We start from the raw sequence: 57,671 nt of genomic DNA, 5'->3' as shown, positions 1-57,671 counted from the left end.
ACCTGGAAATGACGTTTCCCCTGGTTGAGAAATCTTTTTGCTCCTTACTTCATACAAAATATGCCACTCGCCGTCACGCTGGATCAGGGGTAGCATGACGGAAAACTTACGTTTTTTCCCGAGCGGCTCACTCGAATGACGGTTTATTATCTCTTCAATTTTATCGATCATACTACCACCTCTTTTCTTTGTATCCTTATTTTATCAGATAAATGAATATATTTCAAATTCGAAATAATTTGTTTCACATTTTCTGAGCGTGTTGATAAAAAATTTTTTTTATAATTTCCATGGAAAAAACATAGAGGATTAAGAGTCCGCCCAACATGAGTAGTATTGACAATGGGATAGGTTGAAGGCTGAAGACCTTTGCGAGAGGTGTATAAAGAAGTATTAGCGTAAATATACCAAGAAACACCGAAAAAAATGCCAGCATCTTACCAGGTTTGCTCAAATAGAAAGGTTTTTTGGTTCGCATTACCATCAAGGTTACAAGTTCGGTAAATATTGAAAAGACAAACCATCCACTTTGGAATTGACCTTGGGATTCTCGAAAAATAGTGAAAAGGAGGAAAGTTGTAACATAATCAAAAACTGAACTTAGTAGCCCGAACGTCAGCATGAAATTCCTGATAAAACGCATGTCCCATTTTTGTGGTGATTTAAGTACGTCATTATCAACGTTATCACTGGATAACGCCAGAGCGGGAAAATCCGTCATAAAATTCAGTAATAAAATTTGTTTAGTCAAAAGTGGAAAGAAAGGCAAAATCATGGAAATACCAGCGACACTGAACATATTTCCAAAATTGGCACTCGTCGTTACCCATATATACTTCAGCGTATTACTAAAAGTCGTCCGCCCTTCTTCAATCCCTCGACTCAAGACCGCCAAACTTTTTTGCATCAATACAATATCCGCTAACTCTTTCGCCACATCCACAGCATTATCAACTGTTATGCTGACATCAGCTGCATGAAGTGCTGTTACATCATTAATACCATCGCCCATATAACCCACCACATGGCCTTTTTTCTTCAATGCTATAATAATCCGTTCCTTTTGATTTGGATCGACTTCTGCAAAAACTGTCGTTTCCTCAATTTTTTTCCATAAAACTTCATCACTCATGACGGCTAATTCTTTTCCAGTAATAATACCTGTTACTTTGAGTCCCACGGTTTCAGCGGTATGCAACGCGATGAATTTATTATCTCCCGTAATAATCCTTACTCCAACGCCTTTACGCTTTAATTCTGCGAGTGTAGTTGCTGAATCAACTTTTGGTGGATCATAAAAGAGAAGAAAACCCGTGAATATCATGTCTCTTTCATCCGAAACAGAAAGTGAGGCTGGGAAACTACCCGCCTTATAAGCTAATCCAAGCACTCTGATACCTTGATCGCTCCAGTCTTTATAACGTTTTTCAATGGCAGCAGTCAAAACAGCATCTTTTACCTGTATCTTGCCCTCAACGGTAACATACTTACAGACTTCTAAGACACTGCTGAACGCTCCCTTGGTCACTAAACTGGAAATGCCGTCTTCCCGGTATAAAACACTCACCCGACGACGGGTGAAGTCAAAACTAATTTCATCTAGTTTTTCCACATTTTCGATATTGATTTTGCGAGAATTATGAATAATTTCGTCTAAATTGTTCTTCATCCCTTTTTGCAAAGTGGCATTTAAGTAAGCGAGCCGGAAAACCTCTTCAGACTCTTCCCCCTTCCAATCAACAGCACCTGATAATTGGAGATCACCTTCTGTCAATGTTCCGGTTTTATCCGTACATAATGTATCCATACTTCCAAAATTTTCGATTGAATTAAGACGGCGGATAATAACGCCATTTTTTGCCATCACTCTCGCACCAGATGATAACGTAATACTCGTTATAGCAGGCAATAATTGTGGGGTAATGCCAACTGCCAATGCTACCGAGAAAAGCAAAGCATCTATTGCTGGTTTACTTAATAAAACATTAATGGCAAATACTACTAAAGTTAAAATCAACATAATTTGACTTAAGAGGTAACCAAAATGGCGCACCCCTCGTTCGAATTCAGTTTCCGGCATGAGCGCTGTTAATTGTTCGGCAATATTGCCATATTCGGTGCGCGATCCAGACTCCATGACCACCATCAAACCTGTCCCAATGAAGACACTTGTTCCCATAAATACACAATTTGATCTTTCTTCTAGGGAGCTATCCCTTTCTACAAGATTCGCGTGTTTTTCAGAAGCCATCGATTCTCCAGTTAGAACGGATTGATTTACAAATAAATCATCGCTAACCAAAATAAGTCCATCAGCCGGAATTAAACTACCAGTAGAAAGTTGAATAATATCACCCGGAACAATGTACTGCGAAGCTATATCAACAAAGGAACCATCTCTTTTTACTGAACATTTCACCTGTACATTGGATTTCAGCTTTTCTATGGCTTGATTGGCGCTATACTCTTGATAAAAACTCAAAATAGCACTGATTAAGACAATTAACAGAATGATTTGGGCATCAAACCAATCACCCGTTAACCCTGAAACTATGGTCGCGAAGAGGAGAATCAAAATGATTGGGTTTTTGAACTGATTCAAGAAAGCACGAAAAGTTGAATATTTTTCTTTTGTTTTCAGCGCATTTTCTCCATAAATGTTTAACCTTTTAGCAGCTTCTGTTGAACTTAAGCCTTCCATGCCAGATTGCACTGCTTCCAAAGCCTCTGGCAAGGGAATACTCCAGTACGACACCATTTTAGGTTCCATTCTAATCGCCCCTATTTTTTTAGATACCTCACTAAAATAACTCTTTCTGCGATTAGTATAGTCCATTCTGTTTAAAGATGAAATGAAAAAGGTAAATAAAAATAAGCAGCTGAAACCAAACTAGTTGGTTTCATGCTGCTCTATCTTTATTCGATTGTGATGCTGATAACGGCTTCTTGTTGTAATTCCAGATTAATTTTATCTCCGGCTTGTAAAAACGGCAAAGCTTTGTTCAGGCTGACCGGGACAGTGTAAATATCTGCGTCATTTCCTTCCAGTGTTAGGTAATAAACAGTTTCACCCTTTACAACCACTGCCTGAATTAAGTTAACAGTGCCATCGACGGTGGCTATTTCGCCTTCCAAGATCGGATCCTCATCTGTAATAATGACTTCTCCTCCGTTATAAGCTTGCCATGCTAGTTGCAAGGAGTTGCCAATCCCTACACGTTGATAATTTAATGCATCCACGAAAGCATATAATTTAATCAAGCCGGCAGAATCCTTCAAGGATAGTTGATAGACAGGTTTTCCGTTCATATTAAAGAGTAATGGGAATGTACTTGTATAATCCTTTTCCTGGACAGAACCTTCCGCACTATCCATCGCACTCCATTCAGTCGCAGTACTGATGTTGTAACGATTTGATTCTTTTGTTCGGGAGTTGACTAATACAAATCCAATATTAGATTCATCAGATGCAACCGAAGTCAGTCCGGTATAAAGGTACAAATCATCTTCGATTACAATATAGTTGTAGCCTTCAGCATTTTGAATGACACCTCGTTTTGTGATCATACTATTCCAGAAACCACTTTGATACTGGCCATTGTAGTTAATCTGATCCATTATCATATCCGCTGGGAAAATCCGATCTGCCCATCCTGGGATATCTTCCAATTTATAGCGTGTGATTTCACCAGTAACAGCATCCACGATAAAGGCTCCAACAACATCTTTTGGCCCCAAGAAACTGAATTGACGTTTAACGATCGGAGCAACATAGAATGGATGCCCTTCTTCGTCAATTTCAAAAACGGGATGTTCGAACAAGGTTGTGGGATGTTGCAAGAAAATATGACGCGTAATGTCATCATTCAAAAAGCCTGAATGAGAGTAACGAATATTTTCGTCGGGATTAATTAAATCAGCTTCACCCGTAACCATATCTACCATGACATAATGAGGAATCCCTTCACTACGGTTACTAAACCAGCGCCACACATTTACATATTCAAGAGGGGAAACACGAACGGAATCTCCATTGTAAACAATTTGGGTAAATTCATCAGAGACATTGAATTGCGAAACCAAATCCAATACTTCCCCGATTTTACGACTTCCCAAACGTTCCGCCATATCGCGGTCTATGGTTGGAATCTCACTTGGATTCGTTACTACCACATCTTCAGCGAAATCTCCCTCTTGATGTGTAATAAGGTCGGCGTAACTTCTTGAACGAAAAATTGGCAAACCGATAATCAATCCAATAATCAACGCCAGGATTCCAAAACCTATGATGGTGCCATTAACCTTTAGTAATTTTGCATCTTTTCGCGCATCAAGTAAATACGACAACCCAGCACTAGCCACGAAGTAAAGTAGAAAATTAAACCAAAATTCTAAAGATTGAAACGTTAATGGTGTCAAGGAAAAATACCAATAAACCATGAGAATAATCAAGGGCAAACCATAAGAGATTGCCAGATTCTTCCATCCTTTAATCATAATAAAACCTCCTCCAGTCTTTCTGAATTTATTATACCATTCCTTCATGTCCTAATTGTAAGACCAAAGGATGAATATTTAATACGCTTCTCACAGCAAAGCTCATCATTTTTCCAGTAAGTCTCAAGCAATAGTCCAACAGAAAATCCGCTGCAATAACCACCACCTAGTTAGTGCGGCGATTAGCGTGGTTAAAACGTACGAACGCCGCACTTGAGCTACTAAGTGCGGCGTTCAGGATATAGATGGTTGCGGAAAGCCGCATTTTTCTATTAAATGCGGCTCTGTGAGAATAAAATAATTCTAAACGCCGCACTTTTTAGAAAAATGCGGCGTTCAGGATTATATGGACTGCCGGAACGCCGCACCTTTTCTTCGATACTCAGCCAAAAAAATCAAAAACACCTTTCAAACCAAGTTGAAAGGTGTTTTTGATTTAGGCTTCGTTTTGAGCCACTATTGGTTGTTCCACAAAAACTTCTGATTCTTCTTCCTCTGCAATACCAAAGCGTCCTTTGATTTTATCAACAATCAAGGCAATTGCATTATCACCGGAAACATTACATGCTGTTCCAAAGCTGTCTTGTGTTAGGTACAAAGCAATCATCAAACTCGCCAATGGTCCATTTGAAGCAATACCAATAAGTGGTAGGAATGGGAGAGCACTCATAACTGCCCCACCCGGAGCTCCTGGAGCTGCAACCATGCTGATACCTAGTATCATGATGAATGGCGCAAACGTTGCAAAGCCCATTTCCATGTTATTCATCATAAGAATAGCGACGGAGAAAGCCGTCAGGGAAACCATACTGCCCGATAAATGGATCGTTGCACCTAATGGTACTACAAATTCACGTATACTCTTTGAAACGCCATTCTTTTCAGCAACTTTAACGTTAATCGGAATCGTTGTCGCAGAGGATTGTGTCCCCGCAGCAGTCAACCATCCCGGAATTTGATTTTTCAAATATGGAAATGGATTGGTTTTTGTTACCGCACCAGCTACACCAAATTGGAAAATCAAGATCAAGAAATGCATTGCGAAAATGATTAAATAGACGCGCCAGAAGATACTCAATACTCGCCATACTTCACCCGTATAACTCATCAACGTAAATGTTGCAGCAATGTAATAAGGTAATAAGGGGATTATCGTTTTCTCTAGAGCCATTTGAATGATGTATTGGAAACCATTGAAAAAGTCTCCCATCGTATCGCCAATTTTACTTGTTTTCTCATTTCCACGTAAAGCAGAAATTCCTAACCCCATCATAAATGCAAATACCAACGCTGATGTCACATCAAACAATGGTTCCAGTGGAATCGTAAATAACGGTGCCACTGTTTCCGTATTCCCATTCATTATAGCTGCAGTTGCGGCCTCATTAATGAAAGTAGGGAAAATTAAGCGTGATACGGTGTAAGAAAATGTTCCAGAAATCAACGTAAAACCATAAGCTAAACTTAACGTTAATCCCAGTAATTTCCCTGCTCCAGATTTTAGTTCCCCAATTCCAGCTGTTACAAAGGCTACAATCATAAGTGGAATAATAAATGAAATATACGCTGACACAAAAGAACTAAACGTTACAAAAATACTCATGATGGATTCGGATACGAAGGACCCCAATACAACACCTGATATAATACCAATAATCAATTTGGGAACTAAGCCAAGCTTTTTCTTCTCCATAAAACATCCTCCGTTTAAATTAAAATTAGATTAAAACATGCTCCTTATCATACAGAGTCAGAAACCCTTTGTCAATCATTATTTAAAACAAAAAAACACAGATTACTCAATTCTGTGTTTTATTTGTCATATTTATTTTGTTCAACCATTGTATTGCGTTCCCAAAATACTTGATTGCGGTATCCTTGAATATTAGCATCCTCATTTGCCATTTCCAATCGTTTTTCTGCCCAAATACAGTACCTTTCATTCTGCTCGATGCCAATATAGTTTCTGCCCAGTTTTTTGGCCACTACACTGGTCGTGCCCGATCCCAAAAATGGGTCCAAAACGATATCTCCCGGGTTGGAACTGGCTAATATAAGCTTGGCAACTAACTTTTCGGATTTTTGAGTAGGGTGAGCTGTATTTTCAGTCATAGACCAAAAAGGAATGGTGATATCGTCCCAAAAATTTGATGGATGGGTATCGCGGAAGTTCCCTTCCCTCGTTTCTTCCCAATCTTTGGGAACTCCATTCGTTGTATAAGGAGCCCAAACTTTTTTCCTTACCTTTACATCATTTACATTAAATGTATATTTTTCAGTCTTGGTACAAAACCAAATGTCTTCCATTCCATTTTTCCAATTAGAATGCGATCCGCGCCCTTTTTCACGTTGCCAAGTGATGCGATTTTTGATATTTAAATGATTGGCTAATATCGGGCCGATGATTAAACTCGATTGCCAATCACAGCATACATATAAACTCCCGTTTTCTTTCAAAACAGGCAACAAAGACATTAACCATTTCTCAGTGTAATCTTGATAATCTTTCGTTTTTTGTTTAGGAAAATGATGACCATGATAGTTTTTTGCCAAATTATAAGGGGGATCAACGATAATTAAATCGACGCTTTCTTTGGGAAGTAAAGGCAATACCTCGAAGGTATCTCCAATAATAGTCTGGTTTAAGATTTGTTCTTTAGTTGGTGGTTCCGTTATCTTGGAACAACGTGATAAATAGGTTTGACCTTCTTCTATTTTCGTAGCTAATGTTTTATTTCGCTTCGATTTTTCAGCTTTTTCCAATGCAATCACCCACCTTCCCTTCTATTATATAACGCTTTCAATAATTAAGACAATTATATTTTAAAGCGGTTACATTATCTGGAAAATAAAAATCATGAGGCCAGAAATTCCAACCTCATGGTTTTATTTTGATTCGAGCGATATTATTATTACCTCTGGTCGATTCATAAAACGGAATGGTATCCCACTGTTTCCGAGTCCGCGATTCACAACCATAGTTGTATTTTTCTCAGTATATGTTCCCAACGAGTACTCTGGGAAAAAGCCTTGCCCGGGTGCAAACAGAGCTCCAAGAATTGGCAAACGAATTTGCCCGCCATGAGCATGCCCACTCAAAACAAGATCAATCTCTTCCTCGACGTAACTCGACATCTCTTCAGGGCGATGGGATAACAAAATTTGGTACCCTTCATCGGTAACTAATTTCTTTAGTTCTTGATGCATTCTTTCATATTTATCTTCAAAGGAAAGTGCTGAATTAATAAAATTAGGATCTTCAAGCCCCAGGATTCGTATGGATTCGTCATCTTTTTCAATCTTAATCTGGTGATTGTCCATCATGTTAACGCCGGCTGCTTCCATTTGCTTAGCCAATTTAGTGAATAAATCGAATCGACTCGCTTCGTGATTGCCCGTTACATAGTAAACCGGAGCAATTTCACATAACGATTCAATAACACTTATAGCAATATCTAAATCAGGAAACGTGCTGTCAATGAGGTCCCCCGTCACGGCAATCATATCTGGATTTTCTTCAGCAATCTTATCAATTAAGTCGGAACCAAAATCCTTATTGTGTAAATCCGAAACTTGAGCAATTTTAAATGAATCGAATGAATCTGGTATTTCGTCATCTCTGATTGTTAGATGATTTATTTCTAGTGCATTGGTACCCCAAAAAATGTAGCCGATGAGTATCAATAATACGATTCCTATCTTCTTACGCACTACTTTGACTCCTTATAAATTTTAATTATTTCCATAAATGCTTCACCATAATTGACAAGCTTACTTTGTCCAACACCATGAACAGCAAGAAACTCTTGATCTGTGGTTGGTAGTTTATCAGCCATGTCGATTAAACTCTTATCTGTGAAGACCACAAAGGGTGGTTTTCCTATGTCTTGCGCAATTTCCAAACGTAATTGACGCAGTTCTTCAAACAAACTTTCGTCATAATCGACTACTTCAGCCATGGTATGCGGCTGTTCATCCAATATTTTCCGTGTCATCAACAATGTATCTTTTGCCAGCAATAATTCGTTTGTTTTCTGAGTGAAAACGAGGATTGGATACTTATCACCTGACAAAGCCAGATAGCCTTCACTTAACATCAAAGAAATAATATCCTTGATACTGCTATCCGTGTATTTTGCCATGATACCATAAGTTGAAAGATGGTCAAATTTAAATTGGCGAATACGTTCATTGTTTTTACCGCGTAAAACATCGGTGACCATTCCAGTACCAAAACGTTGATCCATACGATAAATACAAGACAAAATCTTTTGACACTCTACCGTTACGTCTACCGTTTCTGTATGACCGTCACAGTTTGAGCAATTTTCACAGCGGGTCCAGCTCGTTTCTTCATCAAAATAATTCAATATAAAACGACGTAAACATTTTCCCGTTTTGCAATAAGAAATCATGCGGTTTAATTTTTCCTTGGCATGTGGTTGATTTCCTTGTTCGATCAAAAAAGTATTCGTTATGATATCCTGCCCTGAGTACAAAAGTATAGCCTCGGCAGGTGCGCCATCACGTCCTGCCCGCCCTGCTTCTTGATAATAACTTTCCATATCCAAAGGCATATTATAATGGATCACTTTGCGTACATTGGATTTATCGATACCCATTCCAAAGGCATTTGTCGCAACAATAATTGATTTGCGATCATAAATAAAATCGTCCTGATTCTTGTTACGTTCGTGCGCAGAAATACCAGCATGATAGTAAGTTACGGGAAGTCCTTTTTTGGCTAAATTATTATATACGGTTTCGACATTTTTGCGGGTATTACAATAGATAATGGTCGAACCTTCTTTGTCAATGAAGCGTAAAACATCCTTGCTTTTTTGCTTGGAAGAAATAACCGAGAAATACAAATTCGGTCGGTCAAAACTCGCTACGAATTCGTGAGGTGACTGCAGACGCAATTGCTGGATGATATCATTTTTCACCAAGGTAGTAGCCGTCGCAGTAAAACCAGCGAAAGGAACACCCGCCCCGACTACATCCCGCAACTGGGGAATGGTCTGATAGCTTGGACGAAAGTCTTGGCCCCATTGCGAAATACAATGGGCTTCATCTACTGCAATAAGATTTATATTCATATGTTGAATGGTATTTAAGAAGTGCTCGCTCCCTATCCGTTCCGGAGCGATATACAATAAGTCATAATAGCCGAATAAAGCTTTATCCATTGTTTCCCGGTAAGCAGCCGTATCCAATTGACTATTTATATACCCTGCCCGTACTCCCATCGTTTGCAAAGCGTCAACTTGATCTTTCATCAAGGAAATTAACGGGGAAATGACAAGACCAGTTCCTTCTTGGGTGATTGCTGGAATTTGGTAGCACAAAGATTTACCGCCACCAGTCGGCATAATCCCCAAGACATCCTGACCGTTCATCAAGGATTCAATTAATTCTTTTTGTCCAGGCCGAAAAGAATCATATCCATAAAATTCTTTTAATACTGTTTCTATTTTCTTCATGACATCGCTCCATCAAAAATCTCTTTTACTAGTATACACGAATTTTAAGAGCTTTGTGTTATTCAACTTCAGAATTAGGAACTTCTTTGAATTCTTTCCAATAAAAACAAACCGCCCGCAAGGTTCTGCAGACGGTCTAGCTTATATTGACAATTCAAATTTCTAAATGTTCACAATGTTTTGAGGTTCATTTTTCAAGAATGCCAAGGCATTTTCAAAAACGATTTGCGCCCTCAGTACCATGGCTTCATCAGTCAGGAAACCAACATGAGGCGCTAATACAGCATTTTTGGCATCCAATAATGGATAATCCAACGGTAGAGGCGGTTCCATATCAAACACATCAATACCTGCCCCAGCAATAGCACCCGCATTCAAAGCCTCAGCAAGGGCTTTATTATCAATAACTGGACCTCTAGCAGTGTTGATAATGATTGCAGTCTTTTTCATTTTGGAAATCATTTCTTTAGAGATAATACCGCGTGTGTCATCCGTCAATGGCAAATGGACGGAAATGATGTCACTTTCTGCCATTACAGTCTCCAAGTCGTGATAAGTCAAGCCTAATTGTTTTGCCTCTTCATGCTCGGTACGATTATAACCTATCAGTGTTCCTCCGAAGGCCTTATAAAGTTCCGCTGTTTTCGTTCCTAGTTGCCCTGTCCCGATGATACCAATTGTTTTCCCTTTGATTTCACGACCTTGGAAAGGTCCCGGGAAATTTGCTTGGCGAATGGCTGCATCCCCTGCAGTAAGTCCACGATAAACATCCAACGTCAAGCCAATAGCAAGTTCCGGAACAGATTGAACCGAATAGCCTGCCGCATTCGCAATTTTTATGTCTTTATCTTTTGCAGCTTTGGCATCCACGTGATCGACGCCTGTAAAAGCAACGTTAATCAATTTTAAGTTATCGGAAGCTTCAATCACTGCAGCCGGATAAGGATTATTCGCAATAATAACGATATTCGCATCTTTACTGCGTTGTTTTAATTCTTCCGTGTCAGTTGTTTTTTTATCATAGTAGACAAACTCATGCCCCATATCAATGAGAGGCTTTGCCAGTTCATCAATCATTTCCTTTGAAACACGTAATGGTTCTAATAATTTAATAATCATTCCATCCACCCTTTCAACGTACTACTTCCATTGTCCGCAAGTTTCCCTTTTTTTGCAAGCGCGATAACTCCCAACGTTAATAACGACCAGATTTTTTCCGATTAACATTTGATATAAAAAAGCGACGATGAGAAAATGAGGGAGTAGCTAATAGGCGCAAAATTGCCAATTAATGACGATTAACAATTTACTAAACAGCTCATCGTCGTTTTTTTGGTAAATCGCGACGATGAGCTCAAACAACAAAATTTAATCGTCGCCTCCGCCAAATAAAAGCAACTTTTAAAACCTTAAACTATGAAAAAACCAGCCCAGGAATTCCCGGAACTGGTTCATTTATTAAGACAATCTTTCTTTGAATTCCTCATAACCGAATTCTTTGATTGTTTGGACTGTACCATCTGTTTTCAACAAACGAATGGAGGGCAAGGCAATACCGTTGAAGGTATTGTTTTTAACCATCGAGTAAATGGCCATGTCGGTAAAGACGAATTTGTCGCCGACCTTCAAAGGTTCATCGAAGGAATAATCTCCAATGATGTCTCCTGTCAAACAGGTATTACCGCCAAAGCGATAAGGGTAAGTTTTTTCTCCGATTTCCCCACTGTCAATAATGACCGGACGATAAGGAACTTCCAGGACATCAGGCATGTGACAAGTTGCGGATGTATCCAAAATCCCGATATTGATATCATTGTGGACGACTTCTAATAAGGAAGAAACCAGGTAGCCTGCATTAAGGGCAATTGCTTCTCCAGGCTCTATATAGACTTCCAGCCCAAATTCATTTTGCATGCGTTTAATGCAACGCTCCAACTTTTCAATATCATATCCATCGCGGGTTATATGGTGTCCACCCCCGAAATTGATCCATTTCATTTGGGGTAAATACTTACCAAATTTTTCAATGATGACATCCAGCGTTGATTCTAAATCTTCTGAATCCTGTTCGCATAAGGTATGGAAGTGGAGACCTTCTATTCCATCCAATGAATCTTCTCTAAAATTATCAATTGTTACGCCAAATCGAGACCAGGGTGCACAGGGGTCATATAAAGCGTGATTCCCCTGGGTGGAATGTTCAGGATTGATACGAATCCCGCAGCTTGCTTTCCCTTTGATTTTGTTCTTGTATTTCTCCCATTGGGCAAAGCTATTGAAAACAATATGATCACAAATTTCCAAAATTTCATCAAATTCATGTTCCATATAGGCTGGGGCGAAAATGTGATTCTCACCCTGCATCTCTTCATGTCCCAAACGCGCTTCGTACAACCCACTAGCAGTTGCACCACTAATGTATCGGCGAATCAGCGGATATGTGGCAAAGGCAGAGTAAGCTTTTTGTGCCAACAAAACGTGACAGCCGGTCCGTTCTTCCAAGCCGCGTAGAATGATCAAGTTATCGATTAATTTCTGTTCGTCTATGACATAACTTGGCGTTTGAACTTGTTGTAATATATCTAGTCGGTTCATTAATCAACCAACACCGGATTAAAATCTTCTTGCCATGGCAGACCCCACTTGTTCAAGGCATCCATGAATGGATCTGGATTAAATTCCTCGATGTTATAAACACCGGCGCCTTGCCAAGTACCAGTCATAATCATCATGGCGCCAATCATTGCCGGCACACCAGTTGTATAGCTGACTGCTTGCGAACCAACTTCTTTATAAGCTTCTTCATGGTCGCAAACATTGTACACGTAGTAAGTAACATCTTTGCCATCTTTTTTCCCTTGCATGATGCAACCAATGTTGGTCTTCCCTTTCGTGCGAGGTCCCAAAGAAGCAGGATCAGGCAAGACAGCTTTCAAAAATTGCAATGGCACAATCTGTTTGCCCTCGAATTCGATGGGCTCAATACTCGTCATGCCAACATTTTCCAAACATTTTAGATGTGTCAAATAACTTTCTCCGAAAGTCATGAAGAAGCGGATTCGCTTGATGCCTTTGATATTTAAAGCCAGCGATTCTAGTTCTTCATGGTGTAAGAGATACATATCTTTTTCACCGACTTGGTCGAAATTGTAGCTACGCTTAATTTCCATTGGTTCAGTTTCAACCCACTCACCATTTTCCCAATAACTACCATTTGCACTGACTTCGCGGATATTAATTTCCGGGTTGAAGTTGGTCGCGAATGGATAACCATGGTCGCCGCCGTTACAGTCCAAGATATCGATGTAGTTGATTTCATCGAAATAATGTTTCATCGCATAAGCAGAGAACACTCCCGTTACACCAGGGTCAAAGCCACTTCCCAACAAAGCCGTAATGCCCGCTTCTTCGAAGCGTTTTTTGTATTCCCATTGCCATTTGTATTCAAATTTCGCTGTATCTGTTGGTTCATAATTTGCTGTATCCACATAATGGGTCTTTGTTTGTAAACAGGCTTCCATGATCGTTAAATCTTGATATGGTAATGCCAAGTTCAAGACAACTTCAGGTTGGAATTCATTGATCAATGTGACCAATTCATCAACGTTATCCGCATCCACTTGTGCTGTGTGGATAACGGTTTTTGTTTTACCTTCTAAATCTGCTTTGATTTTGTCGCACTTTGATTTTGTGCGGCTTGCAATCATAATTTCCTCAAATACTTCGCTGTTTTGTGCACATTTGTGCGCTGCTACAGAAGCAACGCCCCCTGCACCGATAATCATACATTTACCCATTATTTCATCTCCTTATTTGTATTTAAAGCGAGTAGTAACTCACGTAACGTTTTACATGCCGTTGCAGTGGAGGCCCCACTTGCATCCAGTTTTGGTGATAATTCATTGATGTCTGCCCCAACTATATTCAATGGCGCCACTGTCAAAATTCCTTTTAACAATTCATTGAAGGTAATGCCGCCTGCTTCCGGTGTTCCCGTTCCAGGGAAAACGGAAGGATCCAGCACATCAAAATCAATCGTCAAATAAACGGGTTTCCCTTCCAACTGGGAAACGATATCTTCCAAAGTATCCAAAGTGAATTTTTCCGTGTAGACATGGTCCTTACCCCATTCAAATTCACTGCGGTCACCGGAACGAATCCCGAATTGGAAAATGCGACCATCCCCGAGAATATCCCAGCAACGATGGATGACGCACGCATGGGACAACTGTTGTCCCAAATAATCATCTCGCAAATCGGCATGGGCATCAAACTGGATAATATGCAAATCCGGGTATTTTTCCGCAACAGCACGCACCGCTCCCAAGGTAACCAAGTGCTCGCCTCCGATCATGACCGGTAGCTTGCCATCCGCCAATATACGGGCCGTATAATCCGTAATCATATCCAATGCTCGTTCAGGTCCACCAAATGGTAATTCTAATTCACCGCCATCAAATACATGGATATCCAACAAATCCTTATCCTGATAAGGACTGTACGTTTCGATACCAAAACTCTCAGAACGCATTTCCTTTCCGGCAAAGCGAGTACCCGGACGATAGGATGTCGTACTGTCATAAGGAGCACCGAAAATGACAAGTTCTGCTTCTGAGTATTCACTTTCACAACCAATAAAGGTTTCGATATTTCTATTCAACATCTGTCAATAAGTCCTCCACATAGTTCGGCAATGCAAACGAACCGCGGTGCAGAGCCGGATTATAATATTTCGTTTTTAGTCCCAATGCGTCCCACGCTGCGCCATCCAAATCTTTCAACGGATGGAAAGATTTAGATGCAAATCCAAACAACCAGTGCCCAGAAGGATAAGTAGGAATATGTGCTTGATAGACTTTAGCAATCGGGAAAGATTCTATGATGCGTTTATGTGCACGTTGCATGGCAATGGCATCATTTTGGTAAAAGGGACTCTCATGTTGATTCACCATGATACCCGCTTCATTCAGGGCTTTGAAACAATTGCCATAAAATTCTTTTGTAAATAACCCTTCGCCTGGTCCAAACGGATCTGTCGAATCGACAACGATCAAATCATATTCATTTTCAAACTTCCGCACGAACTTCAAGCCGTCTTGATAGTGCAAATGGACGCGGGGATCATCAAAAGCACAGGCTGTTTGTGGCAAATATTTTACACATACGTCCACAACTTCTTCGTCGATTTCAACCATATCAATATGTTCGATTGTTTCATAGCGCGTTAATTCGCGAATAACCCCACCATCGCCGGCACCGATGACCAGTACTTTTTTAATAGCAGGATTCACTGCCATCGGTACATGGACAATCATTTCGTGATAAATAAATTCATCTTTTTCCGTTAACATCATGAATCCATCCAAGGTCAAAAAACGTCCGAATTCCGGTGAATGAAAGACATCAATGCGTTGAAATTCACTTTGACCGCTATACAACTGTTGGTCCACTTTAATTGATAATTTTACGTTTTTCGTATGAAACTCGTTGTACCATAAATCCATTCTCATACCTCCTCCAACACATTCAGACGTTCAATATTCATATCTTCTGCACCGGTCATAAAACAACCTTTTGCTTTGGCATAGACGATATAATCAACAATTTCTTGGGTAATTTCTTCTCCTGGAGCCAAGACTGGTATTCCCGGCGGATAAGCCATCACAAATTCATTGCAGACCCGGCCGACTGTTTCGGCTAAAGGTAAAGAAACGATTTTATCGGCATAGAAAGCTACTTGTGGGGTGGTCTTCACGATCGGATTGATATAGTCATGGTCAATCATACCCGCTTTATCTTTTTTGTAACGACGGCGGATTTCAGACAAAGCACCGACTAAACGCTCTAAATCGCGTTCCCGGTCCCCAACTGAAACATAAGCCAACAGGTTGCCCATATCTCCGAATTCGGCCTGAATGTCATATTCATCCCGCAGCAAGTCATACACTTCAACACCGGCCAATCCGGTCTCAAACGTGTTAATGGATAGCTTGGTGCGGTCAAAATCATAAATGGTGTCACCATCGATAATTTCGTCGGAGTATGCGTAGTAATCACCAATTTCGTTGATTTCTTTGCGGGCATATTCGACAAGTTCAAGTACTTTATCAAAAATCCCCTGACCGTTCAGAGCCAAGTTTTTACGGGATAAATCCAGACTTGACATCAGCAGATAGGAACCACTTGTTGTCTGGGTCAAGTTGATGGTCTGGCGTACATGACCGACATTCATTTTTTCACCAATCAATAAGAAGGAGCTTTGTGTCAACGACCCGCCCGATTTATGCATCGATACGCTGGCCATGTCCGCCCCTACCTCCATAGCTGTTGCAGGGAGTTTATCACTGAAATAAAAATGGGTGCCGTGCGCCTCATCCACCAAAACCAACATTCCTTTGCTGTGCGCATAGTCGGTAATTTCCTTCAAGTTGGAGCAAATGCCGTAATAGGTCGGATTGTTGACAAAAACGGCTTTAGCATCCGGATGTGCTTCAATCGCTTTTTTAACGTCTTCAACCGCCATCCCTAACGATATTCCCAAACGTTTATTGGTACCAGGGTTCACATAAACGGGCTCAGCACCATTCAACACCATGGCATTGATCACAGAGCGATGGACATTACGTGGCAAAATGATTTTTTCGCCACGTTTTGTGGCCGCAAAAACCATGGCTTGAACAGACGAAGTTGTACCCCCCACCATCAAGAAAGCATGGGCTGCCCCAAATGCATCGGCTGCCAGTTTTTCGGATTCGTGAATAACCGAGACCGGGTGAGTCAAGTTATCAAGTGCCTTCATCGAGTTGACATCAATGCTCATGGTTTTCTCACCCAAGAACTTTGTCAATTCGGGATTGCCTCGTCCACGTTTGTGCCCGGGAACATCGAATGGGACTAAGCGATTATGTTTCATTTCGTTTAGAGCTTCCATGATCGGTGCTCGTGATTGGTCAAGTTTGTACATTTCAACCTCCTAAATAAATGTTGCTGCCACTAAAAATTTCTATCATTTCCTGGCGCAAATTGGTCATAATTTCCATGCGTTTTTTTGGATCAATTTCATAAACATCGGATTTGAATAAATAATTTTGTAAATCCATTTCTTTAACCAACATTTTGGTGTGGAAAATATTATTTTGATAGACATTCACATCAACTGTGTCATATTTTTGCAGGATTTCATCGTCGATGTAGTCCTGGATTGAAGTTATTTTGTGGTCGATATATAGTTTTTGACCGGTTACATTTCTTGTGAATCCTCTGACTTTATAATCCATGGTGATGATGTCAGAATCAAAGCTACCGATTAAAAAATCCAACGTACTGAGCGGAGTGATTTCACCGCATGTGGCAACATCAATATCCACTCGGAAAGTAGCAATACTTTTTTCCGGATGAAATTCCGGATAGGTGTGGACTGTCACGTGACTCTTATCAAGGTGCCCGACAATTGTTTCGCCATCCATATTTGCCCGCATGCTCTCTTCAGCAAGCAGAATTGTGACGCTCGCGCCTTGCGGGTCATAATCCTGCTTCGAGATATTCAAAACGGTTGCACCAATCATCTCTGTCAGCTGAGTCAAAATATGTGTCAAACGCTCTGAGTTATATTGTTCATCAATATAAGCGATATAGTCGCGTTGTTCGCGTTCGGTTTTTGCGTAACAAACGTCATAGATATTAAAACTTAATGACTTTGTTAAATTATTGAATCCATACAGCTTTAATTTCTGGTCCATCTCACTACTCCATCCACAAAATTTTTACATAAAAAAACACAAGTGCGCTGGTAAAGTACCGTTCACACTTGTGTTATCCGTTTCAACATTTCACAAATAGACCGACAGGCAGAAAATATGCGTGTCGTTATATTTGGGATCAGAGTCTATATAGCAAGAATTACTTTTACTACTCTTATTGATTTCACAAGTGGGCATGCTAGCAGCACACGGTTTATAGTAACCAACTTATAAAAGTTCAATAAGGCAACAGAAGTTGCCGTTAACCGGCATTTGACCGAGCTGTCCGTATGGCTATAATTTCTTACGAAATGGTCAAAAATTCTTGGGAGATTAATTTCCTAATCTCGAGTTTTTATTTTACATTTTTTTTGGGGGATTGCAATACATTTTTTTATTTTTTGTAAGGATTTCTGAAAATTCCAAATAAAAAAACAGAGAGCCAATGCTCTCTGTTTTTTTATATCTTTGATTATTCCCACTCAATGGTTGCTGGTGGCTTGCTCGTAATATCATACACGATACGGTTAACGTGTTTTACTTCGTTAACGATACGGCGTGAGATAAGATCCAATACTTCGTAAGGGATACGTGCCCACTCTGATGTCATACCGTCTACTGAGTTTACTGCACGAATACCAATAGTGTAGTCATAAGTACGGCCATCGCCCATCACGCCAACACTTCTGATACCCGGCAGAACTGTGAAGTATTGCCAAACATCGCGGTCTAAACCAGCATTCTTGATTTCTTCACGAAGTATAAAATCAGATTCGCGAACGATTTCCAATTTTTCTTCCGTGATTTCACCAAGGACACGAATCCCTAGACCTGGTCCTGGGAATGGTTGACGCCAAACGAGACTTTCAGGCATACCTAATTCAATACCAAGCGCACGAACTTCATCCTTGAACAAGGTATTCAAAGGTTCGATCAATTTGAATTGCATATCTTCTGGTAAACCACCCACGTTATGGTGAGACTTGATAGTTTGCGCTGTATCAGTACCGCTCTCGATGACATCAGAATAGATAGTTCCTTGAGCCAAGAATTCAATACCATCAAGTTTAGTTGCTTCATCATCAAATACATTGATGAATTCAGAACCGATAATTTTACGTTTTTTCTCTGGATCAGCAACGCCTGCCAATTTAGACATGAAGCGGTCTTTGGCATCCACTTTAATGATGTTCAACCCAAATTTACCAGAAAGACTTTCCATTACCGCTTCTGCTTCGCCCTTGCGTAATAAACCGTGGTCAACAAAAATACATGTCAATTGGTCTCCAATCGCGCTGTGTAACAATACCCCAACTACTGAGGAATCCACACCACCAGAAAGCGCCAAGAGCACCTTTTTGTCCCCAACTGTTTCGCGAATTTTATCTACTTCGAAATCGATAAAATTAGCCATAGACCAATCGCCTTTACAGCCACAAATGTCAAATGCGAAATTACGCAACATTTCGTTGCCATGAATAGAATGGCGTACTTCTGGATGGAATTGAACGCCATAAAATTGACGTTCTACATTCGAGAATGCCGCTACTGGACACTGCGCATTTGTAGCAGTAACTTCAAAACCAACAGGAATATCGGTAATCAAATCACCATGGCTCATCAAAACAGTTTCAGTTCGTTCTAACCCCGAAAATAGTGGATCAGTCGTCCGTAAAATTTCAATATCTGATTTACCATATTCACGTTTAGCAGCTTTCTCTACTGTTCCACCAAATTGAGTAGTCATTAATTGCATACCGTAACAAACGCCCAGTATCGGCAATCCTAAATCATAGATTGCAGGATCGACTGCAAATGAACCCTCTGCATAGACACTATTCGGTCCGCCTGAGAAAATAATCCCTTTCACGTTTCCTAATGCCATGATTTTTTCAGCACTTGTCTTATGAGACAGTAACTCTGAATAAACGCCGAATTCGCGGATACGACGTGTCAACAGTTGGTTATACTGGCTTCCAAAGTCCAATACAATTATTTTTTCGACACTGCTAATTTCTGTAGTCATGAATATGTTTCCCTCCAATTAATACTTTTTAATATTCAAATAATCAATATGATGGTTATCTGTTTTATGGATAATCAAATCTGCTCGGGTCATGGTTGGTGCAATAAACTCTTGTAAGTTTTTCAAGTTTACACTTTTCCAAACACCACGAGCCATTGCAATTGCTTCTTCCCTATCGCCAATGGCATAATTATAGTAATAATTATCCGGTTGCCCTTGGGCCAAATCCATCAACATTTCGAACCTTTCAATGTACCATTTTTCGATATTCTCGACTTCAGCATCCACGTAGATGGAAAAATCAAAAAAATCGCTCGCATAGATTTGTTGATTGGAAGGAAGTTGAAGAACATTTATTCCCTCCACAATTAAAATATCGGGTTCGTGAATAACATTGAATTCATCAGAAATGACGTCATAAATTCGGTGAGAATAAACCGGGTACTTGACGTTGGGCTTACCTATTTTAACATCTAAAAGAAACTGAATCAATTTCTCCATATCATAACTTTCTGGAAACCCTTTACGATTCAAAATACCTCGCTTGATCAATTCAGCATTGGGATAGAGAAAGCCGTCTGTTGTCAACATCCCAATTGTCTTGTCAGGGTAGAATTTTCCAAGCAAATTTTGTAATACACGGGCAGTTGTACTCTTTCCTACAGCTACACTACCAGAAACGCCAATAATCATCGGAGCTGGTTCATATGGGCGATCTAGAAACAAACTTTTCACTCGTCTTAGATTACGATAATTTTTTGCATACAGATCAATTACCTCGACCAATGGCAAGTAAATGTCTTTCACGTCAGCGAGTGACAACTTATCATTCAATGAAATAAGACTTTCCAGTTTGTCTTCCGACAAAATTGGCACATCTTCTTGATGAAAGTTTTTCCACTCATTACGATTGATTTGGTAATAATTACTATTTGGAATCATCCTGAATCCTTTCCGGCAATTTGAATTTTTGCTTATTGTATCATAGATTGGGATATAAAAACTATAAACTTTAGTCAATCTCCTACTTTTTCATACACAAGTTTTTTATATTAAATTTTCCCAATATTGCGGTTAAGTTTTCTTAAATTAGTACAAGTTTTGTTTACTTTGTGTTGTTCTTTGCTAGAATTAGGATATAAAAACAGAATATTAAGAAGCGGTGGAGATGATATTGAATAATAAACAAAAATATCTTGAACTTTGGGGAGACTTGGTCAGCTCCAAGGACTTGATCCAAGCTATTATCCTATCAGGCGGGCTAACAATGGTCGGCTATTTTGTTGCGCCATCTGGTGATACGACTAGACAGTTGTTTTTTGGTCTGGGCGGTGCTGTATTGGCTATGGTAATTAACTCCATTACGATTAAGCCCAAACGAGATATCCAACAAAGTAAAAATCGGGAGGGAAAATAGAATGGATATGATCGTATTATTTCAGATGATACTTGCTTCAATTGGAGCGACTATTCTATATACAATCATCGGGTTTATACCTGGCACGGATGAAACTGCAGTGTTGATGCCTATAACTTTGGCGGTTGTTCTGTCTGGCGTCCACCCTATTGTGGTCCTGACTTTCTTTATATCGGCGATTATATCTTTGAATTTGATGAATGCCATGCCAACATTGGTCGTTGGTTTGCCGGGCGGTGTTTTATCAACGCCAATGATTGAGCATGCGATGACCATGAAAAAAGCTGGTTTGACCCATGAGAACATTCGTAAATCTGCTGCTGGGTCATTGATTGGGGTTGCAATAGCCGTTCCGACCAGCTTATTGATTGCGAACCTCATTGCGCCACATGCTGAAATCATCAAACAATACGCAAGCATATTGTTCGTGATTGGTGCCATTTTCCTATCTTTAATGGGAAAAGCAAAGCTTCTATCAATTGCCATGATCATTCCTTTGGCTATGTTGTTTCAAAGCTTGCGTACCATTTACTGGGACTTGGGGATAGTATCACCAGATAAAAATGTGACGACTTCATTTTTCCTGGGCATCACAGTAGGACCCTTATTAGTGAGTCTACTTTCATTCCTAACGAAAACAACACGTGAGGGTGCTGAAACAAGTTCGCTCAAAGAAACATTGATCCCATCATTATCAAATGCTGGATTAACCTTTAATCCCTTCAAAATTATTAAAAAAGATGAGTCCATCAGCGCGGCCTTATCTTCTTTATTTTCAACTTTCCTATTTGTTCTAAGTCCTGTTGGCATCATTATTTTATTTGGTGAAATAGTAGGAAAACGGAAAAAAGATTCTTTGGAAAAAGCAAGTACATCCATTATTACAATGAGTGCTTTAGCGCAGTCAACCTATTTGTCGGGAATTATCATTTGTGTGGTTGCTTTGGGAATTCCGTTATCCCCAGCTGCGATTGGACCTGGTGGCGCGTTGTTCACTGCCCCACCTGTATTCTCAATGGAAAACAATATCCACCACACACTGACACAAGGTGAATTCACGCTGGCGATTCTTTTAGGTGCCGGCCTTTCTATCGGTTTGGTTTATTATCTATCTTTACGCTATGCAACCCAAATCACAACATTTGTCTTGACTAAGATTCCCCATGAGGCCGTGCTTGGTCTGTTTATTGGCTTGGTACTCCTATTGGCTTATATGGATGCTGGATTATTGAATGTTTTCGGGGTTATGCTAATTGGTTTTATCTGTGGGAATCTGAATCGCCTCGGCATGAACTATGGGATTCAATTCATGACGTTATATGCTGCGCCATTTATTTTGTCATGGTTTATGCGCTAACAAATTTTAAGTTAAAGGAAGATGTCACATGTATGAAAAACACGCAAAAGGTTTGTCCCATGGAAAAATAATTCTCATGGGCGAACACGCGGTTGTCTATGGGGAACCTTCAATCGCTCTTCCCTTTCCAGCTGTCGAAGTTGTTGCAACGGTTGCACCTGCAACTGACGCGACAATTATTGATTGCTCTTATTACAGCGGGATAGCAGAAGATATGCCTGAAATTCTTCAAAGTTTAAAAACGGCTATTGAGACGGCCCTGAAAAGCATTGGTAAAGAAAAAGAAGCTTTAGCTATTTCAATTTCAAGCTCCATTCCTCCAGAAAGAGGCATGGGTTCGAGTGCAGCCGTTTCAGTAGCTGTTACACGTGCTATTTACAATTATTTCGATAAAGATTTAACACACGAGACACTATTAAAATTAGTAGATGTTTCTGAAAAAGTTGCGCACGGAAATCCGAGTGGTCTGGACGCTGTAACCACCAGTGGTGAGCACCCTGTATTCTATCGCAAAGGGCAACCTTTTACGGAATTTGAATTACAACTAGATGGCTACTTAATTGTGGGCGATACGGGAGTTACCGGTCAAACGAAAGCTGCAGTTGGAAGTATTGCTGAACGTCTTAACACAGACACCAAGTTACAGACGGAAAATGAAATTCACCAATTAGGCAAATTGGCAGAAAAAGCCAAACATTATCTAGAAACAAACCAGCCACAAAAATTAGGTGAAGCAATGGATAACGCTCATCTCCTATTAAATGATCTTGGGGTATCCAGTAAAGAATTAGACCAGTTAGTGGCTGCAGCAAAATCAGCAGGTGCTCTCGGTTCTAAATTAACGGGTGGTGGCCGCGGTGGTTGTATGATTGCCCTAGCAGCTACTGAAGCGGAAGCAAAAAACATCGCTCGTATTTTGGAAGAAAAAGGTGCTGTTAAGACCTGGATTACTTATTTAAATCAGGAGGTGACTGTGTGAGTAAAGCCGCAGTAAGAGCACATACCAACATCGCCCTGATCAAATATTGGGGAAAAGCAGATGAAGAACTTTTCCTCCCCATGAATAGCAGTCTGTCATTAACTTTGAACGGTTTGTATACCGATACATTTGTTGAAATTTCAGATGCTTTCACCGAAGATCAATTCAGATTGAATGGACAGCTGCAGTCAGAAAAAGAAACGGCTAAAATATCACATTTCCTGGATTTGTTTCGTAAAGAAGCGAATAGGAATGAATTCATCCATGTTGATAGTGTGAACCACGTCCCCACCGCAGCTGGCCTCGCCTCGTCAGCATCTGCTTTTGCTGCATTAGCAGGTGCACTAAATATGGCCATGGGATTAAACATGGATCTGCAGACATTATCTACTTTTGCCAGACGTGGCTCTGGAAGTGCGACCCGCAGTTTGTTTGGCGGTTTCGTCGAATGGCAAAAAGGATCCTCTTCAAAGGATTCAATGGCTATTCCTGTAGATGATGCTGATTGGGATATCGGTATGGTTATCGTCGCAGTCAATAAATCTGCAAAAAAAATATCCAGCCGCTTAGGAATGAAACAAACGGTTGAAACCTCCCCCTTCTATCCAGCTTGGGTAGAATCTGCAGAAAAAGATTTAGTCGCCATAAAAAAAGCGATCCAGGTACAAGATTTTGAGAAATTAGGCCAAATCACGGAACACAGCGCAATGAAAATGCATGGGTCGATGATGGGTGCAGCGACCCCTATTATTTACTTTGAACCGGATAGTATAAAAGCGATACAAGCGGTTCGAGAGTTGCGGGAACAAGGGATTTTATGTTATGTTACCATGGATGCTGGTCCAAACGTGAAGGTATTATGCCGTTTGTCCGAAGCTGAAAAAATTAAAGAAAAACTAACTGCGTATTTTTCAACCGAACAATTATTAATCAGCGGTCCGGGAAAGGGAATTCGTTCCTTAACTCCTGAAGAAGCTGCTGAGTATGATTGGTCACTCACGTAGAAAGGAAGAGAACATTGATAAAAGCTAGTGCACCGGGGAAATTATTTATTGCAGGTGAATATGCCGTCGTAACAAATGCTCACCCTGCTATCCTTGTAGCCGTTAACCAATTTATAACGGTCTCTTTAGAGGAAGCAATCGGTGAAGGGTCGATTCACTCCACGTTGAATGGTGGATTGCCTGTTCCGTGGACAAGGCAAGATGGCGCACTTTATATCGATGAACGTGAAAATCCTTTTATTTATATTACACAGGCAGTGAAAGTAACCGAAGAATATATAAAAGAGCAACAAAAGGAATTAGTCTTTTTCCACCTTTCGGTTGAAAGTGAATTGGATAACGCCAAGGGAAAAAAATACGGACTTGGTTCTAGTGGTGCTGTAACGGTAGCTACCATTAAAGCACTCTTGAAATTTTATGGCGTTCCATTCACTCCGGAATTCGTCTACAAATTAGCAAGTTTGGCCCATCTTTCTGTTAAGAGCAATGGTTCTTTCGGGGATATTGCTGCAAGCTGTTATACAGGCTGGATTGCTTATACTTGTTTCGATCGAGAATGGGTGAAGCAAAAATTAGAAGAAGTCACACTTACAGAATTATTAGCAATGGATTGGCCGGATTTGATGATTCGTCGGCTATCAGTACCCACAAGTTTAAAATTGCTGATAGGATGGACTGCGAGCCCTGCTTCTACTGCGCACTTGGTCGATAAGGTAAACAATAAACGTCAAGATATGGCGGATTTTTTTCCACAATTTTTACGTGAAAGTAAAAGTGTTGTTCAAAAATTAATTGAGGCATTTGACCAAAGTAATGTCAGCGCCATTAAAGATGGGATTCGCAAAAACCGTGCTCTCTTGCGCTCTTTAGCGGAAAAAACGGGTATTTCCATCGAAACTCCTTTGTTGGAGAAATTAATCGAAACCGCTGAGAAATTTGGCGGAGCTTCCAAAAGTTCCGGTGCTGGGGGCGGTGACTGTGGAATTGTATTAATTGATAACCCAGGAGCGATACCACTGTTGTTCAGTGAGTGGGAAGCAGATGGAATTCATCCATTGCCATTAGAAGTTTATCAAGAAGATTAAGGGGGTTCTACATGAACATCGATTCAAAACGTAAAGACGAGCATGTTGAATTGGCGGAGAAGCAATATCAAACTGCCAGTCAATCAGATTTCCAGAAAATACGGTTCGTTCATCACTCTTTTCCACAAATTAAAACAGATGATGTTTCTTTGGCCTCACATATGCTCGGGCATGACATGCCCCTTCCCTTTTACATCAATGGGATGACTGGTGGAAGTGATAAAACCAAAGACATCAATGCGCGACTGGCTGAAGTGGCCAAAGAGTTAAATTTAGTGATGGCTTCAGGTTCAGTGAGTGCCGCCATTAAACATCCGGAATTATCTGATAGCTTCCGGGTTATTCGCGAAGTAAACCCGAATGGCTTCGTATTGGCTAACGTGGGGGCACATCATTCGGTCGAAAATGCCAAACGAGCAGTTGCGATCCTGGAGGCAAATGCCTTACAAATTCATGTAAACGCACCTCAGGAATTGGTTATGCCCGAAGGTGATCGAGACCTTTCAATGTGGCTAAACCAAATCGAGCAAATCGTTGCGAACGTTGGTGTCCCTGTTATGGTCAAGGAAGTTGGTTTCGGAATGAGCCGTGAGACCGTTCAACAATTAATTAACGTTGGTGTTGAATGGGTGGATGTTTCCGGTCGTGGCGGAACAAACTTCGCAGCCATCGAAAATGCGCGCCGTATCACTTTCTCCTACGATGATTTAGAAAATTGGGGCCAATCCACAGTGATTTCCTTACTAGAAGCACATGACATGGCTGATGATGTTCATCTCCTTGCTTCTGGTGGCGTTAAGTCCCCTTACGATATTATTAAAGCATTGAGTTTGGGTGCAGAAGCTGTTGGTCTATCTGGACAATTTCTCCATATGGTCGTAAATGACGGCCCAGAAAAAACAATTGAAACAGTGAAAGCCTGGAAAGAAAAGATGATTGCCATCATGACTTTGTTAGGCAAAACTTCAGTTAAAGAATTACAAAAAACTGATCTAATCTTCCAAAGAGATATTATCGATTGGTGCGATATGCGCGGTATTGATTATCGCAAATTTAGCAAACGATCAAACTAAAAAAAATTCCCCGGTAGGAAAACACAAACAAATGAAATAATATAAAATATCTTCGATATAGCATTTTCTTGAATATGCTATATCGAAGATATTTCGTTATGAATTTATATAAAATGAAAATTGTTACATACACGCTGTTCGACCACCAATAGACACCCTTAGTGACTGAATTATTACTATGACGAATGATTCGTAAAAATTAAGCTATCACTCCCATATACAATATGTGGGAATGATAGCTTAATAAGGTGTTTTATTAACATCTGAAATCAGTATGTCACTCCACTACAAAAATAGTTTTTTAGTAACATTTAGAACAAGGTTCCAGTCCTCTTGCCAATGCATTGTCTAATGTATCTGGTGAATAGTTTCCATTCCCACATTTTCGAACATGGTATTTCGATCCTGTCGGAGTTACGAGAACTGTTTCTCCAACCTCTGCGTGGTTATGTTCTTCCACTGCAGCGGCTTCTTGAGCAGCCTCTTGTGCTGCTATTTCTACTTCAGCGGCTCTTTGTTCTGCCGCCACACGTTCTTCTTCTTCTTCTTCTTCTTCTTCTGCAATCCGTTTTTCTTCCGCAATTCGTTTTTCTTCTGCTTCTTTATTTTTCTGAATCGTTTCTTTAACTTCTTTAACACGTTTTTGATAATTACCTTTATCACTTGGAAGAGATTCTACTAAATCATTTGCATTTTTATAATTTTCATCAGATGGGGTTTTCTCTGCTAGAACAATCGCCTCTTCTGCAGCTTTAAATAAAGCTTCTTTTTCTTGAACATTTTTTTGCAATTTGCTAAGTCTTTCAGAAAAGTCGTTTTTGTTTAGTGATACAGCGGCAATTAAATTTTCAGCATTCTTCAGACTTTTTTTAGAAAGTTTTTTTTCTGCAACAGCCATTGCTTTTTCCGCTTCAACAGATTTGTAGACTGTCTTTAGCCTTTGATCAAAATTCTCGTACTCTTTAGCTAAAGATTCAATAAGCGTCGCTGCTTCATCATAATTTTCTTCCGACGGATCCTTCTCAGCCAATGCTAAAGCAGATTCAACCTTTTTGACCCTCTCTTCTTCTTCTTTTTGTTCGTTAATAAAAGCAATAAATTCTTCTGAGGGTGAAATCGTTATCGTTTCTTCTGCTTTAGAATCATCCAGGACTGATTGCACGATGACTTCTTCAACATTAATATCCGATAACTCATAAGCATATGAGAACACGCCTTCGTTATGGGAAACCTCGATACCAGCGATAGTTAAAATCGCTTTTGAGTTGGTACTCCCTTCAATTATCGCGGCACCATATCCATTCGTCTCCAACTGTGTTTTTTCAAACTTCAGGTTGGCAGCCGGAGGTGCCATGACCACCCCTACCACAAACGCTAGAAATGAAAACAACCCCAACATCAGTGCAGGCTTCTTAGGTTTCTTTTTAAATAAATCAATGATCAGTTTTACAATTCCTGAAATAACCCCTAAAAATCCTATCAAGATTAATACATAAGCCAATTCCTTCTCCTCCATTTCTTATTTTTGATAAATGGTTTTTCTCAAATTACCTTTATTTTTCTAATTTCCTCATTCTTAATAGGTGTAAACCCTTTTATATGAGTTACATTAATCTTACTATATATTGCTAACTTTGTGTATAAGATATTTACTCAAAATTGTAAATTGTTGAAAACATTCTAATTAAGGGCAAAAAACATAAAAAAGCAGACCAAATTTGGTCTGCTTTTTTATAGAATCCCAATAAGGATTGCGATGGATAGAACGCCAGCTAAAATCGAATAAATCATACTCTTTGTTTTATAGGCTACAAAAATAGTAATTAATGAAGGTATCAATTTCACATTGGCCAAGAAATTTAAATTTAAACTATCTTCCCAAAAAAATACATCTGTCGCTATAAGCGCAGCGAATATGGAAATTGGCAAGTACCCCATCCATTTCTGGAACCAAGTCGGTAATTGTGCATCTTTAAAAGCTAGTATCGGTATAAAACGCGGAAGATAGGTTACGATGGCCGATCCCAAAATAATAATAAGGATATCACGACTCATGAACGATACCCTCCTTTCGGTTCTTAATGATTTCCAGTGCAAGACCAAACAAAGAAGCCAATATGGAAGCAATTAAAATAGCAATTCCATTTTGTAGCAACATCTTCATCAAAACCGCAATAACGAGTCCAAACAACCCGGTCCAAACCATGATTTTATTCTCCATTTGAGAAACCAATAAATATATAAACATCGCAGTTAAGACATACGTCATGACAACCGTTGAAACTTCGAATGCATTACCTAGTAGCGAACCAGCGACTGTACTTACCACCCAAGCCAACCAAGCCGTAATACTCGCGGCAACTCCTTTTTGTGGCGTCCATTTTGGATCCAACTTGAATTTGAGCGTATTAACTGCAAAAGATTCATCAGTTATCACGTGGGCAAACATCATATTGAAAAGTGTTGATTCTTTATTCAGCCTCTGTGCAAAGGTTGAACTCATTAATAAATGCCTTAGATTGATAAAAAACACCATTGTTATGATTTCAAAAACGGCAGCTCCGCTCAAAGTCATGGAAGCAATCAAAAATTGAGAAGCCCCTCCATAAACTAACAAACTAGCCAAAAAAACTGCTATTGCATTAAAACCGGATTGTTGAAGAACAATGCCACATGCTAATCCCAAAGGAATATAACTGATGCTAACTGGAAAAATAGTTTTTATTCCTGCCAGCCACTCCTCCTTTTTCAAATTGGTTACCTCCTCATTAAAATTTAATATTTCTATCATAACACATTATCATCCATTTTATAGGGCTGTTTTTTTACTTTTCAACTGTAATCTCTTACAATTGAGTTAGGAAAGGATGTGGGATAATGTATGACTTAGATAATGTGGAAATTGCCCTGCGCTTACTCGTAGCGGTAGCTTTAGGCTTTGCGGTGGGTGTGGAACGTGAACGGAAGAACCAATCAGCAGGAATTCGTACAAATATTATCGTCTGTGTTTCTGCTTGTATCCTTACTATCATTCAAGTTGAATTGTCCTATATCATTATCAGAATGGTACTAGATAATCCCGAATTAGCGGGAAGCATAAGTACCGATTTTTCGCGGATTGTAGCTCAAATCGTAAGTGGAATCGGATTCCTGGGCGCAGGAGCCATTATCACCACCCAGGTTGATAAAGTTTCAGGACTCACGACTGCCGCAACTATTTGGGCCGTTTCTGGATTAGGAATTGCGGTAGGATTTGGTTATTATTTTTTGGCAGTCACAACGACCATGATTCTCGTAGCGGTTTTATATTTACTTAAATTAGTAACTAAACCAGGCGATAAATATATCTTAGATATCAAAATGACTAATCGGGAACAAATCAAAGAAATACGGGAACTTTTTACCTTATACAATCTCCGAACAACAGATGAAGATTTTGAAATGACACGCGTAAATGATGAACCCGTTTATCATTTTACATTTACCGTTTATATCCCTAAAAAAATTGAACCCAGTGATTTGATTACTGAGTTCTTGTCAATCGGCGAATCAATTGTCGGAATTTCATTTAAAGATTAAAAAGGATGTGCCCATTATCTTGGGCACATCCTTTTATACTATTCTGTAATAATCTTATGAACGAGGGTTGGTTCCACACGATTTTCACCATAATGATACGCTTGTTGGACCATTTCCTCTGCTTCAGCTGTTTTTTCAGTATTGGCATAAAGGGTTACAATGCTCTCGCCTTTTTCAACGAAGTCTCCCACTTTTTTATGCAATATGAGCCCTGCCGCCAAGTCAATCACGGACTCCTTAGTTGCTCTACCTGCTCCCAGTTTCATGGCCGCAACACCAATATCATCTGCAGTAATTTCTGTCACATAGCCTGTTTCAGTAGCCAATACCTCTTTCGTAAAGCTAGCTTGAGGCATTAATGCATAATTATCCACTACATCTGGATTACCATCTTGTGCAGACAAAAACACCTTGAACTTTTCCAATGCTTCACCATTCGTTAATTTCTCTTTGAGTAATGTTTTCGCAGCCTCCAGGCTCTCAGCGCCCCCACCCAGATAGACCATCTGGGAACCGAGCTCAAGACAAAGTTCCTCTAAGTCTTCTGGACCATTACCTTTTAAGGTTTCGATGGCTTCTTCTACTTCCAAAGCATTCCCGACTGCACGTCCTAAAGGCTGACTCATATCAGAAATGATAGCCATGGTTTTTCTTCCCGCTAGATTCCCTATCGATACCATAGCATGGGCCAAGTTTTCAGCATCTTCAGGTGTCTTCATAAATGCCCCTGCTCCAACTTTTACATCCAATACAATCGCATCAGCTCCAGAAGCGATTTTTTTACTCATGATGGAACTTGCAATTAATGGAAGTGAATTAACCGTACCCGTTACGTCCCGCAATGCATATAATTTCTTATCAGCGGGAGTCAAATCGCCTGACTGTCCCACAACCGCAACCTTATTTTCATTTACAAGTTCCATAAATTTCTCTTCTGATATTTCAACATGGAACCCTGGTACAGATTCCAGTTTATCGATGGTACCACCAGTATGACCCAAGCCACGACCACTCATTTTAGCGACTGGGACCCCGGTACTTGCCACAAGTGGTGCCAAAACTAAAGTTGTTGTATCACCAACTCCGCCAGTAGAATGTTTATCGACTTTTATACCTTCGATGTCAGAAAGATCAATTTGATCGCCTGACTCTGCCATTGCCATAGTCATTTCCATTCGTTCATTATCAGTCATGTCCTGAAAATAAACAGCCATTGCAAAAGCACTCATTTGATAATCCGGTATGGTACCGTCTGTAAATCCTTCAATCACAAAGCGAATCTCTTCTTTTGATAATTCCTTACCTTGTTGTTTTTTTACAATTAAATCAACCATACGCATACATATCAGCTTCCTCTCAGAATGTTTGTCTAACTACTTCAATATCTTGAACGCCATCATTTCTTCCGACCAATACACGGGTTACCATGTCCAAAAATAAACCATGTTCGACAACGCCGACCATTTGGTTCAGCTCACGTTCAAGAGCGTGCGGGTTTTCAATCGTACCAAGGTGCAAGTCGATGATATAGTTATCTTCATCAGTCAAATAAAAACTATCATCTTCATTTTTACGGAAAGTTGGCTTATAGCCTTTACCTTCAAGTTGATTAAATACTTGTTGGGACCCATATTTAATGACTTCCAGCGGTAATGGGAATGCCCCTAATTTTTCTACCATCTTGCTGTCATCCACAATCCAAATAACTTCTTTCGAATTTGAAGCAACGATTTTTTCAATCAGGTGTGCACCACCGCCGCCTTTAATGCCTTGGAAGTCGCTACTGATTTCATCTGCACCGTCTACGGTAATATCGATGTGATCAACATCGTCGATATTTTTTAAGGTAATTCCCAAGCCCAATGCTTGTTCTTTCGTGCGTTTCGAAGTCGTAACACCAATTATATCCAGACCTTCATCCTTAACACGGCGACCGATTTCCTCCACAAAATAATAAGCCGTTGATCCAGTTCCTAAACCAACAACCATTCCTGATTCAATGTATTCAGCTGCCTTTAAACCTACTGCCTTTTTTAGTTCCATGTTATCCATTCCCCTTAAACTTATTGCTTTCATTATAGCATAGCGCTTTCGTGCCAGAATAAAATATAGATTAGAAATGCGACTATTCGCCGGATTTTTGATATAATCAATGATGAGTTTATTCATAGATCGGGAGGAAAAGGTATGGCAAATACATTTCGTAGCGTTTTCGATATAATCGGACCCATCATGGTAGGGCCATCCAGTTCCCATACTGCTGGTGCATTGGCACTTGGAAAGGCAGCAGCCCAACTTTTCGGTATGTTGCCAAAAAAAATTACAATCCAATATTATGAATCTTTTGCGGATACCCATTTAGGTCATGGCACTGATTTTGCAATTTTGGGAGGTATATTGGGACTTAACGCGGATGATCCCATGCTCCCTAATGCAGTGGAAATGGCTGAATCACAGCATATAGAGGTACATTTCATAGAAGAGAAAGTCCCTTCTCCGGTCGGCCATCCTAATACAGCCCGGATGACGCTGGAGCGGGATGATTTGCGCATTGTCGCCACCGGTAGTTCAGTTGGTGGTGGAACCATTGCGTTGAATCAAGTGGAAATTGCAGAATTTCCCATGACAATAGATGGTTACCTCCCGCTTTATTTCATCAAACAAAATAGCCATCATCTTGGTTTATTCAAGATGGAAGATTGGGAAGATTTTTTTAAAAAACACGGCTATCATTTAACAGATATCCGCATCTTCCGTGAAGGCGAACTTGAATGGGTCATCCTCTACATGGAAACCACCCCTTCAAGTCTGATGATTTCAGAAATAAATAATATGCCGTTTATAGAACAGGCGATTTTAATCAAGTAGGAGGATGAAGATGTATCAATCGGTTGAAGAACTTGTAAATGATGCCTTGGAAAAAAAATTACCCATTTCAGAATTAATGGTTCGACAAGAAATGCTTACATCCCACCGTTCACGCGAAGAAATTTGGGAACAGATGCGTAAAAATTATTTGGTCATGAAAAATGCCGTTGAAAAAGGACTGGCTGGAGATGGGGTCTTTTCACCTACCGGTTTAACCGGTGGTGAAGCAGTTAAATTAAGAAATTACCGTAAAAAAGGTAAATCCTTGGCAGGTAACGACTTATTAGTAGCGGTCGAAAATGCGATTGCTACTAATGAAGTAAATGCCTCACTTGGCATCATTTGTGCCACACCTACTGCTGGATCATCTGGCACCTTGCCAGGGGTAATGTTCGGTATAAAAGATAAATTGGAATTGACTGAGGATCAGATGGTTCAAATGCTCTTTTGTGCGAGTGGTTTTGGTATGGTTATTGCCAACAATGCCATGATTTCAGGGGCTGCAGGCGGGTGTCAAGCGGAAGTCGGAAGTGCCTCTGGAATGGCAGCGGCAGCCGCAGTCGAAATTTCGGGTGGTACGCCTATCGAGAGTGCCGAAGCATTGGCAATGGCTTTGAGTAATCTTCTCGGTTTGGTATGTGATCCAGTAGCTGGTTTAGTTGAAATACCTTGTGTAAAACGGAACGCAATTGGTGCCGTAAACGCGCTCATTTCTGCTGACATGGCCTTAGCTGGCTTGACGAATAAAATTCCCGCTGATGATGTTATCGAGGCTATGCGTCGCGTTGGTGAGAACCTCCCCCCTTCCCTAAGGGAAACCGGTTTGGGTGGTTTGGCTGCAACGCGCGAAGGCGTGCGGCTGAAGATGAAGATATTTGGTACAGAGTTGGAAATTGGCGGGACTAATGTAGAATAATAAAAATGACTTGCATCGCAATTGTGCGGTACAAGTCATTTTTTTAGTTTCTATACATTTTGACTTCCAGGAATAAATCATTGTAAATACCCAACAATTCTGGTCCCAGGTTTTCATATACTTCCATATTTTCAATAGCCTTGTCAGAAGGATAAAATTGCTCGTCGGCAATTACTTCTGGGTCCATCAGTTCCATGGCAGAAGCATTCGGTGTTGAATAGCCGACATAATCAGCATTGATAGCTGCATTTTCCGGATCCAACATGAAGTTGATGAACGCATAAGCTCCTTCGACATTATGAGCTGTTTTGGGAATAACAATGTTATCGAACCATAAGTTCGTTCCCTCTTCTGGAATTACATAATGCAGATTCTCATTTTCCCAGATCATTTCACTTGCTTCTCCTGAGAAAGTAACAGCCATGGCGGCTTCTTCCTGAATCATGTACATTTTTATTTCGTCCGCAATTATGGCTTTGACGTTTGGCGTCATTTCTTTTAATTTCGCAGCTACATCAACCAAGACTTCGGGATTCGTTTCGTTCAAGGAATAGCCTTCGCTTTGCAAACCAATTCCCATTACCTCTCGCGCACCATCGATTAGCATCAAATCGTTGCGATAAGAATCATTCCAAAGATCATTCCAGGACGTGGGTGCTTCATCAATAAACTTATCATTATAGATAATTCCCAATGTCCCCCAGAAATAAGGGATAGAGTAACTGTTCCCTTCATCAAAACTCAAATCGAGGAAACGCGGATTAATATGGTCCAAACCTTCTATTTTTGAATGGTCCAGTTTCAATAGCATATTCTCTTCAATCATCCGGGAAATCATATATTCAGAAGGAACGGCGATATCATAGGATGTTCCGCCCTGATTTATTTTCGTATACATGGCTTCATTCGAATCGAAAGTTTCATAGGAAACTTTGTAACCTGTTTCCTCTTCGAATTTTTCAATTAAAGAAGGTTCAATGTAGTCTCCCCAGTTATAAATCGTCAAGGTATTTTCACCAGTGAAACCTTGTGCTTTATTCAAATAATCAATTCCAAATGCCAGTAACAAACAAACCGCTAAAACGGAAGCTGCTGCCCAGACTAATTTCTTCATGGCTTAACCACCTCATTCTGCGTAAAACCAACTGCTTTTACTGATTTATCACGTTTCTTTTGACCATACATTTGAATCGCGTTATAACCGAGTATCAAGACAAGTGTGAACAGGAACATTAAGGCACTTAAGGCATTGATTTCCAAACTTACGCCACGACGAGCCCGCGAATAAATTTCAACAGCTAACGTACTAAAACCGTTACCTGTAACGAAGAATGTTACCGCAAAATCATCCAGTGAATACGTAAAGGCCATAAAAAAGCCACTCAAAATCCCTGGGGTAATACTTGGCAACAAAATACGGGAAATGACTTGCCATGAATTGGCTCCTAAATCCTGTGCGGCGCTAATCATCGAATCTTTCATTTCGTATAAACGAGGCAAGACCATCAACACCACGATTGGAATAGAAAACGCAACATGTGCAAACAATACAGAAGCAAAGCCTAAACTGAATCCAATCAGAGTAAATAAAATCAATAAGCTCGCTCCGATAATAACATCAGGAGATACCATCAATACGTTATTCAAGCTTAGCAAAATTCTTCTCGTTTGTATTTTTTTGGTGTAATAAATGTAAATCGCACCGAATGTCCCAATTACGGTTGCAATTAATGCCGATAACAAAGCGACGAGGAGTGTGTTCAGTACAATCCCTATCAAACGTTTATCTTCAAAAACGGCTTGATAATGTTCCCAAGTAAATCCCGTGAACTCATTCATGGTTCCACCAGCATTAAACGAATAGAAAATTAAGTAGAAAATCGGCAAATATAAAACCATAAAAACAAGCACCAGATAAATATTACTCCACTTTGAATTAGCTGTTAATTTCATTATCTGCTGCCCCCTTTATCTTTTTTTTCGCCAGTAAGAATCATGATAACAATCATTGCCACAATTAGGACGACTCCGATTGTTGATCCCATCCCCCAGTTTTGCGTAACCAGGAAATGTTGCTCCACAGCTGTACCCAACGTGACTACACGATTTCCACCAATCATCCGTGTTAACATAAACAATGATAAAGATGGAATAAAAACAGCCTGGAACCCACTGCGGACGCCACTCATGCTGAGTGGGAAGATAACACGTTTTAAAGTTTCCCAACGATTAGCGCCTAAGTCATAACTAGCCATTTGCAATGAGGGATTGATTTCCATTATCGAGTTATAAATGGGTAGAATCATGAAAGGTAATTCAATATAAGAAGCAACAAATACAAAACTAAAGTCAGTAAATAATAGTTGTTGTGATCCGATTCCCAAAAACTCGAGGAATTGGTTCACAGAACCACTCTGGCTGAAAATCCCAATAAAAGCATAGGCTTTTAGCAACAAATTCACCCAAGTCGGCAGAATAATAAGCGACAGCCACAATTGTTTATTCTTTGTTCGACTCAAGAATAATGCGGTTGGGTAGCTGATTAAAAACGTCACTAACGTAATTAAGAATGCATAGAAAAATGAATTAAAAGTCATTGCTAAATAGTTGCCAGATGTAAAATAAGCCATGTAATTAGCAAATGTAAAATTACCAGAAATATCAAAAAATGATTGATATAAAATCAACAAAACCGGAATAATTACAAATAGTCCCAACCACAATATATAAGGGGCTGAGAACCAATATTTAGAACGTGTCGTCATTTTGGCCCTCCTTACTCTTCGTAGCTTTCGAGACGCGCATCGAATTCTTCTTCGGTTTCACCGAGACGCATAACGTGGATATCTTGCGGGGTAAAGTACAAGCCGACTTCTTTACCAATTTCTGCCTTTTTCGTTGAATGAACCATCCACTCATTACCATCAGCATCGTAACCAATAATTTCGTAATGTACCCCACGGAATAATTGTGTGTCTACTTTAACAATCAACTTTCCTTTTTCAACCGTCGTTAATTCCAAATCTTCCGGACGAATAACAATTTCAATTTTTTCTCCAGGAGTGATTCCAGCATCCGCACATTCGAACTCTTTGCCTACAAAATTGACACGGTAATCATCAACCATCGTTCCGGGTACGATATTACTTTCCCCGATAAAATCAGCTACAAAACGACTAATCGGTTCATCATAAATATCTACTGGCGTACCACTTTGAACGATATGTCCTTTATTCATTACAAATATCCAGTCACTCATTGCTAACGCTTCTTCTTGGTCATGCGTCACGAAAATAAAGGTAATTCCCAAACGTTGTTGAATTTCCCTTAGTTCATATTGCATTTCAGTACGTAATTTTAAATCAAGGGCAGAAAGTGGTTCATCCAGTAACAATACTTCCGGCTCATTCACAATCGCACGGGCAATCGCAACCCGTTGCTGTTGTCCACCCGACATTTCACGAATTTCACGTTTTTCATAACCCGATAACTGAACCATTTTTAAAGCCTCTTTGACTTTTTGTTCAATTTCGTTTTTAGGTAATTTTTTTAATGACAAACCAAATGCCACATTATCAAAAACATTCATATGTGGGAAAAGTGCATAGTCCTGAAACACGGTATTTACTTTCCGTTTATTTGGTGGGACATCGTTGACTACTTGATCATTGATCCGGATTTTGCCGTTTGTCGCATCCGTAAAACCAGCAATAAGACGTAGTATCGTCGTTTTCCCACATCCTGATGGTCCTAGTAATGTATAAAACTTACCTCGTTCTACCTCAAAATTAATATCATGCAATACAGTTTCATCATCATATACTTTATTTACATTTTCCAAAGTAATGATTGTTTCATTTGCCATTCCTTACACCTACGCTTTCATTATTTATAAATATGAATCTGTCACCACTAACAAAATGCGCGATTGCATACTACTTGCATTTCGTAATTGATGAAATTCAGAAGCTTCAAAATAAAAAGACTGTCCTTTTTTTATGGGATAGACATCTTCCCCCACCTGTAACTCGACTGCACCTTTCAAAACATAGCCAAATGTTTCGGATAAGGAGGGTGGGTATTGTTTAAACTCACCTTCTGGTTCTAATGTTAACATAACTGGTTCCATTTCTTTGTCATTTGAATCCGGAACTAACCAGGAGGTGGAGAAACCTTTATCATCATCCTTAAAAATTGTGACATCTTTTTTTGTGTAGACAATTTGTTGTGCTGTACTCTCTGGATCAAAAAAATCTTTCGGCGTCGTTCCAAGCACCTCCAAGATGTCAAAAAAGGTTTCCATAGAAGGTGAGCTGAAACCATTCTCAAGCTGGGATATGTAACCCTTTGTTAAATCAGTCCGTTCTCCCAGCTCTTCTTGCGTCAAATTCTTTTGAAGTCGCAACTCTTTTAATTTTTTCCCAATATCCATAGGACTACCTCTTTTCATCAGAAAGTTTAGTAAAAGTAATCTTTTAGTTTAGGTCCGAATATGATTATAATAGTCTTTCAGAAAAAGACAAGACTTTTAATGAAAAAAAACCTTATTCTTTTTCAGAATAAGGTTTCTCTATAACTAAAACAATCTGGCAACGCGATCATAATGAATAAACTTATCTGTAAACGCATAAGGATCGGTCATATTGATTTGTTTGGCAAAGGTTAGGAGATTTGTTTCTTTTAAGGAAGCAGCCGCTACAATTTCGGGTGTGGCAAGGACCATGACAGGACTAGCATCCGCGATGACCTCCCCTTCTGCCATCACGATTGCGCGTTTGGTATATTCAAGCATCAAATGAATATCATGGGTTACTAAAAGAACGCTGACGCCTCTTAAATTTATGGATTGAAGAAAATTCATAATTTCGATGTAGCTATTCAAATCCTGACCAGCTGCCGGTTCATCAACAATAATGAGCTCTGGATCCAAGACCAAGACGGAACCAATCGCTACCCTACGCAATTGCCCGAAACTTAAAGCAGCGATAGGTAAATCACGAATGTATTGCAAACTACAAATTCGGATAACTTTCTCAATACGTTTACTGATTTCTTGTTCAGAAAAATTACGGTTACGCAAACGGTAAGCCAATTCATCGACAATTGTTGGTTGGGAAATAGATTCCAATGGATTCTGGGGAACGTAACCAATACAAACAGCTAATTCGTCTGCATTATACGAAGAGACATCTTCCCCTTTCCATAACATTTGGCCTTCTTGAACAGCCTCTTCCCCGGAAATCAACTTTGAAAGAGTTGTCTTACCAGAACCGTTCGGTCCCACCAAACTCACCATCTCACCTTGATTTATTTTGAGACTAACATTTTTGAGTATTGGTCTTTCGTTCCACGGATATTGGAAATTAATATCACGCAGTTCCATCAAAGGCTTCAGTTGTTCGCGATATTGGAATTGGGGAAGATAGGACAGCCACAACTCCATTTGTTCTTTTAAATTGGGTCCATTTATTTTGTGGACATCGTCCAAGTTATTAACCGTATCGAGATTGACCCCAGCATAGCGCATCGCGGTTATGTATAATGGTTCTCTGATACCAATTTCACCTAGGACATCTGTCTTAAGAATATCAGAAGGTTTTCCGTCTGCCATTAATCGACCTTCAGAAAGTAAAATCAATCTTTCAATTGGATAAGCTAACGCATCTTCCAGACGATGTTCGATAATGATAATAGTTGTGTCCGTTTGTTTGGCTAATTCATCAATAAATTTCATTGCTATATCACCAGATTTTGGATCAAGATTGGCAAGTGGTTCATCCAAAATCAAAACAGGTTTGTCATCAATAAAGAAGCCAGCTGATTTCATTTTTTCAAACTGGCTGTCTGAGATCATGTTATAACTTTCTTTTAAGGAAGGATATTTACTTAAAAACCATTCCATGCTTGCTAATTTTTTTTGTTCTAGATACGTTTGAAACGGTTCAACTGCAGGTTGAACCGTCTGCCCTTTATTTTTCTCATGAATAGTCGCAGCACTTTCCAGCATACTGATGGCAAGTTCATTGGGCAGAAAATTGGAGATAATCGGATTATTGATATCTTCTCCAATTATAATTTTCCCCGAAAAATCATTGTTGTCCTTATTCGGCAAGACCCCAGACAAACAGCGTGCAAAGGTTGATTTCCCGGATCCGCTTGGCCCGATTACCAGAATTTTTTCACCTTCATTAATTGTTACATTTAGTTCGTTTAAAATTGGAACAGTTTGATCAGAATAGGTAAATGTAAAATTTTGAAAGGTAATAAAAGGCTTTTTCAAGAAATCTCCTCCTCTACTTATTTGAATGTCTGTTTCATGAAGTTACTTCCTCCATGACTTTACTCGGGTCTTCGCCAATGATGCGTACTTCTGTTTCTAATTCAACATCATAAACTTCTTTAATTACTTTTTGAATATACCCTATCAAGTCAATATAATCCGTTGCAGTGGCCCCGTCAATATTAACAATGAAACCGGCATGTTTCAGGGAAATTTGTGCTCCACCCCATTGTTTACCTTGAAGGCCGGCGTCCTGGATTAGTTTCCCCGTAAAGTAACCCGTTGGGCGTTTGAATACACTCCCACATGATGGGTATTCTAACGGTTGCTTAGATTCACGTAGTTCTGTGAATTCCGTCATTTTTTCTTGTATTTTGTCTTCTTTACCTTTTTCCAGAGTAAAAACTGTTTCCAGCACAATATCTCCGGTATTTTGAACGACACTGTAGCGGTAACGGAATTCCATTTCCTTGTGAGTGTATATTTTACGCTCGCCGCTCAGTGTTACAACCTCGACCGTTTCAATGACAGATTCAACTTCACCGCCATAGGCTCCTGCATTCATGTAGACAGCACCGCCCACACTCCCTGGAATACCACAAGCAAATTCAAGTCCAGTCAGTTTTTCACGTAAAGCTACCCGTGAAGTTTCAATTAATGCTGCTCCGCTTTGGACAATTAATTGATTTTTATTGACAAGAATATCATCCATATGAGTCAAAATCATTACAACGCCACGAATACCGCCATCACGGATAATAACATTACTGGAATTGCCAAGAGTCGTTAAAGGAATTTTATTGTCAAATGTCCATTTTACGATATTTTGCACTTCGTCTTTTGTTTTTGGAAAAACAAGGGCATCCACTGGTCCACCTGTTTTCGTATATGTATAATTGCTGAGGAATTCATTTTCCTTAATGATGATCGACGGAAAAAGTTTTCGCAATTCCCCTGCCACCTGTTTATATTCTTGCACGTTTTTCGCCTCACTAAATATTCATTATTCAGACAAATAAATGTTTTATAATTTTTTATTTGCATCGCATTAGTTATTGTAGCATATCTTACCTCGATATTAAGCTATTTTTTGTTAGTTAGTCAACTTGTAATCTTTGTCATCTAACATTCAAAGTGAATAATCGCAATTTCAAGTGAAAATATGCTAAAATATTCCGGAGAGGAAAGGAGAATGACAGATGAAAAATAAACAACTACGAAATGCGACGGTTTTTACATTGCTTGCTATTCTTTACCCCGTCTATCTTTTCGGAACAAAAGATCCTAATTCCATTGCAACCGTTTCTGTATTATTAGCACTATTTTTCCCATTAGTCGGTGTTATATACGGCCTAAATGTGAAAGAAACAAAATTTAAATGGGCTTTTGTAATAATAAACTTAATCGTTCTTGGTATTTTCAGTAATTTTGCTTTAGGAATTTTATTCTAGGAGTGAGCGAGTATGCCATTAAAATTTGTATCATGGAATGTGAATGGTCTCAGAGCAATCGTGCAGAAAAATTTCTTGGAAGTATTTTCTGAATTAGATGCGGATTTTTTTTGTATTCAAGAAACAAAATTACAAGAAGGTCAGATTGAATTAGAGTTTGAAGGATATCAATCTTATTGGAATTATGCTGTCAAAAAAGGCTATTCCGGAACTGCCATTTATACTAAGCATCCACCAATTTCCGTTAGATATGGGATGGGTATAGATGAACACGATCAAGAAGGTCGACTGATCAGTCTAGAATATCCAAACTTCTGGCTTGTAACGGTTTATACACCAAATTCCAAATCTGAATTAGCACGACTGGATTATCGGATGAAATGGGAAGAATCATTCCGTCATTATTTAAAATCCCTTGAACAAACGAAACCAGTGGTTATATGTGGAGACTTAAACGTCGCACATACTGAAATTGATTTAAAAAACCCAAAGTCTAATCGTAAAAATGCAGGCTTCTCGGATGAAGAACGGAATAAATTCTCGCTGTTGTTAGAAAATGGTTTTATCGATACATTCCGGTTCTTTTACCCTGATGTAACAGGTCGCTACACTTGGTGGAATTATCGCTTTAATGCCAGAAAAAATAACGCTGGATGGCGCATTGACTATTTTCTTACTTCTGAAGCTTTAAAAAATAAGTTAGTGGCTGCTGAAATTCACGATAAGATTCTAGGAAGCGATCATTGTCCCGTTTCATTAACATTGGACGCTTAAAAACCGTTGGAGCAGATTGCTTCCAACGGTTTTTTCTAATCCACCAATAAACTCATCATGACACCATCTACAAACTCTCCGTCAATAAACATGACGCGGGGCATAATGCCTTCTCGTTGATAGCCCATTTTCTCATAAAGTGCTATGGCACGCTCATTGTCAGCGTGAACGGTTAATTCCAGGCGACGGATCACGCCAGACTCTTTCGCCCAAATTTCTACTTCTTCCATTAAAGCTGTTCCAAGACCATATCCCCAGAATTCTTTGGAAACTGTAATACCGACTTCTCCCACATGTTTCGTTTTTGGTTTATCATTGGATCCGACAGAAGCAATCCCGATTAATTCTTCATTATTAATGGTTGCTACCAGCATGATGGCATTATCCTTTTCCATCAAACCTTCTAAATACATCTCTTCAAACGCTTCAGATAGCTCCAACCCTTCTGGTCCGTAAGTTAAATAATCTGTTTCTGCACCTGTTTGCTCACAGAATGCAATAATATCTTTTGCATCTGAGGGTATTGCTTCACGGATAATGATTTCAAGTTTTTCAGTTTTCATTTAAATTTTTCCAATCTATTAATAGTTTGTCATAACGTTCTCCGACTGATTCAATCGTAAACGTACGATTTTGTAGATATTCCCCTGTTTTATCTATTTGGACAAGCAGATAATTATTAGGTAATTCATCCGCAATAAACTTGGACCATTCAACAACGCTTACCCCATCACCGTAAAAATACTCTTCCAAACCCATTTCATCACTACCTGCTTCTTCAAGCCGGTAAACATCCATGTGATATAGCGGTAAACGTCCTTTGGTATATTCCCGGATAATGGTATAGGTGGGACTTTTGATAACTTGTCCTATTCCCATCCCTGTCGCCAATCCTTTTGTAAAAGTTGTTTTACCAGCCCCTAAGTCGCCTTCCAACAAAATAACATCGCGTGCTTGAACTAAGTTCCCCAATTTTTCGGCTAAATCGAGTGTTTCTTTTTCATTGTTGGTATTAATTGTATAAATCACCATTCAACCCCCACTTCAATCTCTGCTCTATTATATCGCAAAAAGAAAAAGAAAAAAACAGCCCCAGCATATGACTGGGGCTGTTATACGGATAAATTATTTTACCAATGTTTGATTTGCTGTGATAATAGCTGTCTTGAAGACATCCTCTTCCACACAACCACGAGAAAGGTCAGAAATCGGTTTATTCAAACCTTGCAAGATTGGTCCAACAGCTTCAAAAGCTCCAAAACGTTGTGCAATCTTGTAACCAATGTTTCCTGATTGGATTTCAGGGAATACAAATACTGTTGCTTGACCAGCAACTGGGGAATCTGGTGCTTTTTGTTTAGCTACTGCTTCAACAAAGGCAGCATCAAATTGCAATTCGCCATCGATATTATATTCCGGCGCTAATTCTTTAGCAATTCTTGTTGCTTCGGCAACTTTTTCTTGTTCTGGGGATGATGCAGATCCTTTAGTGGAGAAGCTTAACATTGCCACATTCGGCTCAATATCGAACATTTCAGCTGTTTTAGCTGATTCCACTGCGATTTCTGCCAATTCTTGTGCAGTTGGGTTAATGTTAATAGCACAGTCAGAGAACAAATATTTTTCTTGGCCACGACCACGAAGCATGATAAAAGCTCCAGAAGTACGGCTAACGCCTGGTTTTGTTTTGATGATTTGTAGAGCTGGACGCACAGTATCACCTGTTGAGTGAACGGCACCACTTACTAAGCCATCAGCCAATCCCATATATACAAGCATTGTTCCGAAATAGTTTTCATCCAATAATGTTTTGCGTGCTTGTTCTTCTGTCGCTTTTCCTTTACGACGTTCAACAAAAGATGCAACCATTTCGTCAAATTCAGCATAGTTAGCTGGATCTAAAACAGAAACGCCTTCAATGTTGAATCCACGGTCTTTAGCAGCTGTTTCAACAGCTTCTTTGTTACCAACTAAAATTGGTTCTACTAAATCCTCTGCTTTAAGACGTACTACGGCACCTAAAATACGTGAATCTGTTGCTTCCGGGAAAACGATTTTAATTTTTTTACCTTTAATCTTTGCTTCTAAACTTTGGAACATGTCCATGTGAGAGTTCCCTCCTCGGATTTTTTACTACACACCTATCATAACGCAATTTCAAAAAAATATCAGCTATTATTGATAGAAACAGCATAAAAAACTGTTTCATAATCTATAAGTCAAGATTATTGATATCAAAAATAACATTTTATTGGTAATTTATGAATTTACTGCACATAGAGTGTACGTGTTGTAAATGACATCATACTAGAAATTATTTGTTCATTTTCTGTTTTGAAACAGATTAACGTGTGTATCACTTCGTACGGTTTTTAAGTAAATTATTAATAGTATCTAAATGTCCAATCGAGAAATATATCTTTGAGTGTGGGAACCAGAAATTCATCTTCTGGAGAATACGTTTTACCGGTATCATCCTGTGCTATCACGACATGGTCATAAAAAATATAGTGGGTGTCATTAAATCCAATCGTTTCAAATTCAGAATCCTTCAGATGATGAAGCGTTCCTATTATAGCCGTCTGAGATTCAGACGGTTCAAAAACAACACTTGATTCATACTGTTTGAATATTTTCCCTTTATACTCAAAATAATGATGACGGTGTTTTTTCCCCAGATAATTTACTGGTTCTCTAACAATTTCTTCATCATACAACCCCGTTGCCATCACCCCGTCAGGATCATGATAACGGGCATAGGCTGCCACTGTTGATGGGGTCATGGGTTGATAACCTTGGAATGCTTTATACTGCATATGCCGAATAACTGGCGTCACGTGACTTGCAGGCTCTAAATACGACTCATACCGTTGATTATTAAACAAAATCGCCACCGCAAATATGCCAACGACAATAGCGGCTATTTTCAAAACGTTTTTCCCAATGCTTGTCTTTCTTTTTGTGAAAGCAAAAGCCATAACCAGACCAGAAAACATTATTATCCCCAGTGAAACTGGTGCCCAAAATTGATACCATTTTTCGGCTGCCATCCAGAATGATAAGGTCACGTTCAACTTCCACCCTTCACAATCCCGAATTCTTCCGCCAACAAGCGGTAGGAGTTATGTCTTACATCCTGAGGGTCTGCAAAAGTAACGATCATCGCTTCATCTATGTGATATTCCATCTCATATTTTTTCAATTCGGCTGCTACCGTTTGAGCTGTCCCAATTAGCATCCCTTCACGAAGCTTCTCAATAATCATGCGGTCCATTTCGGATAAAGGATGATTTACGGCTTCTTCGGGTGTTAACATCTTCTCCATGCGATGACCGCGCATCAAATTCATTTTTGATAGCAGGTAAGGAAGAGTATAGTAGTTAGCTTCTTCCTCCGTTTCGCAGACCATTGCATAAAACGCAACCGATAATTTTTTCTCGGCCATAAAGCGGGAGGGTTTAAATCGACTGTTATAAATTTCAAAGGCTTCGGGGTTCATCTTGCCGCTAAAAAATTGCGCATAGGAATAACCAATACCTCTATTTGCAGCCTGCATGGCACTGTCACCACTCGAACCTAATAGCCACATGGTAGGAACTGTTTCGGTTTGTGGTGTTGCGATTGTATGTTGATATACCTCGTATTGCGGTTGCTCATCTAATATCAAATCTTGGATTACTTCTAATTTGTCATACATGTTATTTAAGTTCGGGGCTTTTCCCTGTGACAAAGCAAAGATTGCATTGCGGTCGCCACCAGGTGCCCGCCCTATTCCCAAATCTATTCTGCCTGGATGCAGGACTTCCAATGTTTTGAAAATTTCTGCAATTTTTAAAGGCGAATAATGCATCATCATGATGCCGCCTGTCCCAACATTAATGGTCTTTGTTTTTGCTGCCACGTGTGCCGTTATAATCTCGGGTGCTGAACTAGCTAAATTAGTAGCCCCATGATGTTCAGAAAACCAAATACGTCGATAACCAAGTTTTTCTGCAACTTGCGCTAAGGTGACAGCATTATTCAAAGCATCTCTTGAGCTACTTGCAGTAGATATTGGCACTTGATCTAAAATACTTAATTCCATATTAAGACTCCTTTCCGGGTGTCCATTTCACCATCAAGGATACCATAAAATATATGACTATTCCGCATTTATACATAGAGCTTTTAAAAAAATCATTTACCTTTTAAATCGGATGCTTCAAGGCTGATGCGTCGCTCGGTGGATTCGACAAATAAGGTTTCCAAAGCTTTGCTATCATCGGTTAAGACTGCTTGTTTGATAGCATGAAACTGCATCTCAAAACTTGTCATGGCATCCAGTAATGCTGCCTTGTTTTCCAGGAATAATTCTGACCATAAGGATTCATTTATTTTGGCAATACGCGTTAAATCACGGTAACTATCTCCGATAAATCGCACGGTCTCACGATGAGGATCATCACTATTAATCAAGGCAACTGCAATCGCGTGACAAAGTTGGCTGGTAAAAGCAATCATCTCATCATGTTCCTGTGGGTTCACGACCGATATCCTTTTAAAACCAAGCTTTTTCAATAAATCGATCAAGATATCTACATTCTCTTGTTTATTTTCACTGGTTGGAGTTATCAAGTAATTTGCACCCTGGAAAATAGTACCAGTCGCAAATTTATAGCCGCGACTCTCGCGTCCAGCCATTGGATGGCCAAATATAAAATCCACTTGTTTCGGGAGATCAGCTTGCATATTTTCAATTAAAGCTCCTTTCACGCCCGCAGTATCCGTCAGGATAGCACCTGTTTTGAATTCTTGCGCGTGAGTTTTCACAAATTTTTTCATTGCCTCTGGATACAGTGCAAAAATTACAATATCCGCTCTTTGGAGAATCGTTTTATTTTTGGTTTCCCCGCCTTGAATTGTTCCTTCTTCCAATGCCTGTTTAAGTGTTTCGGAATCAAGATCGATTGCCAAAACCTCAACATCCTTTATTTCATTTAACTTGATCGCTTTGGCAAATGAACCCCCAACAACTCCTAAGCCTACAATTGCAATTGTTTTCATATTTCAGTCCCCTTTCTATTCAAAAAAATAAACCCCGCCGAGTAATAACCTCAGCAGGGTTTATATTAAATTTTCCAGTTGGGGATCAACCAGAATGTTTAAATTTACCAGCCGCTATTATTACAAGCGGCTGAACAGACATGTCAATATAGCCACTCTAGATATGAATGTTTATCACAGTTCACATCCAAAGTTGGATATGAATACTATCTATAGTAGCCATAATATTCATTTTCTTTTTGCCATACCCAATTAGTCATTGTCTGTCCTCGATTCTTTTTGTAAACCTATCATAATTCAAAGAAAAGAATATTTCAAGTTAAATCTCATTGTCCTCTAATTTTTCAAAAAACAGATTGACTGCTTCTTGAAAACTCCCTGGATCCGTTACAAAGAAATCATGGCCGCCTTCCGGGACAATAAAAACTTCTCCATTCGGTATCAGTGCGGCCATTTCTTCAGTGTGCTCGCGCTTAATTAAATCAAATTCACCAGCCATCACCAAAACCGGAACTTGTAAATTCTTCAAATCATTTTCAGATAAATCCAATTCATCCAACATCAAATTCACAATATTCAATTGCCTTTTAACTTCTTCATTTTGCTCCTGAGTCAAAAGTTCTTCCCTGTGCTCAACAATCTCCTGGTAAGTTGTTTTCTCAATCGCATCTGCCTTATAGTTGGACCCCATCGTTATAACACAACGGACACGTTCTGGATTATGAGCCGCTAAATATAAGGCAATATTTCCGCCGTCACTGTAACCAACGATTATAATTTTTTCGATCGCCAGTTCATCAAGCAGTGTTAAAATATCATCAGCAATCAGCCTGAAGGTCAGAGTGTCAACGCCTAAATCGGACCGCCCATGCCCACGGGTATCCATAGCAATAACAGTATGTGTGGGCTGAAAATCTTCAAATTGGATACTGAAAATATCAGAATCCTCTCCATTACCATGGATGAACAACAGAGGTTCCCCTACTCCCCCCATCTGATAATAAAGGTTTCCCCGGGAAGTTTCTAAAATGTAACTTTTCATTCGGTCACCTCATCCGGCAATTGCCAGTCAATGGGCTGTTCGCCTAATTCTTTTAGTGCCTGGTTAGTCTTGGAAAATGGTTTGGATCCGAAAAAGCCTCTGTGAGCCGATAACGGACTTGGATGTGGGGAGGATATTACAATATGCTTGGATGTATCGATAAATGCTTTTTTAGCAATGGACGCATTTCCCCACAAAATAAATACAACTGGTTTATCACGCTCATTTAGGGCGCGGATAACGGCGTCCGTTAATAATTCCCACCCTTTTCCACGATGGGAATAAGCTTCCCCTTGGCGGACAGTCAAGACACTGTTTAAAAGGAAAACACCTTGTTTTGCCCAGGCAGTTAAATTACCATGGGTCACAGGTTTAATACCTAAATCAGATTCCAATTCCTTATATATATTTCGCAATGATGGTGGAATTCGGACTCCTTTTTGGACAGAGAAACTAAGCCCATGTGCCTGGTTTTCTCCATGGTAAGGATCTTGACCGATGATAACCACTTTCACATCATTATAAGGTGTTAATTCGAATGCATTCCATATATCATGCATACTGGGATAAATAGTTGCTTGTCCATACTCTTTTTTCAAAAATTTACGTAGTTGTAAATAATAAGCTGATTTGAACTCAGGCTCCAAAACTTCTTGCCACTCATTGTGAATAATCTGCTTCATTCTAATCTCCTCACTTTAGTATATAGTGTACCAAATTAGTAAAAATGTTACACTGGAAAGGTAATATTCAAATATGATTTCAGGAGGATGTATAGTGATTCAATTAATCGTATCTGATATGGATGGAACGCTTTTGAATAATAAAATGGCTATCTCGGAAGCAAACCAACAGGCTATCAAAGAAGCTGAACAACAAGGCATCAAATTCATGGTCGCAACGGGCCGTGGTTATACCGAAGCAGTCCCTGCTTTAAAAGAGGTGGGTATACATTGTCCCATGATTACGGTGAACGGGGGCCAGATTATTGATGAAGCAGGAAATTTAGTTGAAAATGTCGGGATAGACAAAAATCGCATCCGATACATTCTAGATGCTGCACGTGAAAAAGGATTATATGCAGAAGTTGTTATGGCAGACGGCGTTTATTCTGACAACAAAGTGAAACGTGTAGAAACAATGACGAGTTTATTACATACTACCAACCCGGATACGACTTTTAAAATGGCATTAGTTCTTGCTTTAGGTCGTCTGGAGTTGTTAAACATCAATTATATAAACGATTACGAGGAAATACTTACAGATGATCGACTTGCTTTGAAGGTTCTGGTATTCAGCAATAGCGGTCAACCAGAGCTACAGCCTCTCCGGGAAAATCTGGATAAAGATAAAGAACTCGTCGTCACTTCCTCTTTCTTTAATAACTTGGAGATTAACCATGTAAATGCACAAAAAGGAATAGCACTTGAACGCGTTGCTAAAAAAATGGGAATCCCTCTTGAAAATGTAATGGCGATCGGTGATAATTTCAACGACGTATCCATGCTTGAAAAAGCTGGTGTCAGTTTTGCCATGGGAAACGCAGAGGACGGCGTAAAAAAAGTGGCTAAATATGTGACCGCAACAAATACCCATGATGGTGTTGCGCAAGCGATTTACCGAAGTATCCACGAAAAATTGTAACATTTTGACCAAATAAAACGTCTTTGTAAATAGAAAGGAGGCGTTTTGGATGGAAGTTGAATTGTTATCCTATATAGAAGTCATTAGCAATACTGGCTTTCCCATCGTTATCTCCATGTATCTGTTGAATCGCATGGAGAAGAAATTGGACACGTTAGTACAGGCTATTGAAAAACTTGGCAGGATATAAACAATACCTTGATTTCAAATTCCTGTCTTAAGTAGTTTTTTGTCAAGACTCATTATCATCTCATACACTTTTAATATAGCCATTTTTTTGGTAGAATAAGACAACGATGCCGAAAGGAGTCCACAAATGGCTAAGATTAAAGTAAAAGTAACAGATCTCAAGAAGAATTTTGGTGAAAATGAGGTCCTAAAATCAATTAATGCAGAAATTGTTGAAGGTGAAGTTGTGTGTATCATTGGTCCTTCTGGTTCAGGAAAAAGTACGTTTCTGCGTTGTTTAAACGGGTTAGAAGAAATTTCTGGTGGACATGTTGAAATCGATAATGTTGATTTAACTGATCCTAAAATCAATATAAATAAGGTACGGGAAGAAATTGGTATGGTATTCCAACATTTCAACCTATTCCCCCACTTAACAGTGGCACAAAACATTACGCTTGCACCCGTGGAATTGAAGCGAATGACAAAAGAAGAGGCGCACAGCAAAGCCGCTGAACTGTTGGAAATAGTTGGATTAAGCGAAAAAATTGATGTCTATCCAAACTCATTATCAGGGGGACAAAAACAACGTGTTGCTATTGCACGCGCGTTAGCTATGAATCCAGATATTATGTTGTTTGACGAACCAACTTCAGCGTTAGACCCAGAAATGGTTGGTGAAGTTTTAGAAGTAATGAAACGCCTTGCCCGAGAAGGTATGACCATGATTGTCGTTACACACGAAATGGGCTTTGCCCGCGAAGTTGGTGACCGTGTCATTTTCATGGATGGCGGATTCATTGTTGAAGAAGGTACACCGGAAGAAATCTTCAAAAACGCAAAACATCCACGTACACAAGATTTCTTGAATAAAGTATTGTAAACAAATAGGAAACCGAGACTATCAAAGTCTCGGTTTTTTTCATTCTATAAGGTTATTCGGTGTTGGTGAAGGAAATGCCTAGCAACACCATAAATAACAGATCCATATAAAAAAAACTGGGTGAAATCACCCAGTTTTTTCCTAGTATTAATTTAAGATTGTTACAGTAAGTTGGCGTCTTCCGAATGCCCAGGCGCTATCCAGATTTTCCATATGGATATCAATTCGATTTCCGATAATGGCGCTTCCCGTGTCTCCTGCTAAATAGATTCCATATCCTGGAATTTCCACTAATGACCACAATGGAATAACAGACGGATCTACAGCAATAACCATTGGATTTTCACGTAAATCAATACCTGTGAAAGTATGATTACTTAGACTCGGTTGATTGCGTGAGTATGCTGTGGCATTGACCGTTACTTGACGACCTGATGGTGCTGGCGTCTCAGTTACTACTGGAGCAGAAATATTCTGTACAACCGTATTTTCTACGACTTCTGTTTCTGTTTCTGTTTCTACAACCAATTCTGTCTTAGCAGCTTCCTCGGCAGCAATACGTTCTGCTTCTTCAGCTGCAGCATTTTCGGCTGCCAGTTTATCGGATGCCGCTTTTTCGGCTGCAATTTTATCTGCTTCAGCCTTTTCTTTAGCAGCTTTTTCGGCTGCTACTTTTTCAGCTTTGGCAACTTCAGCTAAACGGTTTTCTTCCGCTGTTTTGTCTGCCATAATTTTTTCTAGTTCGGCTTGATTCTCGTTTAAGATTTGTTGCAAGGAACCAAGTTCGCGCGCCAAAATCTCAGATTCAGCATCCACAAGTAGTGATTTTTCTTCAATTAGTGCAATTTCTTCACTCAACTGCGTTTCTAAATCTTCTAATTTTTGTTCTTCTTCGATTGCCAATTCGATCCGATCATTATCGGCACTTTGAAGTTGACCAAGAATCAACAGCAAATTAAGAAAATCACCAAAGTTTTCTGCTTCCATAAGCATTAACATCCGGCTATTAGTTGAAGATGAAGTTTGCAATGCCACCAAACGTTCTTCCAATTGTTCTTTGCGTGCTGCAATTAGCGCTTTTTGTTCTTCAATCTCTGCAAGTGTTTCGGTTTTTTGACCTTCGACATCTTCAATCTGTGCATTCAGTTCTTCAACCTCAGCTTTTTTATTGTTAACTGAAGTCAATTTGTCAGTTACCAATACCTCTATTTCTGAGATTTCATTCTGCTTGGATTGTTCTTGCTTTTGAATTTTATCTAATGTACTCGCTTGAATCGGTGCTGCAAATAGCATTTGTGCTGCTAATGCCGCTACAAGTAATTTTCCGAGCTTTCTTTCTTTAACCAATTAGGCTCGCCTCTTTCCTTTGGAAATACTATTTGTATTATACGATTCAAATTTGTGAGAGAGGTTTCAAGCATCTTACGATTATGTGTCAACTTCTATTCGTCTGTAATGTAACTGTAACATCTTACAGAAAATAGCACTTTGCATCCTAAGAGTACTATTGCTATGATAGTTTTAGTAAAATTGATGAATAATTTCAAAAGGAGAATATACAATGACTCTAAAAGGCTACTATGCAGCTCCCCTTTTTTCACATATGGAATTACAGTACAACGAATTCTTGGTTGGTAAAATTCGGGAAGCTTATCCCGATTTAAATCTTTATGTACCTCAAGAAAACGGCGAAATTAATGATAAGAACGCTTATGCAGATTCAATTTTAATCGCTAAACAGGATACGGATCAATTACTGGCTTCGGATATTTTGATTGCTATTCTGGATGGCCAAACGATGGATGTAGGAGTGGCCACTGAAATTGGTGTTGCTTATCAAGCAGGTATTCCTATTGTTGCCCTTTATTCAGATTCAAGGCAACAAGGTGCCACAAACGAAAAAAAATTGGCTGCCTTACAAGAAGTGGCTGAGTCACAATTTCCGTATGTTAACTTGTATACAGTCGGCTTAATTAAAACAAACGGTGTCGTTGTTAATAACGTCGACGCATTAATCGAAAAAATCGCAAATTATATTAATATATAGATTTAAATGAGGACGACGCCAAGTTGGCGTCGCCCTCATTTTGTTTTTTGTGACAAATGACTATTTGTTCTATAAAATAGAGATAACGTCCGAACATTGAGGAGAATATATATGAAACCTGAAAAAATTGCTCTAATTGATATTGGATCGAATACGATTCGTCTCGTTATTTTCGAAATCACGGAAGATTATAACCTCTATGAACTACAAAATATCAAAACGCCTGCTCGACTAAGCCAATACCTTAGCGAGGATAAGACGATGTCTCAAGATGGAATTGATTCTTTGGTGAATGTATTGAAAACCTTTGTTGCGGTTACTGAGCAATATGATGTTTCGCAATTATTACCAATGGCAACGGCAGCCATTCGCCAATCAACCAATCGGGAAGATATTGTTCGTCAAGTAGCAGAAAAAGCAGGAGTCAATTTACAAATTGTTCCCGAAGAAAAAGAAGCTTTTTATGGTAGTTACGCAGTAACTTTATCGACAGAGACCAGTGAGGGTGTAACGGTCGATATTGGTGGGGGAAGTACCGAAATAACCTACTTTGAAAACAAGGAAATCGTCCGCTATCATAGTTTCCCTTTTGGTGTTGTAACCCTTAAGCAAATGTTTTTTGATGGCAAAGAGCATAATAACGAAAAAGCCATCAAGAAAATGACGTGTTTCATTCAGGAGCAGTTCAAGAGCCTTAAATGGTTGAATAAATTACGCGTTCCCGTTACTGCCATTGGTGGTTCAGCCCGTAGTATCGCCAACGTGCATCAACGCCAAACCAACTATCCCCTAGCTGGTGTTCACGGCTATCGCATGTCTCGCGATGATTTAGCTTTGACTCTTGACCTTTTTAAAAGTTTGTCCATACCGGAATTGCAGGAACTGGATGGTTTGAGCCAGGACCGTGCTGACATTATTATCCCGGCAAACGTTGTCTTTCAAGCGTTATTTGATGAAGTAAAAGCTTCGATGTTCATTTTTAGCAATAAAGGTTTGCGCGAAGGAATTATAATGGATTATCTGAACCAACTATCTGATAATCAAGCGTTCACTAAGGAAAATACGAGTACACAAAGCATTTACAAACTTGGGTTGAGTTATCACACCCAAAATAGAGTAGCAGATCAACGCGGAAATCTAGTCAGCATGTTATATGAAGAAATGTGTAAGGTTGATATTTTCGAAAAAGATCGCTATATCGCCCGTCTTCTTCAATATGGGAGCTACCTCTATTACCTGGGAGTCTATGTAGAAAGTGGTGCCGTTTCCCAGCATACCTTCTATATTATTTCTAATAGTGAATTAAATGGCCTTTCTCATCGCGAACGTGTTGTTGTCGCTTTGCTGGCAAGTTTCAAAAACCGTTCTTTATTCAATCAATATCTGGAACCTTTCAACGAATGGTTTAACGTCACCTATATCGATCAAATCAGGGAATTGGGGGGCATTATAAAGTTCGCTAACGCTCTCAATGATTCACATCTGAATGTTGTAAAAAACATAGAACTTAAACCCAAGAAAAATGGGTTTGATTTATTAATATACTATAAAGGCTCAATTATTGCCGAAGAATACCGGGCTATGCGTCAACGCAAACATATTCAACGCATAATAAAAGGAAATCTGGATATAGTTTTTGTAGATGTGGCTACTGGAAAAAAGAAGATTTTGGGTAAAGCTTACTAATTATTGATGCGTACAAGGACGGTGCCGATATGAGAAACAATATAACAGTTAACTTGGATGATCCAAACTATTACTATAACCGAGAGCTAAGTTGGCTGGAATTCAATAAACGTGTAATTAAAGAAGCGGATATGGATGCCAATCCTCTCTTGGAACAAATAAACTTCTTGGCTATTGGCAGCTCTAATTTGGACGAATTTTTTATGATTCGTGTGGCCGGACTTCAAGATCAATTCAAATTCGATCCGAGCCAACGCGACTCCAAAACCCAGTTGAATGCTGAACAACAGCTTGAAGCCATTTCCAGTAAAAATCGTCGCAATAACGAAATCCAATATGCCCTTTTCCATAAAAGAATTAAAGATTTAGCGGTTCATAATATCTATTTTCCCAAAATATCTGAATTGACAGAAGCAGAACAAAAAGAAATTGAGAGCTATTATCAGGAAATGATTTTCCCTGCCCTTACTCCGTTGGGGATTGATGCTTATCGTCCTTTTCCCAATTTGAATAACAAAGTGCTTCATATTTTTGTTAATCTATCAAAAGGCGAAGAAAAACACATTGCGGTTGTTCCAATCTCAACCTTCTTGAACCGATTCTACATTTTAAGAGACGGTGATATCACGAAAATCATAATGATTGAGGATATTATTCAGAGACACTTAGCTAGTTTATTCATGGGGTACCATGTCTCCGAAAGTTTCACTTTCAGAATCACTAGAAATGCTGATTTTGAAGTACAAGAAGAAGGGGCGGAAGATTTATTATCGGTGATTGAAGATTATGTCAAACGTCGTAAAAATGGTGTGGCTGTGCGGCTCGAAGTTCGTACAACTGATTCGGGCGATTTACGAGCCAATAATGTCGCCTTTTTGATGCAAGAACTAGACCTCTTGGAACGGGATCTTTATAGTTTTGATGGGCCTTTAGATTTAACCATGTTGGCGGAGTTAGCCGATGCCCTGGAGAGTGACTACCCTGAATTGAGATACGCACATTTCTCCCCAATCATACCGAAAGAACTCTTAGGAAAATCCATATACGCTGTTACAAATAAAAAAGATGTTTTCTTGCATCACCCTTATGACTCATTTACACCAGTTATCGATTTTATTGAAGAAGCATCACGGGATAAGAACACCCTGGCAATCAAACAAACGCTTTATCGTGTATCAAGGGATTCACCGATTATTGCTGCCTTAAAAGAGGCCGCAGAGAATGGGATTCAAGTTACTGTTTTGGTGGAATTAAAAGCTCGGTTTGACGAGGAAAATAATGTACACTGGGCAAAAGAATTAGAAGACTCCGGTGCTCATGTTCTTTACGGGGTAACAGATTTAAAGACGCACAGCAAAATTACGCTTGTTGTAAAAAAGGAACAGAATAAGATAAAGCGGTACATCCATCTGGGGACCGGCAATTATAACGATAAAACGGCACGCGGCTATGAAGACATGGGGATTTTTACCACTCATCAAGAAATTGGCGAGGATGCAACAGCCTTCTTTAACTACCTTAGTGGGTATTCGGAAATCCCCGAGTACAAACAATTATATGTCTCTCCTTATGAAATCCGCCTTTCTTTCCTTGAATACATTGAAAAAGAAATGGATTTCCACCGCGAATACGGCAATGGTCAAATTATCGCAAAAATGAATTCTTTGACCGATAAAAAAATTATCATGAAACTCTATGAAGCGAGTCAAATCGGGGTTAAAATCGATTTAATTATTCGTGGTATTTGCTGCCTGAAACCAGGCGTATCTGGAGTGAGTGATAACATTCGTGTTATCAGTGTTATTGGCCGCTTCCTTGAGCACAGTAGAATTTACTATTTCCATCAAAATGGTGCAAAAAAACTCTTCTTGTCTTCAGCTGACATGATGACACGTAACATGATCGGCCGGGTAGAAATTGAATTTCCTATTTTGGATAATGCCATCAAAACAGAAATCCTGGATATTTTAGATGTTTATCTTCGTGATAACCAAAAAGCCCAGGCGTTAAATACTGATGGAGACTATATCCATATCGAGACAAATGAAGAACCTTTAAATGCACATCAACATTTTATTGATTTGTCATTAGCTGAGAAAGCCTTGACACGTGAAGAACAATTAAAGGAAACTTGGTTTTCCCGAATTCGGGGTCGTATGCGGCGGAATAAATGAACACTCCCCCACTTAAATCCTGACGGATTTTGAAGTCGGGGTTTCTTTTTGTCTAAAGTGACGCTGCAGCGGGACTCGACAGTTGCCGAGAGGCTTCCCTTTGGGAAGTGGCTGTTTCTTCTCTCCACAAAAAGCAACGCAAACAGTTTTTACTGTTTGTGGGCGGTGACGCGCCATCTACTACTCCCTAACATGGTCGTAGATACTTTGTCTGTTCCGCGACTGCCCACGGCAGGAAGTTCCCGTACAGTGTCTTGCTGAGGATGTTCTTGGCTCCGTGAATGTCGCGGTGGCTGGTGTAGTCGCAGGCACAACGGACATTGCGACCGGTATGTTTCTTGCGGTTGTGGCAAACAGGACATGTTTGCGTACTGTAGGCTTCGTCCACCTTTTGGATGGCGATGCCGTTGGCTCTGGCTTTATACGTCAGGTAGCTCATCAGCTTGCCGAAGCTCC

The 57,671-nt window shown here is 39.6% G+C and carries 55 protein-coding genes (1 of these 55 running past the window's edge); 17 read left to right on the top strand and 38 right to left on the bottom strand.

Going from position 1 to position 57,671, the window contains the following annotated elements; all coding sequences use genetic code 11:
• From ACTU7M_RS02920 to coaA, 16 genes are all read right to left on the bottom strand, one after another.
• Window positions 1-171, bottom strand: partial view of an NUDIX hydrolase gene (locus ACTU7M_RS02920; protein ID WP_443472878.1) — the 5' portion only. 444 nt of this gene lie to the left of the window's left edge; the window shows 171 of its 615 coding nt (coding positions 1-171); its start codon is at window positions 169-171; the stop codon falls past the left edge of the window.
• A 73-nt stretch (window positions 172-244) separates the two neighbouring features.
• Window positions 245-2,770 (bottom strand): magnesium-translocating P-type ATPase, encoded by a 2,526-nt coding sequence (gene mgtA, locus ACTU7M_RS02915; RefSeq protein WP_443472877.1) that lies wholly within the window; start codon window positions 2,768-2,770, stop codon window positions 245-247.
• A 146-nt stretch (window positions 2,771-2,916) separates the two neighbouring features.
• The gene (locus tag ACTU7M_RS02910) at window positions 2,917-4,497 is read right to left on the bottom strand and encodes a hypothetical protein (RefSeq protein WP_443472876.1); all 1,581 of its coding nucleotides are present in this window, start codon (window positions 4,495-4,497) and stop codon (window positions 2,917-2,919) included.
• Window positions 4,498-4,933: 436 nt separating this feature from the next.
• Entirely contained in the window at window positions 4,934-6,190 is a 1,257-nt protein-coding gene (locus tag ACTU7M_RS02905; RefSeq protein WP_443472875.1) for a dicarboxylate/amino acid:cation symporter, read from the bottom strand.
• 119 nt (window positions 6,191-6,309) lie between these two features.
• A complete protein-coding gene (locus ACTU7M_RS02900) occupies window positions 6,310-7,269 on the bottom strand; it encodes a DNA-methyltransferase (protein WP_443472874.1) in 960 nt (319 codons plus the stop codon).
• Window positions 7,270-7,383: 114 nt separating this feature from the next.
• Complete coding sequence (locus ACTU7M_RS02895; protein WP_443472873.1) at window positions 7,384-8,208, bottom strand: metallophosphoesterase; 825 nt, start codon at window positions 8,206-8,208, stop codon at window positions 7,384-7,386.
• Window positions 8,208-9,980, bottom strand: a complete 1,773-nt coding sequence (gene recQ, locus ACTU7M_RS02890) for a DNA helicase RecQ (RefSeq protein WP_443472872.1) — start codon at window positions 9,978-9,980, stop codon at window positions 8,208-8,210. The genes ACTU7M_RS02895 and recQ overlap by 1 nt, the downstream gene beginning before the upstream one ends.
• Window positions 9,981-10,142: 162 nt before the next feature.
• Entirely contained in the window at window positions 10,143-11,099 is a 957-nt protein-coding gene (locus tag ACTU7M_RS02885) for an NAD(P)-dependent oxidoreductase (protein ID WP_443472871.1), read from the bottom strand.
• A 339-nt stretch (window positions 11,100-11,438) separates the two neighbouring features.
• Entirely contained in the window at window positions 11,439-12,575 is a 1,137-nt protein-coding gene (gene nspC, locus ACTU7M_RS02880) for a carboxynorspermidine decarboxylase (protein WP_443472870.1), read from the bottom strand.
• A complete protein-coding gene (locus ACTU7M_RS02875; RefSeq protein WP_443472869.1) occupies window positions 12,575-13,777 on the bottom strand; it encodes a saccharopine dehydrogenase family protein in 1,203 nt (400 codons plus the stop codon). The genes nspC and ACTU7M_RS02875 overlap by 1 nt, the downstream gene beginning before the upstream one ends.
• Window positions 13,777-14,643, bottom strand: coding sequence for an agmatinase (gene speB / locus ACTU7M_RS02870; RefSeq protein WP_443472868.1), 867 nt, complete (start codon window positions 14,641-14,643; stop codon window positions 13,777-13,779). Before speB ends, ACTU7M_RS02875 begins: the two co-directional genes overlap by 1 nt.
• Window positions 14,633-15,484 (bottom strand): polyamine aminopropyltransferase, encoded by an 852-nt coding sequence (gene speE / locus ACTU7M_RS02865; RefSeq protein WP_443472867.1) that lies wholly within the window; start codon window positions 15,482-15,484, stop codon window positions 14,633-14,635. The genes speB and speE overlap by 11 nt, the downstream gene beginning before the upstream one ends.
• A 2-nt stretch (window positions 15,485-15,486) precedes the next feature.
• Window positions 15,487-16,944 (bottom strand): aminotransferase class I/II-fold pyridoxal phosphate-dependent enzyme, encoded by a 1,458-nt coding sequence (locus tag ACTU7M_RS02860; RefSeq protein WP_443472866.1) that lies wholly within the window; start codon window positions 16,942-16,944, stop codon window positions 15,487-15,489.
• A 1-nt stretch (window position 16,945) separates the two neighbouring features.
• Entirely contained in the window at window positions 16,946-17,719 is a 774-nt protein-coding gene (gene speD / locus ACTU7M_RS02855) for an adenosylmethionine decarboxylase (RefSeq protein ID WP_443472865.1), read from the bottom strand.
• A gap of 472 nt (window positions 17,720-18,191) precedes the next feature.
• Entirely contained in the window at window positions 18,192-19,745 is a 1,554-nt protein-coding gene (gene guaA / locus ACTU7M_RS02850) for a glutamine-hydrolyzing GMP synthase (protein ID WP_443472864.1), read from the bottom strand.
• Between the two features lie 18 nt (window positions 19,746-19,763).
• Complete coding sequence (gene coaA / locus ACTU7M_RS02845; protein WP_443472863.1) at window positions 19,764-20,687, bottom strand: type I pantothenate kinase; 924 nt, start codon at window positions 20,685-20,687, stop codon at window positions 19,764-19,766.
• A 232-nt stretch (window positions 20,688-20,919) separates the two neighbouring features.
• Here coaA and ACTU7M_RS02840 point away from each other — a divergent pair, with 232 nt between their 5' ends.
• The 6 genes from ACTU7M_RS02840 to fni are packed head-to-tail and all read left to right on the top strand — an operon-like array spanning window position 20,920 to window position 26,660.
• Window positions 20,920-21,162 carry a hypothetical protein gene (locus tag ACTU7M_RS02840; RefSeq protein ID WP_443472862.1) on the top strand — a complete coding sequence of 81 codons (243 nt, stop codon included), beginning with the start codon at window positions 20,920-20,922 and terminating at the stop codon, window positions 21,160-21,162.
• Between the two features lies 1 nt (window position 21,163).
• Window positions 21,164-22,519: a tripartite tricarboxylate transporter permease gene (locus ACTU7M_RS02835; RefSeq protein WP_443472861.1), complete on the top strand. Its 1,356-nt coding sequence runs from the start codon at window positions 21,164-21,166 to the stop codon at window positions 22,517-22,519.
• A 28-nt stretch (window positions 22,520-22,547) separates the two neighbouring features.
• Complete coding sequence (mvk, locus tag ACTU7M_RS02830) at window positions 22,548-23,498, top strand: mevalonate kinase (protein ID WP_443472860.1); 951 nt, start codon at window positions 22,548-22,550, stop codon at window positions 23,496-23,498.
• Window positions 23,495-24,502, top strand: coding sequence for a diphosphomevalonate decarboxylase (gene mvaD, locus ACTU7M_RS02825; protein ID WP_443472859.1), 1,008 nt, complete (start codon window positions 23,495-23,497; stop codon window positions 24,500-24,502). The genes mvk and mvaD overlap by 4 nt, the downstream gene beginning before the upstream one ends.
• Window positions 24,503-24,516: 14 nt before the next feature.
• Window positions 24,517-25,587 carry a phosphomevalonate kinase gene (locus tag ACTU7M_RS02820; RefSeq protein WP_443472858.1) on the top strand — a complete coding sequence of 357 codons (1,071 nt, stop codon included), beginning with the start codon at window positions 24,517-24,519 and terminating at the stop codon, window positions 25,585-25,587.
• A gap of 11 nt (window positions 25,588-25,598) precedes the next feature.
• A complete protein-coding gene (gene fni / locus ACTU7M_RS02815) occupies window positions 25,599-26,660 on the top strand; it encodes a type 2 isopentenyl-diphosphate Delta-isomerase (RefSeq protein ID WP_443472857.1) in 1,062 nt (353 codons plus the stop codon).
• 301 nt (window positions 26,661-26,961) lie between these two features.
• Here the strand turns inward: fni and ACTU7M_RS02810 are convergent, their stop codons facing one another.
• The 3 genes from ACTU7M_RS02810 to ACTU7M_RS02800 form a co-directional block, all read right to left on the bottom strand.
• A complete protein-coding gene (locus tag ACTU7M_RS02810) occupies window positions 26,962-28,161 on the bottom strand; it encodes a DUF308 domain-containing protein (protein ID WP_443472856.1) in 1,200 nt (399 codons plus the stop codon).
• A 230-nt stretch (window positions 28,162-28,391) separates the two neighbouring features.
• A complete protein-coding gene (locus ACTU7M_RS02805; protein ID WP_443472855.1) occupies window positions 28,392-28,715 on the bottom strand; it encodes an AzlD domain-containing protein in 324 nt (107 codons plus the stop codon).
• Window positions 28,705-29,412: an AzlC family ABC transporter permease gene (locus ACTU7M_RS02800; protein ID WP_443472854.1), complete on the bottom strand. Its 708-nt coding sequence runs from the start codon at window positions 29,410-29,412 to the stop codon at window positions 28,705-28,707. Before ACTU7M_RS02800 ends, ACTU7M_RS02805 begins: the two co-directional genes overlap by 11 nt.
• A gap of 125 nt (window positions 29,413-29,537) precedes the next feature.
• Here ACTU7M_RS02800 and ACTU7M_RS02795 point away from each other — a divergent pair, with 125 nt between their 5' ends.
• The gene (locus ACTU7M_RS02795) at window positions 29,538-30,239 is read left to right on the top strand and encodes an MgtC/SapB family protein (protein WP_443472853.1); all 702 of its coding nucleotides are present in this window, start codon (window positions 29,538-29,540) and stop codon (window positions 30,237-30,239) included.
• A gap of 38 nt (window positions 30,240-30,277) precedes the next feature.
• Here the strand turns inward: ACTU7M_RS02795 and ACTU7M_RS02790 are convergent, their stop codons facing one another.
• On the bottom strand, window positions 30,278-31,579 hold the full coding sequence (locus ACTU7M_RS02790) for a pyrimidine-nucleoside phosphorylase (protein WP_443472852.1): 1,302 nt from the start codon (window positions 31,577-31,579) through the stop codon (window positions 30,278-30,280).
• 16 nt (window positions 31,580-31,595) lie between these two features.
• Window positions 31,596-32,291: a ribose-5-phosphate isomerase RpiA gene (gene rpiA, locus ACTU7M_RS02785; protein WP_443472851.1), complete on the bottom strand. Its 696-nt coding sequence runs from the start codon at window positions 32,289-32,291 to the stop codon at window positions 31,596-31,598.
• Between the two features lie 135 nt (window positions 32,292-32,426).
• Here rpiA and ACTU7M_RS02780 point away from each other — a divergent pair, with 135 nt between their 5' ends.
• Both ACTU7M_RS02780 and sdaAA read left to right on the top strand, forming a co-directional pair.
• On the top strand, window positions 32,427-33,107 hold the full coding sequence (locus ACTU7M_RS02780; RefSeq protein WP_443472850.1) for a serine dehydratase beta chain: 681 nt from the start codon (window positions 32,427-32,429) through the stop codon (window positions 33,105-33,107).
• 10 nt (window positions 33,108-33,117) lie between these two features.
• Entirely contained in the window at window positions 33,118-34,023 is a 906-nt protein-coding gene (gene sdaAA / locus ACTU7M_RS02775) for an L-serine ammonia-lyase, iron-sulfur-dependent, subunit alpha (RefSeq protein ID WP_443472849.1), read from the top strand.
• A gap of 43 nt (window positions 34,024-34,066) precedes the next feature.
• On the opposite strand, the gene ACTU7M_RS02770 is transcribed toward sdaAA, so the two are convergent.
• The 7 genes from ACTU7M_RS02770 to murB all read right to left on the bottom strand — a co-directional run bounded on the left by ACTU7M_RS02770 (window position 34,067) and on the right by murB (window position 41,282).
• Complete coding sequence (locus tag ACTU7M_RS02770) at window positions 34,067-35,137, bottom strand: ABC transporter substrate-binding protein (RefSeq protein ID WP_443472848.1); 1,071 nt, start codon at window positions 35,135-35,137, stop codon at window positions 34,067-34,069.
• On the bottom strand, window positions 35,134-35,976 hold the full coding sequence (locus ACTU7M_RS02765; protein WP_443472847.1) for an ABC transporter permease: 843 nt from the start codon (window positions 35,974-35,976) through the stop codon (window positions 35,134-35,136). The genes ACTU7M_RS02770 and ACTU7M_RS02765 overlap by 4 nt, the downstream gene beginning before the upstream one ends.
• The gene (locus ACTU7M_RS02760; RefSeq protein ID WP_443472846.1) at window positions 35,976-36,788 is read right to left on the bottom strand and encodes an ABC transporter permease; all 813 of its coding nucleotides are present in this window, start codon (window positions 36,786-36,788) and stop codon (window positions 35,976-35,978) included. The genes ACTU7M_RS02765 and ACTU7M_RS02760 overlap by 1 nt, the downstream gene beginning before the upstream one ends.
• Window positions 36,789-36,799: 11 nt before the next feature.
• Entirely contained in the window at window positions 36,800-37,888 is a 1,089-nt protein-coding gene (locus tag ACTU7M_RS02755; RefSeq protein ID WP_443472845.1) for an ABC transporter ATP-binding protein, read from the bottom strand.
• A 24-nt stretch (window positions 37,889-37,912) separates the two neighbouring features.
• Window positions 37,913-38,455: a helix-turn-helix domain-containing protein gene (locus tag ACTU7M_RS02750; protein ID WP_443472844.1), complete on the bottom strand. Its 543-nt coding sequence runs from the start codon at window positions 38,453-38,455 to the stop codon at window positions 37,913-37,915.
• Between the two features lie 144 nt (window positions 38,456-38,599).
• A complete protein-coding gene (locus tag ACTU7M_RS02745) occupies window positions 38,600-40,303 on the bottom strand; it encodes an ABC transporter ATP-binding protein (protein WP_443472843.1) in 1,704 nt (567 codons plus the stop codon).
• 34 nt (window positions 40,304-40,337) lie between these two features.
• A complete protein-coding gene (murB, locus tag ACTU7M_RS02740; RefSeq protein WP_443472842.1) occupies window positions 40,338-41,282 on the bottom strand; it encodes a UDP-N-acetylmuramate dehydrogenase in 945 nt (314 codons plus the stop codon).
• A 220-nt stretch (window positions 41,283-41,502) separates the two neighbouring features.
• Between murB and ACTU7M_RS02735 the strand changes: the two genes are divergently transcribed.
• Window positions 41,503-41,754 (top strand): hypothetical protein, encoded by a 252-nt coding sequence (locus tag ACTU7M_RS02735; protein WP_443472841.1) that lies wholly within the window; start codon window positions 41,503-41,505, stop codon window positions 41,752-41,754.
• Between the two features lie 12 nt (window positions 41,755-41,766).
• Entirely contained in the window at window positions 41,767-42,528 is a 762-nt protein-coding gene (locus tag ACTU7M_RS02730; RefSeq protein WP_443472840.1) for an exodeoxyribonuclease III, read from the top strand.
• A 35-nt stretch (window positions 42,529-42,563) separates the two neighbouring features.
• Here the strand turns inward: ACTU7M_RS02730 and ACTU7M_RS02725 are convergent, their stop codons facing one another.
• The 8 genes from ACTU7M_RS02725 to ACTU7M_RS02690 form a co-directional block, all read right to left on the bottom strand.
• Entirely contained in the window at window positions 42,564-43,091 is a 528-nt protein-coding gene (locus tag ACTU7M_RS02725) for a GNAT family N-acetyltransferase (protein ID WP_443472839.1), read from the bottom strand.
• Window positions 43,081-43,557, bottom strand: coding sequence for a tRNA (adenosine(37)-N6)-threonylcarbamoyltransferase complex ATPase subunit type 1 TsaE (tsaE, locus tag ACTU7M_RS02720; protein ID WP_443472838.1), 477 nt, complete (start codon window positions 43,555-43,557; stop codon window positions 43,081-43,083). Before tsaE ends, ACTU7M_RS02725 begins: the two co-directional genes overlap by 11 nt.
• A gap of 96 nt (window positions 43,558-43,653) precedes the next feature.
• Window positions 43,654-44,634: a phosphate acetyltransferase gene (gene pta / locus ACTU7M_RS02715; protein ID WP_443472837.1), complete on the bottom strand. Its 981-nt coding sequence runs from the start codon at window positions 44,632-44,634 to the stop codon at window positions 43,654-43,656.
• A 278-nt stretch (window positions 44,635-44,912) separates the two neighbouring features.
• Window positions 44,913-45,602, bottom strand: a complete 690-nt coding sequence (locus tag ACTU7M_RS02710; protein ID WP_443472836.1) for a hypothetical protein — start codon at window positions 45,600-45,602, stop codon at window positions 44,913-44,915.
• Window positions 45,599-46,612, bottom strand: coding sequence for an LLM class flavin-dependent oxidoreductase (locus ACTU7M_RS02705; protein ID WP_443472835.1), 1,014 nt, complete (start codon window positions 46,610-46,612; stop codon window positions 45,599-45,601). Before ACTU7M_RS02705 ends, ACTU7M_RS02710 begins: the two co-directional genes overlap by 4 nt.
• A gap of 92 nt (window positions 46,613-46,704) precedes the next feature.
• Window positions 46,705-47,571 (bottom strand): prephenate dehydrogenase, encoded by an 867-nt coding sequence (locus ACTU7M_RS02700; RefSeq protein ID WP_443472834.1) that lies wholly within the window; start codon window positions 47,569-47,571, stop codon window positions 46,705-46,707.
• Window positions 47,572-47,890: 319 nt separating this feature from the next.
• On the bottom strand, window positions 47,891-48,613 hold the full coding sequence (locus tag ACTU7M_RS02695) for an alpha/beta fold hydrolase (protein ID WP_443472833.1): 723 nt from the start codon (window positions 48,611-48,613) through the stop codon (window positions 47,891-47,893).
• The gene (locus ACTU7M_RS02690) at window positions 48,610-49,296 is read right to left on the bottom strand and encodes a uracil-DNA glycosylase (RefSeq protein ID WP_443472832.1); all 687 of its coding nucleotides are present in this window, start codon (window positions 49,294-49,296) and stop codon (window positions 48,610-48,612) included. Before ACTU7M_RS02690 ends, ACTU7M_RS02695 begins: the two co-directional genes overlap by 4 nt.
• 94 nt (window positions 49,297-49,390) lie before the next feature.
• Between ACTU7M_RS02690 and ACTU7M_RS02685 the strand changes: the two genes are divergently transcribed.
• The 3 genes from ACTU7M_RS02685 (at window position 49,391) to ACTU7M_RS02675 (ending at window position 51,308) form a co-directional block, all read left to right on the top strand.
• Window positions 49,391-50,257 (top strand): Cof-type HAD-IIB family hydrolase, encoded by an 867-nt coding sequence (locus ACTU7M_RS02685; protein ID WP_443472831.1) that lies wholly within the window; start codon window positions 49,391-49,393, stop codon window positions 50,255-50,257.
• Between the two features lie 49 nt (window positions 50,258-50,306).
• Complete coding sequence (locus tag ACTU7M_RS02680; protein ID WP_443472830.1) at window positions 50,307-50,447, top strand: YvrJ family protein; 141 nt, start codon at window positions 50,307-50,309, stop codon at window positions 50,445-50,447.
• Window positions 50,448-50,573: 126 nt separating this feature from the next.
• A complete protein-coding gene (locus ACTU7M_RS02675; RefSeq protein WP_443472829.1) occupies window positions 50,574-51,308 on the top strand; it encodes an amino acid ABC transporter ATP-binding protein in 735 nt (244 codons plus the stop codon).
• Window positions 51,309-51,455: 147 nt separating this feature from the next.
• Here the strand turns inward: ACTU7M_RS02675 and ACTU7M_RS02670 are convergent, their stop codons facing one another.
• On the bottom strand, window positions 51,456-52,655 hold the full coding sequence (locus tag ACTU7M_RS02670) for a 3D domain-containing protein (RefSeq protein WP_443472828.1): 1,200 nt from the start codon (window positions 52,653-52,655) through the stop codon (window positions 51,456-51,458).
• A 214-nt stretch (window positions 52,656-52,869) separates the two neighbouring features.
• Here ACTU7M_RS02670 and ACTU7M_RS02665 point away from each other — a divergent pair, with 214 nt between their 5' ends.
• The 3 genes from ACTU7M_RS02665 (at window position 52,870) to ACTU7M_RS02655 (ending at window position 57,215) form a co-directional block, all read left to right on the top strand.
• Window positions 52,870-53,355, top strand: coding sequence for a nucleoside 2-deoxyribosyltransferase (locus ACTU7M_RS02665; RefSeq protein WP_443472827.1), 486 nt, complete (start codon window positions 52,870-52,872; stop codon window positions 53,353-53,355).
• A 111-nt stretch (window positions 53,356-53,466) separates the two neighbouring features.
• Window positions 53,467-55,041 carry a Ppx/GppA family phosphatase gene (locus tag ACTU7M_RS02660; protein ID WP_443472826.1) on the top strand — a complete coding sequence of 525 codons (1,575 nt, stop codon included), beginning with the start codon at window positions 53,467-53,469 and terminating at the stop codon, window positions 55,039-55,041.
• A gap of 29 nt (window positions 55,042-55,070) precedes the next feature.
• Window positions 55,071-57,215 carry an RNA degradosome polyphosphate kinase gene (locus ACTU7M_RS02655; RefSeq protein ID WP_443472825.1) on the top strand — a complete coding sequence of 715 codons (2,145 nt, stop codon included), beginning with the start codon at window positions 55,071-55,073 and terminating at the stop codon, window positions 57,213-57,215.
• Window positions 57,216-57,402: 187 nt separating this feature from the next.
• Here the strand turns inward: ACTU7M_RS02655 and ACTU7M_RS02650 are convergent.
• Window positions 57,403-57,671, bottom strand: a 269-nt coding sequence (locus tag ACTU7M_RS02650; RefSeq protein ID WP_443472824.1) for a zinc ribbon domain-containing protein, incomplete at its 5' end; no start/stop codon positions are given.

Origin of the sequence: Jeotgalibaca sp. A122, assembly GCF_052266715.1 — a bacterium.
GTDB lineage: Bacteria > Bacillota > Bacilli > Lactobacillales > Aerococcaceae > Jeotgalibaca.
Note: the sequence above shows the minus strand (reverse complement) of the source record. Positions and strands in the feature narration are given on the sequence as shown.

Coding starts and splice junctions, on each gene's coding strand:
- mgtA (WP_443472877.1), bottom strand. CDS start 2,770: ATGGAACCTAAAATGGTGTCGTACTGGAGTATTCCCTTGCCAGAGGCT.
- ACTU7M_RS02860 (WP_443472866.1), bottom strand. CDS start 16,944: ATGTACAAACTTGACCAATCACGAGCACCGATCATGGAAGCTCTAAAC.
- ACTU7M_RS02875 (WP_443472869.1), bottom strand. CDS start 13,777: ATGGGTAAATGTATGATTATCGGTGCAGGGGGCGTTGCTTCTGTAGCA.
- ACTU7M_RS02790 (WP_443472852.1), bottom strand. CDS start 31,579: ATGCGTATGGTTGATTTAATTGTAAAAAAACAACAAGGTAAGGAATTA.
- ACTU7M_RS02665 (WP_443472827.1), top strand. CDS start 52,870: ATGACTCTAAAAGGCTACTATGCAGCTCCCCTTTTTTCACATATGGAA.
- ACTU7M_RS02760 (WP_443472846.1), bottom strand. CDS start 36,788: ATGACGACACGTTCTAAATATTGGTTCTCAGCCCCTTATATATTGTGG.
- ACTU7M_RS02885 (WP_443472871.1), bottom strand. CDS start 11,099: ATGATTATTAAATTATTAGAACCATTACGTGTTTCAAAGGAAATGATT.
- recQ (WP_443472872.1), bottom strand. CDS start 9,980: ATGAAGAAAATAGAAACAGTATTAAAAGAATTTTATGGATATGATTCT.
- ACTU7M_RS02725 (WP_443472839.1), bottom strand. CDS start 43,091: ATGAAAACTGAAAAACTTGAAATCATTATCCGTGAAGCAATACCCTCA.
- mvk (WP_443472860.1), top strand. CDS start 22,548: ATGTATGAAAAACACGCAAAAGGTTTGTCCCATGGAAAAATAATTCTC.
- ACTU7M_RS02695 (WP_443472833.1), bottom strand. CDS start 48,613: ATGAAAAGTTACATTTTAGAAACTTCCCGGGGAAACCTTTATTATCAG.
- ACTU7M_RS02750 (WP_443472844.1), bottom strand. CDS start 38,455: ATGGATATTGGGAAAAAATTAAAAGAGTTGCGACTTCAAAAGAATTTG.
- ACTU7M_RS02730 (WP_443472840.1), top strand. CDS start 41,767: ATGCCATTAAAATTTGTATCATGGAATGTGAATGGTCTCAGAGCAATC.
- speD (WP_443472865.1), bottom strand. CDS start 17,719: ATGGACCAGAAATTAAAGCTGTATGGATTCAATAATTTAACAAAGTCA.
- ACTU7M_RS02805 (WP_443472855.1), bottom strand. CDS start 28,715: ATGAGTCGTGATATCCTTATTATTATTTTGGGATCGGCCATCGTAACC.
- speB (WP_443472868.1), bottom strand. CDS start 14,643: ATGTTGAATAGAAATATCGAAACCTTTATTGGTTGTGAAAGTGAATAC.
- ACTU7M_RS02680 (WP_443472830.1), top strand. CDS start 50,307: ATGGAAGTTGAATTGTTATCCTATATAGAAGTCATTAGCAATACTGGC.
- ACTU7M_RS02705 (WP_443472835.1), bottom strand. CDS start 46,612: ATGGAATTAAGTATTTTAGATCAAGTGCCAATATCTACTGCAAGTAGC.
- ACTU7M_RS02755 (WP_443472845.1), bottom strand. CDS start 37,888: ATGGCAAATGAAACAATCATTACTTTGGAAAATGTAAATAAAGTATAT.
- ACTU7M_RS02795 (WP_443472853.1), top strand. CDS start 29,538: ATGTATGACTTAGATAATGTGGAAATTGCCCTGCGCTTACTCGTAGCG.
- coaA (WP_443472863.1), bottom strand. CDS start 20,687: ATGATTCCAAATAGTAATTATTACCAAATCAATCGTAATGAGTGGAAA.
- guaA (WP_443472864.1), bottom strand. CDS start 19,745: ATGACTACAGAAATTAGCAGTGTCGAAAAAATAATTGTATTGGACTTT.
- ACTU7M_RS02690 (WP_443472832.1), bottom strand. CDS start 49,296: ATGAAGCAGATTATTCACAATGAGTGGCAAGAAGTTTTGGAGCCTGAG.
- ACTU7M_RS02660 (WP_443472826.1), top strand. CDS start 53,467: ATGAAACCTGAAAAAATTGCTCTAATTGATATTGGATCGAATACGATT.
- fni (WP_443472857.1), top strand. CDS start 25,599: ATGAACATCGATTCAAAACGTAAAGACGAGCATGTTGAATTGGCGGAG.
- ACTU7M_RS02905 (WP_443472875.1), bottom strand. CDS start 6,190: ATGGAGAAGAAAAAGCTTGGCTTAGTTCCCAAATTGATTATTGGTATT.
- pta (WP_443472837.1), bottom strand. CDS start 44,634: ATGGACATGTTCCAAAGTTTAGAAGCAAAGATTAAAGGTAAAAAAATT.
- ACTU7M_RS02765 (WP_443472847.1), bottom strand. CDS start 35,976: ATGAAATTAACAGCTAATTCAAAGTGGAGTAATATTTATCTGGTGCTT.
- speE (WP_443472867.1), bottom strand. CDS start 15,484: ATGGATTTATGGTACAACGAGTTTCATACGAAAAACGTAAAATTATCA.
- ACTU7M_RS02675 (WP_443472829.1), top strand. CDS start 50,574: ATGGCTAAGATTAAAGTAAAAGTAACAGATCTCAAGAAGAATTTTGGT.
- sdaAA (WP_443472849.1), top strand. CDS start 33,118: ATGTATCAATCGGTTGAAGAACTTGTAAATGATGCCTTGGAAAAAAAA.
- nspC (WP_443472870.1), bottom strand. CDS start 12,575: ATGAACCGACTAGATATATTACAACAAGTTCAAACGCCAAGTTATGTC.
- ACTU7M_RS02655 (WP_443472825.1), top strand. CDS start 55,071: ATGAGAAACAATATAACAGTTAACTTGGATGATCCAAACTATTACTAT.
- ACTU7M_RS02700 (WP_443472834.1), bottom strand. CDS start 47,571: ATGAAAACAATTGCAATTGTAGGCTTAGGAGTTGTTGGGGGTTCATTT.
- ACTU7M_RS02735 (WP_443472841.1), top strand. CDS start 41,503: ATGAAAAATAAACAACTACGAAATGCGACGGTTTTTACATTGCTTGCT.
- ACTU7M_RS02780 (WP_443472850.1), top strand. CDS start 32,427: ATGGCAAATACATTTCGTAGCGTTTTCGATATAATCGGACCCATCATG.
- ACTU7M_RS02910 (WP_443472876.1), bottom strand. CDS start 4,497: ATGATTAAAGGATGGAAGAATCTGGCAATCTCTTATGGTTTGCCCTTG.
- rpiA (WP_443472851.1), bottom strand. CDS start 32,291: ATGGATAACATGGAACTAAAAAAGGCAGTAGGTTTAAAGGCAGCTGAA.
- ACTU7M_RS02770 (WP_443472848.1), bottom strand. CDS start 35,137: ATGAAGAAATTAGTCTGGGCAGCAGCTTCCGTTTTAGCGGTTTGTTTG.
- ACTU7M_RS02835 (WP_443472861.1), top strand. CDS start 21,164: ATGGATATGATCGTATTATTTCAGATGATACTTGCTTCAATTGGAGCG.